This window comes from Nonomuraea ceibae (assembly GCF_019396325.1).
GTDB lineage: Bacteria > Actinomycetota > Actinomycetes > Streptosporangiales > Streptosporangiaceae > Nonomuraea > Nonomuraea ceibae.
Map to the genome: position 1 here is coordinate 1 of NZ_JAHKRO010000067.1, position 53,262 is coordinate 53,262.

Here is a 53,262-nt window from a genome sequence, read left to right on the forward strand (position 1 = left end):
GGGGGGGCGGCCGCCGCGGAGGAGGCAGGCGCCCGCCGCCAGCATGGCGTCGGCCTCGTCGAGCCGGTGGCCGAGCTCCCGGTGCAGCTCGGCGGCCCGCAGCGCGTCTCCGGCCGCCCCCTCCGGGAGGCGGGCCGACACCGTGAGCGCCTGCCCTTCCAGCCGCCGCAGCCCGTGCGCGCGGGCGAGCGCGAGCGCCTCGGAAACGCGCCGGGCGGCCTCCCCGGAGGTCCCCGCGCGCTGCCGCATCGTCGCCAGCAGGAGGTGGGCGCGGGCCTTGGGGTACGGGTGCGCCCCCCGCTCGGCGTAGGAGGCGACCACCCGCTCCAGGAGCGCGCACCTCCCGTCGAGGTCCGCGGTCTCGTCCACCCAGGCCAGCGTGGACAGCGCCTCGTCGTGCTCGCCCGCGACCCCCCTGCCGCGCGTGGCCTCGACGGCCCGGCGCGCGTGCTCCACGGCGGCGCCGACGTCGCCGCGCAGGTAGTGGGTCATGGCGACGCTGCCGTAGGCCGCCGCCTCCCGGAAGCGCGAGCCGAACTCCGGCTCGCCGCCGAGCGCCACCCCGAACGCCTCCTCGGCCGCGCCCAGGTCGCCGAGCGCCAGGTGCACGTCCCCCAGGATCGCGTACGCGCGCCCGCGCCACGACCGGCTGCCGCCGAGCTCCCGGAACAGGTCGATGGCGCGCCGCTGCTGCTCCAGCGCCTCCCCGGCCCGTCCCTGCCACAGCAGGGCGAGGGCGTGGTTCTCCAGGGTGGCGGCCAGTTTGGCCGACGGTTCGAGCTTCTCCCAGACGCGGATGACGCGCTCGTAGTGGCGGGTGCTGCCGGCGAGGTCGCCGCGGCTGGTGCCCGCCGTGGCCAGGTTGGTCAGCGTCATGAGCACGCCGGGCGTCCAGCCGATGTCCTCGTAGTGGGCCGAGGCGCGCTCGTAGTGGGCGATGGCGGCGTGCGGGTCGTTGAGCACGAGCCGGGCGTTGCCCAGCGTGTGGTGCATGCTGCCCTGCCCGGCGGTGTCGCCGGCCTGTTCGGCGGCGCGCAGCCCGGCGCGGGCCAGGGAGAGGATCACCTCCAGGTGGACGCGCCCGTTCATGAACGCGCGCAGCACCTCGATCAGCCGCCACAGCATCCGGTGCGCGCCGAGCTGGATCGCCTGGTCGAGGACGGCGAGCAGGTTGTGCTGTTCGGCGTCGAGCCAGGCGCGGGCCCGGGCGGGGTCGTCGAGCGGCTCGGCGTCGAGCGGCGGGTCGTCGGCGCTGAGCGGCAGCAGCTCGTTGGCGGGCGCGAGGAGGGCGGCGGCGGCCCGCGCCGTGTGCAGGTAGTAGGCGTGCAGGCGGGTGCGGGCGGGCTCGTCGTCCGGCTGCCGCCGCTCGCGCGCGTACAGGTGGATCAGGTCGTGCAGGCGGAAGCGGCCGGGCGCGTGCTCCTCGATGAGGTGGGCGGAGGCGAGCGCGCCCAGCAGGCGCGTGGCCGTGGCGGCGTCGGCGCCGGCGAGCCGGGACGCGGTGGCCACGGTGAAGTCGCAGCCCGGCGCCAGCCCGAACCGGCGGAACAGCAGCGCGGCGTCGGGGGCGAGCGAGGCGTACGAGCGGCCGAAGGCGGTGGCGACGGCCGCCCGCGGGTCGCCTTCGACGCTGAGCGTGCGCCACCGGTCGGCGCGCAGCTCCGCGGTGTAGCTCTCGACGCCGAGGCCGGGCCGGGCGGCGAGGTTGGCGCCCGCGATGCGCAGGGCGAGCGGCAGGTGGCCGCAGAGCCCGGCCATCTCGGCGACCGCCCCGGGCTCGGCGCCGATCCGGTCGGGCCCGGCCACGTCGGCGAGCAGGTCGCGGGCCTCGACGGGGGTGAGCGTGCCGAGCGTCAGGCTGCGGGCGCCCTCCAGGGCGACCAGGCCGCGCAGGCTGTCGCGGCTGGTGACGATCACGGCGCAGCCGGTGCCGCCCGGCAGCAGGGGGCGCACCTGGCCGGCGTTCGCGGCGTTGTCGAGGACGACGAGCAGCCGCCGGCCTGCCGTGAGAGAGCGGTAGAGGTCGGCCTGTTCGGTCGCGCCCGCGGGGACGGAGCCGACGCCGAGCGCCCGCAGGCAGCGGGTGAGCGCGCGTTCGGGGGGCACCGGGTCGCCCTGGCCGTAGCCGTTGAGGTCGACGTGGAGCTGCCCGTCGGGGAACTCGGCCGCCAGCCGGTGCCCGGCCCGCACGGCCAGCGCCGACTTCCCGGCCCCGGCGGCCCCGGTGACGAGTACGATCTGGCGCTCGCGGAGCAGCGCGCAGAGCCGGTCGAGCTCGGCCCGGCGGCCGGCGAACCCGGCGGTCTCCATGGGGAGCTGCCTCGGCACCACCCGCCCGCCCGCCGGAGCGGGCGAACCAGACGCGGACGAGCTGGACGCGGGCGAGCCAGGCGCAGTCGAACCGGGCGCGCGCGAACCGGGCGACGTCGTCTGCGGGTGGCCGGTCGTCAGCACCACGCGCCCGGCCGACGGCGGCGGGGCGCCGGACAGGATGCTCGCGTGCAGGTCGCGCAGGCGGGGCCCGGGGTCCACGCCCAGCTCGTGCGCGAACAGCCGCCGGACCTCCCGGAACAGCTCCAGCGCCTCCGGCGCGCGCCCGCCGTGCCACAGCGCGACCATGGCCAGCTCGTGCGGCCGTTCGCGGAACGGCTGCTCGTGCCGCAGCTCCCGCAGCACGACCGGCACCTCGTGGTGGCGGCCCAGCTCGGCCAGCGCGGCGGCGTACTCCTCCAGCAGCGCCCACCGCTCCTCCAGCAGCGGCCCGCGCACCCGCTGGTCGACCCAGACGCCGCCGATGCCCTGGAGCGGCTGGCCGCGCCACTCGTCCAGGGCCCGCGACCAGGCGCGGGCGGCGTCGGCGGGCCGGGCGGCGGCGCGCCCTTCGGCGGCCAGGCGGCGGAACCGGCCGAGGTCGACCCGGTCGGCGGGCACGGCCAGCGCGTAGCCGGCCGCGCCGCTGTCGATCAGGTCACCGGCGGCCTTGCGGAGCTGGGACACGTGCCCCTGCACGATGGTCTTGGCGGTCTTGGGCGGTTCGTCGTCCCACAGGGCCTCGCTCAGCCGCTCCACGGACACGTAGCCGCCGAGGTGCGCGGCGAGCAGCCCGGCGACGCACCTCTGCTGGGCTCCCCCCAGCGGCACCCCCGAACCGCCGCCGTCCCGCACCTCCACCGGGCCGAGCACGCGGATGTCCACAACGTCCGAGCATAATCACGCGGGCGAGCCGGGCGAGTTGATCAGGCGGGCGCCTTCATCAGCTCGCGTGAGACCTCGCCGAGGACGCCGCCGACGCCCCGGTCCAGGGCGGCCTTGGCGTGGCGGACGGCGTCCAGCGTGTTGCCCGCGGCGCTGGGCGAGTCCTCGACGCTCATGCGCACCTCGACCTCCAGCGGCGACCCGCCGAACCCCTCGCCTTCGAGGCGGATGTAGGCGACCTTGCGGTCCTCCAGGAACGGGATGTAGTCGGCGCCGACGTGGGCGGCGGTGCCCGCGCCCGCGACCTTGGTGGCCCGCTTGGTCTGCATGCTCACGGGGTCGAGCAGGTTGAGGAAGTCCATGTTGCCGCCGCCGAGCAGCTGGTAGCCGTCGCCGAGCCGTACCCCTCCCGAGGTGAGGGCGTCGACGAGCGCGCGGTGCACCAGCGTGGCGCCGAAGGAGCTCTTCAGGTCGTCGCCGACCAGCGGCAGCCCGGCGGCGGCGAACCGGGCGGCCCACTCGGGCGAGCGGGCGAGCACGGCGGGCATGCAGTTGACGTAGGCGCAGCCGGCCGCGAGGGCCGCCTCCGCGTACATCTCGCTCTCGCGCTGGGCGCCGGCCGGCAGGAAGCTGACCGCGACGTGGGCGCCGCGCAGCCGTTCCGCGGCCTCGTGCGGGGCGGCCACCTCGACGCCGAGGCAGGGCACGTCGGCGAACTTGCGCGCGTTGTTGGGCGCCGCCCAGATCGCCTCGGACAGGTCGAGGCCGATCTTGCCGGGGTCGGCGTCGAAGGCGGCCGTGAAGCGCACCTGGGAGACGGCGTAGCCGGCGCAGATCGGGTTCCGCAGGCCGGGGGCGTCACCGTCGCGGTAGTACTCCACCCCCTGGACGAGGGAGGACGCGCAGTTGCCCACGCCGATCAAGGCCACGTTCACAGTCGTCATGCGTGGATTTTCCCGTATCCGCAGGTTCGCGTGGCCCAGTCCACGGAAGGGCCTTTCACGTGACACGTATCGCGATCGTGGGCAGCGGATTCGGCGGCTTCGCCTGTGCCAGGCTCCTCGAACGGCGGCTGCGGCCAGGCGAGGCGGAGATCGTCCTCATCACGCCCAAGGACTACAGCCTCTACCTGCCCCTGCTGCCCCAGGTCGCCGCCGGGGTGCTGCAGCCGCGCTCGATCGTGGCGCCGCTGCACACCAAGCTGCGTCACGCCAAGCTGCTGCCGGGCGTCGCGATGGACGTGGATCTCGACTCCCGCACGTGCGAGGTGTTCAAGATCAGCGGGGAGACCGTGCGGGTGCCGTTCGACGTGATCGTGCTGGCTCCGGGCAGCAAGACGCGCACGTTCGACATCCCGGGCCTGTCCGAGCACGCGCGCGGCATGAAGACGCTGGCCGAGGCCGTGTACCTGCGCGACCAGGTGATCGCCCAGCTGGAGCTGGCGGCGATCGCCCACGACGCCGAGGAGCGGGCCTCGCGGTGCGGATTCCTGGTGGTGGGCGGCGGCTACTCGGGCGTCGAGACGGCGGCGACGCTCCAGCTCGTCACCCGCAAGGCGCTGCACCGCTTCCCCGGCCTGGACCCGGGGCTGGTCCGCTGGACGCTGATCGACATCGCGCCCAAGCTGATGCCGGAGCTCGGCGAGCAGCTCGGCGCCGCCGCGATGCGGCTGCTGCGGCATCGCGGCATCGACGTGCGGCTGGGCGTCACGGTGGAGCGGCTGACGGGCGAGTCGGCCGCGCTCACCGACGGCACCACGCTGCCCACGCGTACGGTCGTCTGGACCGCCGGGGTGACGCCGAGGCCGGTGGTGGCGAGCCTGGGCACCGAGACGGTCAAGGGACGGCTGGTGGTCGGCACCGACCTGGTGGTGCCGGGGCACGGCGGCGTGTTCGGGCTGGGTGACGCGGCGGCGGTGCCGGACCTGACCAGCGCCTCCGGCCTGCCCTGCGCCCCGACGGCGCAGCACGCCCACCGGCAGGCGGCGACGGCCGCGTACAACGTGGTGGCGGCGCTGCGCGGGCGGCCGCTGCGCGAGTACCGGCACCACGACATCGGCTTCGTCGTGGACCTCGGCGGCGCGGACGCGGTGGCCAGGCCGTTCGGGATCGACCTGGCGGGCCCGCCCGCGCAGCTCGTGACGCGCGGCTATCACCTGCTGACGGCGCCCACGGGCCGTTCCAAGCTGCGCATCGGCGGCGACTGGCTGCTGAACGCGATCACCGGCGACGACCTGATCAGGCTCGACTTCCTCCAGGACACGCCGGGCACGCTCGACGACCTGGAGCACATGCCGATCAGGCGGGGCCAGAGCCGGGAGCGGGCAGGGGCACCCCCACGGTGATCTCGTTGCCGAGCTTGTGCTCGCCGAGCAGCCCGAGGTCGTCGCCGCTCCAGAACCGGCCGGGGTCGTACCAGTTGGGGCGCCGGCCCGCGGGCAGCAACCCCATCTCCTCGTACGTGACGGCCACGATCTCGGCGCAGTAGGCGCGCTCCAGCGTGTGCTCGCGCTCGCGGCGGCGCAGTTTGGGCACGCGGCCGCGCAGCCAGCGCCCGGCCAGCCGGGCCGTCGAGGGGAACGGCGTGCCGTCGAGCCTGGCGACCGCGCGCAGCGCCGCGTCCTCCATCTCGCGGGTGGCCTGCGGTTCGAGCTGGCGCAGCCAGGCCCGCTGGCCGTAGCGGGCGGCCCAGACGGTGACGGCGTCGCGCAGGTCGTGCAGTTGCACGCCCCGGTGGTGGCCGCCGGCCCACAGGTCGGGCAGCGACCTGCCGAGCTCGGCGTGCCACATCATGGGCGGCAGGTCCTCGATGACGATCGCCATGCCCACGTGGTTGACCGGGCTGTTGGTCATCGTCTGGATGGCCCGGTCGGGCACCGAGCGCCCGCGGAAGACCCACAGGTCACCGGTCCTGGTCAGCTCAACGGCCTCGTCGAGAGTCAGCACACGGCTAGCCTAGGCACATGCGCTGGTGGAAGATACTCGGGCTGGCCGGGATGGCGGGAGTGGCCGCGACCGGGGTGGCGATCGCGCGGGCCGAGCGGCGGCGCCGCGCCTACACCCCGGAGGAGATCAGGCAGCGGCTGCGCGAGCGGGCCGGGGATCAGCCGGAGGGCCGCAGGTCGTAGACGAAGACGACGTCCGGGTAGGCCGGGTTGTCGTCGTAGCCCTGCACGCCGCCCAGGTAGGCGCGGCGGTAGTTGACCACCCACGGCATCGCCGCGGCGGCCTGGTCGTCGAGGACCTGCTTGGTGGCGCGGGCGAACATCCGCTGGGCGGTCGCCCTGTCGGTCACGGTGAGCTCGGGCAGCGAGTCGAGCAGCGCGTCGGTCGCCGGGTGGTTGAGGTAGGCCAGGTTGAAGACGGGCGGGTTCGCGCTGCGGAAGACGTTGCCGAACCAGGAGTAGCCGTCGGCGTAGTCGGGCCACCAGTACATGACGAGGATGTCCTGGCCGCGTTTCTTGCCCAGCTCCCACTGCTGGGACCAGGGCAGGGCGCGCACCCGCAGCGTGATGCCGAGCCGGGCGAGCGTGGTGCGCAGGCTGCGGGCCAGCAGCCGCTGGTCGGTGTCGCCCTCGGTGTAGGTGAGCAGCAGGCGCAGCGGCCTTCCGCCGGGTCCGTAGCCGGCCTGGCGCAGCAGCCTGGTGGCGCCCGCCAGGTCCTGCCGCGGCGTCCGGCCGGGCACGTGGCCGACGAGCCCTTCGGGCACGACGCCGCTGGCGGGCGTGACCGCGCCGCGCAACGCCCTGACGACGCCCTCGTAGTCGACGGCCTTCTGGACGGCCCGCCGTACCCGCACGTCCTTCATGGGGCCGGTCGCGGTGTTGAAGAGCATCATCGCCGTCTGGAACGAGGGCCGCTCGACCGTGCGCAGGCCCGGCGTGCGCTCGGCCCGCGCGTACAGGCGCGGGGCGAGCCGGTGCACGAACGTCGCCTCGCCGCGCGTCAGCAGCTGGAAGGCCCGTTCGGGCTCGGGCACCACGCGGAACTTGACCGAGCGGTAGTGCGGCCGGTCCCAGCCTCCCCAGTAGCGGTCGTACGACCGCAGCGTGAGCTCCTCCTCCTGGCCCCGCCGCCAGGAGGCCACCGTGTACGGCCCGGTCCCGGCGTCGCGGCCGGCGCCGAACCAGGCGGTCAGGTCGCCGGCCGCCTGGGTGTCGTAGACGTAGGCCGCGTAGGCGGAGGAGGCCACGACGTCCAGCGGGACCGGGTAGCGCAGCGAGAACGTGACCGTGGCCGGGTCGTCGGCCCGGATGGAGGCGACGGAGTCCCAGATGTAGTGGGCCCCGGCCTTGAGCTGCCGGGTGCGCTCGATCGACGCCTTGACCGCGGCGGCGTCCAGCGGCCTGCCGGTGTGGAAGGTGACGCCCTGGCGCAGCGTGAACGTCCAGGTGCGGCCGTCGGCGGAGGAGCGCCACGAGGTGGCCAGGCGGGGGCCGGTCTTCTTGGTGACCGGGTTCCACAGGGTGAGGGTCTCGTAGATGTTCTGCATGGCGATGATCTCGTTGGAGTAGGACCGGGACGGGTCCCACTCCGTGATCACGCCGGTGTTCTCGACGTAGACGAACGCCGACTCCCCCGGTGACGCCTTCGGGACGGGCGCCTGAGCCGAGCAGGCCGCCAGTGTGATCACCAGCGCGGCGACCGCGGCGAGACGACGGCGCAACACTTCTCCCTCTGTGACCGATCTACTGGCGAAACCTACTGCATGATCAACGCCAAGTGTCCAAAAGTGCCGAAAAATTGGGCATTCCGGAGATCGAATTGCTATTCTCATGGCTTGTCCCGTCCGGGGTTGCCAGCAGGGGACCGACCGGAGTGAGGTGTCATGGGTCGTAGCCGCACGATCCGCATGAAGATCATCGGCCTGCTGCTGGTTCCGCTCGCTTCGATGGTGGTGCTGTGGGGCGTCATCACCGTCGTCACCGCGGGCGAAAGCCTGGAGCTGCGCCAGTACACCACGCTCTGGACCAACCTGCGTCACCCCGCCTACAAGCTCGGCACCGAGTTGCAGCGTGAGCGCCTCGCCTCGGTGAAGCTGCTGCGCGCCGGGAGGGCGGCCGACCGTTCGGCCCTCACCCAGCAGCGCGCCCGCAGCGACAAGGCAAGGCAGCAATTCAGGATGCTCTCGGGCCGGTCCCGGGACACGTCGGAGGCGATCCGCAAGCAGGTGGACGCGGTGTACACCGAACTGGACGGGCTCGACGCCATCAGGGGCGAGATCGACACGGGCCTGGCCGACCGCCTGCGCGCGGTCGAGGCGTACAACGCGATCATGGACTCGCTCTTCGGGCTGCACCGCCGGGTGGGGTTCATCAAGGAGATCCCGATCTACGAGCAGGCGCGCGTGGTCATCGACCTCGGCTACGCCAAGGAGCTGCTCACCCGCGAGCAGGCCCTCGCCCTGGGCCCGACCACGCTCGCCGAGCGCCGGGTCTTCACCCAGATCGTCGGCAACCGGCGCTTCCTGCTCGACCACGCGCTCGGCGAGCTGGACCCCGCGCTGCGCGAGGCCCAGGTGTCCATCATCACCTCGCCCGACTACCAGCGGATGCGGCTGATGGAGGACCAGATCATCGCGGGCGGCTCGCCGCTCGGCTGGCTCGACACCACCGAAGGGCTGGCCAAGTCGTTCCAGGACGCCCAGCTCAAGGCCAGCATGGCGCTGTCGGCCCGGTCCGAGCCGGTGGCCGACTCGGTCCTCACCCGGGCGCTGCTGCTGGCCGGCACCGCGCTGCTGCTGATCGTCGTGTCGATCGCGTTCTCGCTGCGGATGGGCAACCGGCTCTCGCGCGAGCTGGGCACGCTGCGCGAGGCGGCGCTGGAGGTCGCCAGGGAGCGGCTGCCCGAGGTCGTGGCCAAACTGCGCAGGGGGGAGGCGGTGGAGGTGCCCGAGCTGTCGGTGACCAGCACCACCGTCGAGATCGACGACGTGGGCCAGGCGTTCTCCACCGTCCAGCAGACCGCCGTCGAGGCCGCCGTCGGCCAGGCGCAGCTCCGCGACGGCGTCGGCCACGTCTTCCGCAACCTGGCCAGGCGCAGCCAGGCGCTGCTGCACCGCCAGCGCATCCAGCTGGAGGGCATGCAGCACCGGGCGACCGACCCGGAGGCGCTGGACGACCTGTTCCGCCTGGACCACCTGACGACCCGCATGCGCCGCCACGCCGAGGGCCTGATCATCCTGTCGGGCGCCACCCCGGGCCGGGGCTGGAGCAAGCCCGTCCCGCTGCTCGACGTGGTCCGCGGCGCCACCGCCGAGGTGGAGGAGTACCCGAGGGTCGTCGTCGAGCCGATGCCCGCCCAGCGGCTGGCCGGGCCCGTGGTCGGCGACGTCATCCACCTGATCGCCGAGCTCATCGAGAACGCCACCGTCTACTCGCCGCCGCACACCTCGGTCGTGGTGCGCGGCGAGGTGGCCGCCCGAGGCTTCGCCGTGCACGTCGAGGACCGCGGGGTCGGCCTGACCCCCGAGGAGCTGGCCGACCTCAACGAACGGCTGGCCAGCCCGCCCGAGTTCGACCTGGCCGACAGCGAGCGGCTCGGTCTTTTCGTCGTTTCCCGCCTGGCCGCCAGGCATGACATCCGCGTGACGTTGCGCGGTTCACCATATGGAGGGACCACCGCCATCGTGCTGATCCCGGCAGAGCATGTGACAGATCCTCCCGACGAGCCGGAGGAGCCCATCCGGCAGCCGGCCCGTCCGATGCGGGTGGTGCAGGGTGACTGACGAGCGCTGGCTGGACGAGGACGCCGGTCCGATCGTCCCGGCCTACCTGCTGACCCGAGGCCGCACCGTGCCCGCGAGCGAGGCCATCGACCTCATCGCGGTCATCATCACCTCCGGCGGCCTCGCGCCGCCGTCCGGCCTTGGGCCCGAGCACCTGATCATCCTGCAGAAGTGCACCCGGCCGACCCGGCTGGTGGACGTCGCGGCCGAGCTGAACCTGCCCATCGGGGTGGTCCGGGTGCTGGTCGGCGACCTGCACGAACAGCAGCTCGTCCAGGTCGAGTCGCCGCCCCCGGCGCCGGACGCCACGGTCCTCCTGGAGGTGATCACGGGCCTCAAGGCCCTGTGATCCCCTCCTCGCAGGCCCGGTGACCGGGCTCCTCAGGAGCCCGCGAGCACGTCCTCCGCGCGGTGGCAGGCGACCCTCCGGCCGGCCACCTCGCGCGGCTCAGGCGCCCGCTCGCACTGCGGCGCCGCGAGCGGGCAGCGCAGCCGGAACGGGCAGCCCGACGGCGCCGGCCTGGCCTCCGCCCGCCCCCGCGCCACCGGCGGCGGCCCGCCCAGCTTCGGCACGGCGTCGCGCAGGGCCAGCGTGTACGGGTGCGCGGGCCGGCCGAGCAGGTCGGCCGTCGGGCCCGACTCCACCACCCGGCCCGCGAACAGCACGTGCGACGTCCGGCAGAGCCGCTCCACGACGGCCAGGTTGTGCGTGATGAGCAGCCGTTCGGTGTCGAGCCCGGCGAGCAGGTCGAGAATCCTGGCCTGGACGGTCACGTCCAGCGCGCTGGTGGGCTCGTCGAGGATGAGCAGCCGGGGCCGGACGGCGAGCGCCCTGGCGATCACCACCCGCTGCCGCTGGCCGCCGGAGAGCTCGTGCGGCCTGCGCGTGGCCAGGTCCGGCGCGAGGCCGACCTGTTCCAGCAGCTCGGGGACGCGGTGGCGGCCGGACCTGGGCAGCGCCTCGGCGATCGAGCGGCCGACGCGCATCCGGGGGTCGAGCGACTCGGCCTGGAAGACGGGCTGGACGTCGGCCCGGAACGCCTTCCGGTCGGCTTTCCTGAGGTTCTGCGTGCCGTACCAGATGTTTCCGGACATGGGGGTGAGGAGGCCGAGGAAGGCGCGCGCCAGCGTGGTCTTGCCGGACCCGCTCTCGCCGATCAGGCCGGTGCCGCCCTCGGCGAGGTCCAGCGTCACGCCGTGGACGACCGGGGTGCGGCCGTAGCCGAGCGTCACGTCCTCCGCCCGCAGCAGGGTCATGGCAGGGCCTCCAGCAGCTCGCGGGTGTAGGGGTGGGCCGGGCGCGACAGCACCTCGGCGGCGGGGCCGCTCTCCACGACCGTGCCGTCCCGCATCACGAGCACCCGGTCGGCGATCGTGGAGACGAGGGCCAGGTCGTGCGAGACGAGGAGCAGGGCCAGCCCGCGTTCCTCGCGCAGCCGGCGCAGCACGCCGACCACCTCGGCCTGCACGGTCACGTCCAGGGCGCTGGTCGGCTCGTCGGCCAGGATCGCCTCCGCGCCGAGCGCGATGGCCAGCGCGATCGCGAACCGCTGCGCCTGGCCGCCGGAGATCTCGTGCGGATAGCGGCGCAGGATGCCGGGGTCGAGCATGACCGCCTCGGCGGCCTCGGCCAGGACGCGCTCGCCCGACGGCAGCCCGTGCAGGCGGAGCGCGCGCCGCATGAGGACGCCCAGCCGGGTGGTGGGGCTGAGCGCGGCCTGCGGCGACTGCATGACGAGGGCCACGCGGGCGCCCCTGATCGCGCGCAGCTCGCGCGGCGTGGCCGTCAGCACGTCCACGCCGCACACCCTGACGTGGCCGGAGACGTCGGCTCCCTCGGTGAGGCCGAGCAGCGACAGCAGCGTGGTCGACTTGCCCGACCCGCTCTCCCCCACGACCGCCACGCACTCGCCCGCGCGCAGGTCCAGCTCGGGCACCCGGGCGACGACCCGCCCGCCGTAGGCGACCTGGAGGTCGCGCACCTCGATCACTTCACGATCCTCCGCGGGTCGAGCGCGCCGCGCAGCCCCTCGCCCAGCACGTTGAACGCGAACGCCGTCACCAGGATCGCCAGCCCGGGGAAGGTGACGACCCACCAGTTCGTGGTGAACAGCGTCTGGCCCTGCTGCACCATCAGCCCCCACTCGGCGACCGGCTCCTGCGCGCCCAGCCCCAGGTACGACAGCGCGGCCGCGGTGAGGATCACCCCGCCCGCGTCGAGCGAGAGCTGGACCAGGACGGGCGTGAGCGAGTTGGGCAGCACGTGCCTGACGACGACCAGCGGCGCGGGGACGCCCAGGCAGCGGGCGGCGTCCACGTACGGGCGGTTGGCGATGGAGGCGGCCGTGGCGGCCGACAGCCGCGCGTACCAGGGCCACCAGGTGACGGCGATGGCCACGACGACCGTGGTCACGCTCGGCTGGAGCACCACGGCCAGGGTCAGCGACAGCAGCAGCGCCGGGAAGGCCAGGAACACGTCGGTGACCCGCATGATCACGTCGCGCACCCAGCCGCCCGCGTACCCGGCGACCACGCCCAGCGTGACGCCCACGGCCGCCGACACCGCCAGCACGGCCACGGCGATCGACAGCGACGTGCGGCCTCCGTACAGCACCCGGGTGAGCACGTCGCGGCCGACCTGGTCGGTGCCGAACCAGTGCGCGCCCGACGGCGGCAGCAGGGCGTTGACCGGATCGACCTCGTCGGCCGGGTACGGCGCGATCCACGGCGCCAGCAGGGCGGCGAGCACCACGAGCACGATGAGCGCCGCGCCCGCGAGGGCGAGCCTGTCGACGGAGCCGGGCAGGGCGCGGCGGGTCACGAGCGCGGTCACCGGGCCCTCGCCCTCGGGTCGACGACGCCCTGGAGGAGGTCGACGACCAGGTTGGCCAGCACGTAGACGAGCGCCACGAGCAGCGTGACGCCCGCGATGGCCGGCGTGTCGCCGGAGAAGATCGAGTCGACCGCGTAGCGGCCCAGGCCCGGCCAGTTGAAGACGGCCTCGACCAGGAACCCGTTCACGATCGCGTAGGCGAACACGAGCGCGATCAGCGACAGCACCGGGTTGAGCGCGGGCCGCAGCGCGAACCGGGTCAGGATGGACGTCTCGCGGAAGCCGAGCGCGCGTTCCAGCCGGGCGTGGTCCTGGCTCGCCTCCTCGATCAGCGTGGCGCGGACCATCTGGGCGATCACGCCGGCCGGATAGGCGGCCACGACGAGCGCGGGCAGCACCAGGTGGCGCAGGGTGCTGGTGAAGATCGGCCAGTTGCCGGTGATGAGCGCGTCCACGATCGTGATGTTGGTCCAGAGGGTGAGCGGGCTGGTCGTGTTGAGGCTGTCGTCGTACTCGCCGGCGACGGGGAACCAGCCGAGGTTGCTGGCGAAGACGGTCTGGAGGGCGAGGGCAAGCCAGAAGACGGGGACGGAGACGGCGAGCATGCTCGTCACCCGCACCCCCAGGTCCGGAAATTTCGTCTTGTAGCGGGCGGCGAGCACCCCGACCGGGACGCCCACCGCGATGGCCAGTAACAGCGCGGCCCCCACCAGCTCCAGGCTCGCCGGGAACGCCAGCGCCAGGTCGTCCAGCACCGGCTGCCGGGTCCGCAGGCTGGTGCCCCAGTCGCCCGTCACCAGGTCCCGGACGTAGGCCCCGAGCTGCACCCAGACCGGCTCGTCCAGCCCGAACCGCTCACGCGCCTGCGCGAGCTGCTCCGGCGTCGCCTTCGGCCCCGCGTACGCCACCGCCGGATCGCCCGGCACCAGCCGCATGATGACGAACGTGAGCACGATCACGCCGGCCACGACCAGGAGCGCCTGGCCGAGCCGGCGGATCAGGTAGCGGGCCACGGCTCAGGCCGCGGGCTTCAGGTCGTAGAAGAAGACCACGTTCGGATAGGCCGGGTTGTCCTTGTACCCCTGCACGCCCGCCGTCAGCGCCCGCTGGTAGGTCTGCACGTACGGCACGGCCACCGCCGCCTTGTCGTTGACGATCTGCTTCTGCAGCTTGTCGTAGGCCATCTCGGCGGCGAACGGGTCGGTGGCCGTGAGCCGCGGCAGCCCGTCGATCGCCGCGTCGATCCCGGCGTCCTTCAGGTACGACAGGTTGAACTCCGGCTTGTCCGAGCTCCTGAACACGTTGAGGAACCACGAGTACGGGTCGGCGTAGTCCGGGTACCAGTACATGACGAACACGTCCTGGCCCTTCTTCTTGCCCAGGTCCCACTGCGCGTTCCAGGCCATCGGCCGCGCCTGGAGGGTCACGTTCAGCTTCTTCAGCGCCGAGCTGAGCAGCGTCACGAACAGCTTCTGGTCGTCGTCGCCCTGCGCGTAGGTCATGGTCAGCTTGAGCTCGGGGTTGTCGGGCCCGTACCCGGCGGACGTCATCAGCTCCTGCGCCATGGACAGGTCGTGCACCGGCTCCATGCCGAACACGTGGCCGAGCAGCCCCGGCGGCACCAGCCCGCTCGCCTTCTGCCCGGAGCCCTTCAGCGCCGACACCAGGCCGTCGTAGTCGATGGCGTACTGCAGCGCCTGCCGCACCCGCACGTCCTTGGTCGGCCCGCTCTCGGTGTTGAACAGCACCAGCAGGTTCTGGAACGACGGCGTCTGCGACGCCTGCACGCCCTCGGTGGACCCGGCCTGCTGGAAGAGCTGCGGGTTGAGCCGCTGGACGAAGTTCACCTCGCCCCGCTTGAGCAGCTGCCAGGCCGTGGTGATCTCCGGCGTCACCCGGAAGGCCACCTTCTTGTACTGCTCGGGCTTCCAGCCGCCCCAGTAGTCCTCGAACGCCTTCAGCGTCAGCTCGGTCTCCTGGCCCTTCCTCCAGCTGTCGATCGTGTACGGGCCGGTCCCGGCGTCGCTCTTGCCGTCGGCGACCGCGTCCACGGCCTCGGTGTCGTAGATGTAGGCCGCGTAGCCGGAGGAGGCCACCAGGTCGAGCGGCGCCGCGTACTTGAGCGAGAACTTCAGCGTCGAGGCGTCCGGCGCCTCGATCGTGTCGACGGCCCCCCAGATGTAGGCCGCGCCCGCGTTCTTCTTGATCGTGCGTTCGATGGCCTTCTTGGCCGCCTCGGCGTCCATGGGCGCGCCGGTGTGGAACTTCACGCCCTGGCGCAGCTTGAACGTCCACTGCTTGCCGTCGTCCGCCGACGACCACTCGGTGGCCAGGCGCGGCTCCGGCTTCTTCGTCTCGGCGTTGTAGCGGGTCAGGCCCTCGTAGATGTTGGACATGGCGATGATCTCGTTGGAGTACGAGGACGCCGGGTCCCAGTCGGTCACCACGTCCAGGTTCGGCGCGTAGACGAACGTGGCGTCGTTCTCCTTGCCGCCCGGCTCGGCCTGGGCCGCCGTCGGGGCGCCCGTGCCGTCATCCGCCGTCGGCTGCGGGGTGCCCCCGGCGCCGCGCACCTGGCCGCCCGCGCACGCGGACGCGGCCAGGGACAGGATTCCGACGACTCCGGCGACCAGCAGGCGCTTGTGCCAGCGCATGGGGGGATCCTTTCTCTGTCACCGCGCGAGGGGTCCGGCGGCTTTGACGTGTACGCGCACGGCGGGTTCGGCGAGGTAGCTCAGCGGCACCTCCAGCAGGTCGACGATCTCGACCCCGGCCGGATCCGCGCCCGCGGCGACGGCTCGGGCAGCCGCCTCCTCTTTAACCCTTTCGATAGCCTCTGCCCGGCTTTCGTGCGCAGGCATGATCGTATCGACTCTGCCGCTCGCCAGGGCGATGGCGGCGCCGACGGCGTTGGCGACCTCGGCGTGCTCGGGCCTGATCACCCGGCTCACGCCCGGGAGGTCGGCGGGCAGCAGGAACGCGCCGCCCCCGACGACGACCAGCGGCCGGCCGGCCCGGCCGAGCGCCATCCGGTCGACCGCTTCCGCGGCCGCCGCGTCGGCGAGCGCGAGCGCGGCGCGCAGCTCCGCGAGATCGGCGCCGGACGCCGCCAGCCGGTCCGCCCAGCCCGCCGGCCCATCGGGCAGGCGGCCCGCGGCCACGGCGGCGTCCGTGAGCGTCGGGGTCCGGCCGCCGAACACCAGCGCCTCCTCGGCGATCCGGTAGCCGACCGAGTCCGGCCCCACGGCCCGGCCGCGCACCACCGTCCCGCCGCCGAGCGCGATCGCCAGGATGTCCGGCATGCGGAAGTTGGTGAGCACGCCGCCGATCTCCACGGCCGCCGCCGACTCGCGCGGGAACCCGCCGGCCAGCACCCCGAGGTCCGTCGACGTGCCGCCCACGTCCGCCACGATCGCGTCCGGCACCCCCGACAGGAACGCGGCCCCGCGCAGCGAGTTGGCCGGCCCGGACCCGATGGTCGACACCGGCAGCCGCGCCGCCTGCTCGACCGTCATCAGCGTGCCGTCGTTCTGCGCCAGGTACGGCAGCGCGTCCAGGCCGCGCTCGGCCAGCGTCGCGGTGAGCGCCCCGGTCACCTGCGCGGCCACCCGGTACAGCGCCGCGTTCAGCACGGTCGCGTTCTCGCGCTCCAGCAGCCCCAGCGAGCCGATCTCGTGGCTCGCCGACACCGGCAGCCCGTACTCGGCCTGGACCAGCTCCCGCACGGCCAGCTCGTGCCCGGCGCTCGACGGGCTGAACACCCCGGTGACCGCCACCGCGTCGGCGTCCGTCCCGTCCAGGAACCGCCGGATCGCGTCCAGGTCCAGCCGCCCGATCTCCCGGCCGTCCACGTAGTGCCCGCCCGGCACCACCGCCTCGCCCGCCGACACGACCTCGCGCAGCTCACCCGGCCAGTCCGACAGCGGAGGCACCGACGTGGTCGCGGGCGCCCCCAGCCGCAGCACGGCCACCCGGCCCAGGTCACGACGCTCCAGGATCGCGTTCGTGGCGTGCGTGGTGCCCAGCATGACCCGGCCGATCCGCTTCCTCGCGTACGGGTCCAGCCAGGCGAGCACGGCGTCCAGGGCGGCGCGCAGGCCCTCGGTCACGTCCCGGCTCGTGGGCCGCTTGGCCTTGGCGATCACCCGGTCGGAGCCGTCCAGCACGACGGCGTCGGTGTTCGTGCCGCCGACGTCGACCCCGACACGCAAGTCAGCCATGCCGCGTCTCCAGCTCTTCGACGGGCACGTACTCCAGGTCGTGGCCGAACGCCCGGGGCCCGGCCGTCTCCAGCCCCCTGGGGGTGCGCCACAGCGGGTCGCACGGCCAGGCGAGCACCGCCACGCGCTGGCCGTAACGCAGGCCCTCGGTCTGCACGGCGGCGGCCGTCTCGGTGTCGGCCACCGTGATCAGGTCCGGCACCATGGCCCTGACCCGGCCGTCCTCGACCGCCACCAGGTTCTCGTTCTGCAGCTCCAGCGTGAGCGTGCGGCCCCGGTCGCCGCCGGTGCCCTCGATCGTGGCCGTGCCCCGGACGAACCCGCCGCTGGTGCGCCGCTCGACGTCGGTGAGCTTGCCGGTGATCAGCCGGACCGCGCCCAGCTCGCTCCGCAGCGCCTCCAGCGGGTCCGCGGCGCCCTCGGTGGCCCGGCCGATCTCCAGCGCCCGCGTCACCGTGCCCTCGATCACCGCCCCGCGCGCCCGCCCGGCGGTGATCACGTAGTCGGCCATCAGCGCGTGCGACCCGGCGGCCACGCACACCGCCCGCGCCAGCCGCTCCGACCACAATCCGTCCACCGGGCGGATCGTCACCACGTTTCCCGCGACGTCCGCCATGACCACCAGGTCGGCCGGCAGCCCCGCCACGTACATGGACACCATCTGGACCTCGGGGAACGCCCGGCCCATCCCGTCGGCGTCGAGCAGCGGCAGGCCGAGCTGCGCCGCCCACGCCACGGGGGCGACCCCGTTCGCGCCGCCGATCTCGGACGACATCACCGCCGCCGGCGGGCGGCCGAAGATCCGCTCGACCTCCTCGGCGATGCGCCTGGGCTCGTCCTCGCCGTGGATCATCTCGTGGCTGACGGTCGGCGCGCCGATGCCCGACAGCGGGACGATCAGCGCGTCCTCCGGCAGCTCGGCGAGCCGTACCAGCGGGACGGGGCCGTACGTCCTGATGGCCCGCCGCGCGGCCAGCGCCCCGGTCCGCACGTCACCGCCGCCACCGGTGCCCAGGACCGCACATCCCCGCGCAAGAGCGGAAATATCATCTTCAACGATGTCCATATGGCGACACAACCAAGCACAAACGGGGTGATCGCGCCAGCCGGTTACTCCCCTCGTCGCTGATTCCGTTGTCTGATAGAGCTGAACACGTTGCCTGAAGCCGGACCCCCGGAAGGAGCGCCATGCGGATCGCGGTGGCCGCCGACAGCCTCGACGGGATCGCCGAGCGGGTGGTGACGGCGCTGCGCGAGCGCGGTCACGAGGTCGTCCCGCACGGCGCGCTCAACGACGGCGAGCGCGCCGACTGGGCCTGGGCCTGCGAGGCGGCGGCCCGCGACGTCGCCGAGGGCCGCGCCGACCAGGCGGTGGTGTGCTGCTGGACCGGCACCGGCGCGTCGATCGCGGCCAACAAGGTGCCCGGCGTCCGCGCCGCCCTCTGCGCCGACGCCTACACCGCGGGCGGCGCCCGCACCTGGAACGACGCCAACGTGCTCGCCCTCAGCCTCCGCCTCACCTCCGCCGTGGTGCTCGACGAGATCCTCGACGCCTGGTTCGCGAGCAGGCCGAGCACCGATGCCGTCGATCAGGCGAACATCTCTCATCTCTCCGAGATCCCGATATCGTCGGGCAATGGCTGACTTCCGGTGCACCCACTGCGGCGCGACAGGGCTGCAGACAGGCTTCGTCATGGACAGCGGGCAGTACTCCCAGGGCTTCGCCAACTGGGTGGAAGGCGCTCTGGAGCGCGGCGTCTTCGGCGGGGCCAAGCTGTCCGGCCGCCCGAGGTGGGAGATCGACGCCTACCGTTGCCCCCGCTGCTTCCACCTCGAACTCTTCGCCGGCCGCCCCGCCTGACCGCGCCGAATCGTCGGTGCGGCGCTTTAGGGTGCAGGCATGACGGACGTCCTCCTGCGCGACGGCCGCCCGCGGGTGCTCGGCGGGCCGGCCGCCGACCCGCCCCGCGACCTGCGGCCCGGTAGGGAGGCGGCCGTTCACCCTCGGCGCACCCTGGTCATGGAAGACGGCGTCGTCCTGCACAATTGACCGGCGGGACCATCGAAAGGCAGGCAAGTGCTCTCTATTCACCAGCGGATCGCGGAAGAGCTCGGCGCGCGCGAGGGGCAGGTGCGGGCGGCGATCGAGCTGCTCGACGGCGGCGCGACCGTGCCGTTCATCGCGCGATACCGCAAGGAGGCCACGGGCGCCCTCGACGACGCCCAGCTGCGCACGCTCGAAGAGCGGCTGCGCTACCTGCGCGAGCTCGAAGAGCGCAGGACGGCGATCCTGGAGTCGATCGAGTCTCAGGGCAAGCTCGACGACGACCTGCGCGCCCAGGTCATGGCGGCCGAGACCAAGGCCCGCCTGGAGGACATCTACCTCCCCTACAAGCCCAAGCGGCGCACCAAGGCCCAGATCGCCCGCGAGCTCGGGCTGGAGCCTCTGGCCGACAAGCTGCTGGGCGACCCGGCGCTCGACCCGGCCCAGCTCGCGGAGTCGTTCGTCACCGAGGGCGTCGCCGACGCCGCGGCGGCGCTCGAAGGCGCCAGGGCGATCCTGATCGAGCGCTTCGCCGAGGACGCCGACCTCATCGGCGGCCTGCGCGAGCAGCTGTGGAGCCGCGGCCGGCTGGTCTCCAAGGTGCGCGAGGGGCAGGAGGAGGCGGGGGCCAAGTTCTCCGACTACTTCGAGTTCGGCGAGCCGTTCACCAAGCTGCCCTCGCACCGGATCCTGGCGATGTTCCGGGGCGAGAAGGAAGAAGTGCTCACGGTCACGCTGGAGCCCGAGGAGACCGCCGCCTACGAGCTGCGCATCGCCGGCCACTTCGGCATCGCCGACCGGGGCCGCCCGGCCGACAAGTGGCTGACCGAGACCGTCCGCTGGGCCTGGCGCACCCGCATCCTCGTCCACCTGGGCATCGACCTGCGCATGCGGCTCTGGCAGGCGGCCGAGGACGAGGCCGTGCGCGTGTTCGCCGCCAACCTGCGCGACCTGCTGCTGGCCGCCCCGGCCGGCACCCGCGCCACGATGGGCCTCGACCCGGGCCTGCGCACCGGCGTCAAGGTGGCCGTGGTCGACGCCACCGGCAAGGTCGTCGAGACCACCACCATCTACCCGCACGAGCCGAAGAAGCAGTGGGACCAGTCGCTGGCCGTGCTCGGCGCTCTGGTGCAGAAGCACGGCGTCGAGCTGATCGCCATCGGCAACGGCACCGCCTCCCGCGAGACCGACAAGCTGGCGGGCGAGCTGGTCAAGCTCATGCCGTCGGTCACCAAGATCGTGGTGTCGGAGGCGGGCGCGTCCGTCTACTCCGCCTCCGCCTACGCCTCGCAGGAGCTGCCCGAGCTCGACGTGTCGCTGCGCGGCGCGGTCTCCATCGCCCGCCGGCTGCAGGACCCGCTCGCCGAGCTGGTCAAGATCGACCCCAAGTCGATCGGCGTCGGCCAGTATCAGCACGACCTGGCCGAGACCAAGCTGTCCCGGTCGCTCGACGCCGTCGTCGAAGACTGTGTCAACGCGGTCGGCGTCGACGTCAACACCGCCTCGGCCCCGCTGCTCACCCGCGTGTCGGGCATCGGCGCCACGCTGGCCGAGAGCATCGTGCGCCACCGCGACGCCAACGGGCCGTTCAAGACCCGCACCGCGCTCAAGGACGTCGCCCGGCTCGGCCCCAAGGCGTTCGAGCAGTGCGCGGGCTTCCTGCGCATCCCCGACGGCGACGACCCGCTCGACGCCTCCAGCGTGCACCCCGAGGCCTACCCGGTGGTCCGGCGCATCCTCAGCTCGGCGGGCGCCGACCTCAAGTCACTGATCGGCAACACGTCGGCGCTGCAGGCGCTGAAGCCCGAGGAGTTCACCGACGACACCTTCGGCCTCCCGACCGTCACCGACATCCTGCGCGAGCTGGAGAAGCCCGGCCGCGACCCGCGTCCGGCCTTCAAGACGGCGACGTTCAAGGAGGGCGTGGAGAAGCTGTCCGACCTGGAGCCGGGCATGATCCTGGAGGGCGTGGTCACGAACGTCGCGGCGTTCGGCGCGTTCGTGGACGTCGGCGTCCACCAGGACGGGCTGGTCCACGTCTCGGCCATGTCCCACAATTTCGTGAAGGATCCCCGCGAGGTGGCCAAGCCGGGCGACATCGTCCGCGTCAAGGTCCTCGACGTCGACATCCCGCGCAAGCGCATCAGCCTGACCCTCCGCCTCGACGACGAGCTCCCCACGGCCACCGGCGCCGACGGCCGCCGCAACGGCCGCCGCTCCGACGCCGACGCCACAGCCACCGCCTCCGACAACGGCAACGGCAACGGCGCGGCCGGTGGCGGCAACGGCACCGGCGGTCGCGGGGAAGGCCGCTCCCGCGGCCGGGGCGACGGCGCCCAGCGTGGCCGCGGCGGCGACGGCCAGCGCGGTGACGGCAACCGCGGCGGCCGAGGCAACAACGGCGGCCGGGGCGATAGTGCCCGTGGTGACGGTGCCCGTGGCGACGGCGGCCGGGGCGGCGACGGTCGCGGCGACGGTCGCGGCGACGGCGGGCAGCGCGGACGTGACGGACAGCGCGGTCGCGGCGACGGCAACCGTGGCGGCCAGCGCCGCCAGGACCGCCCGCAGCCGATGGGCGCCATGGCCGAAGCCCTCCGCAAGGCCGGCCTCGGCGGCGACACCACCCGCTGACCCCAGGGCCCGCCGTTCCTCCACCGGCTCGGAACGGCGGGCTCCCGGGATGATCGCCCTCAGCGGAAGGCCGTACGCCCTGTCGTGGAGGTGCGGGGCGATACGGTCGAGGGGTGAGCACCACAGCGTTCGACACCACGATCAACCAGGCTCGCGACCTGCTCAGGTGGCGTTCGCCGCTGCGCACCGAGTTGTGGGCGGCCCGGCTCACCGCCGACCTGGAGGCGGCCGGGGACGACGGGCTCCTCGCCCAGCTCGTACGCGACGACCGCACCGAAGCCCGCCTCACCCTCGCCGCCCTGGCGGCCCTCCACCCCATCGAGGACGAGGCCACCGCACCGCCACCGGACACCGCCGAAGGCGAGACCACAGACGGCGACGACACCCCCACTGACTCCCCCGCCGGCACCTCCGTCTTCGCGCCGTACCGGCAGGCCGGGGTCGAGGCGACGGGGTCGCTGGCCGGCTGGGTGGCGCGGATGGGGCAGGTCTCCTGCGACGGCGCATGGTACGGCCCGGCAGATCGCTACGGCGAGCAGACCCTGGCCGCGCTCGCCTTCCGCTACGCCGACGGCAAGGAGCCGCACCTGCTCGTGGTGGCCATCGACCAGGTGCACGGCGGGCTGGCCGTCGACGCGGTCGTGGAGGAGCCGAAGTTCCTCGACGACCTCGACCTCGTCCCCACCGATCCGGGGGTCGTGGCCGGGCGGATCCTCGACGCGTTCGAGGTGACGGACCTGGTGCTGGGGGCGGAGGTCGCGGAGACGCTGCCCGCCGTCCGCCCGCTCGCGCTGTCACGCGCCCGCGCCGTCCCCGACCCGGTACGCCACCCGGTCGACGACCTGATCACCCGATTCCACGATCTTCCGGACCTGCCCGGGGCTCGGGAGGCGTTCGAGAAGCTCGTCGAGTTCCTGGGGGATCGGCCGTTGTGGTGGAGCCCGGCCAGGGTGACGCGGTTCCTCACCTCATGGCTTCCCCGTGAGGCGATCCTGTCGGACGCGGCCGTCGCGGCGATGCCCGACGTCGTCCGCGCCTGGACCCGCCACCACGGCGACCATCCGGAGATCCTGCGCCGCATCGACGAGGACGCCCCCCACCTGCCGGCGCTCATGGCCGACGACTCCCTCGCGAGCCTCGGCAAGCGCATCGCCCAGCAACACCACCCCTGAGCCCCGCCCTTCCCTCGGACACCTGCCCGGAAACGGACACTGCCCTCCGGAAGGGAAGAACCACCCCACCCCACCCCACCGGACGAAGGCGAACGACCGACCCCTCTCCCCCGGAGGGGCGGAGGGCCGGGCCCTCCCGGACACCCCTCCCCCGGAGGGGCGGAGAACCGATCCGACCGGACGCCCTCCCCCGGCGGGACGGAGTCCCCACTGGACGCCCACTCGCCCCGGAGGGACGGAGGGGCGGCCCTTCCCGGACGCCCCCGGGGGGCGGACGGCCCGCCCGTCAGGACGCCCTCTCCCCGGAGAAAGGGCGAGCCGATCCGACCCGACGCCCACCCCCGGCGGGACGAAAAACCCACTGGACGCCCGAATCCCCGGAGGGGCGGCGGCCCGGACGCCCCCTCCCCTCGGAGAGGCGGACGGCCCGCCCGTCCGGACGCCCTCTCCCTGGAGGAGGGCGGGCGGCCGGACCGGCCGTCACCCGACCGCACGAAGGGGTGGTCGGGTCGTCGTACGCGGGCCTCGTAAGGGGTGGGCGTCGTGCCGAGCCCCTCACGCGAACCCGGGCGCGGAGGGTGGCCGGGATGGTGGGCTCTGCGCATGGCGCGGGGACGGCTATGCTGCGCAGTGACGTTTACGCTGCCCCCGCTCGGGCGTTGCACAGGGAGATTGATTCTGCATGTACAAGGAGTTCGCCGCCGAGGCTGTCGTCTGGGTCGTGCCGATCGTGGTGCTCATCGGTCTCGCCCTGATGATCACCGCCTGACGACGCAGCAGGGTCAGCGGTAATACTCGTAGTGCACGACGGTGTTGACCTGCTTGTCGAAGCGGATCTCACCGTCGAGCCAGCGGTTCCACATCTTCGACAGCGATCTGGTCCGGACGGTGCATCCGCCCCACCGGACGCCCTTGGGTCGGATCTGGCCGACGTAGTCGTGGCAGGATCCGACCTTACGGTTGTTGACCTTGAGGCGAGCGTTCACGCTCACCGAGTAGAGGCGCTTGCTGGATGTGTTGGTGATGCGGACCTTGATGCGGCAGGTGTCCTTGCACCGGCCGAAGTAAATCTTGTAGCGGATGAGGTGCGGTTTCGCCGCGACGGCGGCCGCGGCCTCGGTGACGGACGCGGCGGCGCCGGCCCGCGTGGTAGCGGCCTCGGCGGGTGGGACGAGCACTCCCGCGGCGGCCGTGGCGATTAAGAGCGCGCCGGCAAGACTTCTGATCATGTTGCCCCCATGGCGAACCGGTTCAGCCGCCTCCCCCAGTTGAAGGCGGCATCTCCATTGACCACCGGCAGCCGGGCGACATCAAGGAGCGGGACGGTTACGAAGCCCAGGCGAGCAGCGGCCCGTCCTTGCTGAGCCGCTTGAGCGCCTGCTTCTCCAGTTGGCGAATCCGCTCCCGGGTCAGCCCCATTTGTCGCGCAATATCGCTATATGTCCAGACCTCTTCCCCGGCGAGCCCGTACCTGAGCCTGAGGATCACCGCCTCCCTCGGCGGCAGCGACGTGATCACCTCGTTCACCGAGACGCTCAGCGCCCGCCGCTCGGCCAGCTCCTGCACCTGCGGCCCGTCCTCGTCGGCGAGCAGGTCGCCGATGCTGCTCTCGCCGTTCTCGCCGACGGGCGTGTCCAGGCTGACCGGGTCCCTGGCGAGCCCGCGCAGCCCCGCCACCTGCTCCGGCGTGCGCCCGGCGGCCTCGGCCAGCTCGTCGTCGCCGGGTGTGCGGCCGAGCGAGGCGGCGAGCGCGCGTTCGGCCCGCAGCAGCCGCGCCAGCTCCTCCGCCACGTGGACGGGCAGCCGTACGGTGCGGCTCTTGTCGTGGATGCCCCGTTCGATCGCCTGGCGGATCCACCACATCGCGTACGTGGAGAACTTGTAGCCGCGCCGGTAGTCGAACTTCTCCACCGCCCTGATCAGCCCGAGGTTGCCCTCCTGGATGACGTCGACGAGCGGCAGCCCGCGGTGGGCGTAGCGTCGGGCGGCGGCGACCACCAGCCGGAGGTTGGACCCGATGAGCAGGTCCTTGGCACGCTGGCCGTCGCGGCGGACGACGTCGAGCTCGGCGGTGCCCGCGCCGGAGCCGATGAGGTGCCCGGCGTACAGCCCGGCTTCGATCCGCTGAGCCAGCTCCACTTCGTCCGCGGCGGTGAGCAAGGGGGTCGTGCCGATCTGCTTCAGGTAAAGGCCGAGCAGATCGGGCTCTTGGACCGGCATGCCGAGGCAACTACCCGGTAAACGGCGGTGAATTCCCGTCTTCGCTGAGTTCGGCGATGGCGAGCTCGGCGGTGGTGCGGATGTCGAAGAACTTGTCGAGCGCGGTGATCGCGAACAGGTGCTTGCACCTGCCGTTGAGCCCGGACAGCAGCAGCCGTCCGCCGGACGCGGTGACGGCCTTGTGCAGGTAGACCAGGACGGACAGGCCCGAGGAGTCGCAGACCGCGACGGCCTGCATGTCGATGACAAGCATCGGCGGCTGGGTCAGGTCGAGCGCCTTGGTGACGCGATCACGGACCTCGGCCGCGGAGCCGAAATCGAAGTCGCCGGTCAGCCTTGCGATGACACACGGCCCCTGAAGCCCGAGGCTGATCGACAAGGCCTGGTCCGAAGTCACCCAGTTCCACCTACCTGCGTTGCTCTTACCTTCCCCCCACTTTACGAGAACAGTTGACGGGGGTTGAACACCAGCATCCGTTCGATCTGCTCGCCGGTCACACCAGACTCCGTCAGCGCGGCCAGCACGTCGTCGTGGATGTGATCGTATCTCCAGTTGGGCGCCAGGGCGCCGCGGGTCTCGTCCCAGGCCTCGGGAAAGTAGTCGTTGAAGCAGGCGGCGTCGTGGCTGAGCACCATCCGGTCGGCGTAGCCGCGGCGGCACAGCGCGGCGATCGTGGCCACGCGCTGCGCCGTCGGGTTGTAGAGGTCGAGCCCGAACCGGTCCATGCCGAGCGTGGCGCCGGTGTCGGCCAGCTTCATCAAGTAATCCAAATCGTTACTGTCACCGGCGTGGCCGACCACGACCTTGGCCAGGTTCACGCCCTCCTCGGCGAACAGGTCGAGCGCCGGGAGCCCGCTCTGGGTGAACGAGTTCGTGTGGACGGTGATCGGCGCGCCGGTGCGCAGGTGGGCCTGGGCGACGGCGCGGCAGACCCGCTCGACGCCGGGCGTCAGGCCCTTGTGCTCGACGACGCACTTGAGGAACGCCGCCTTGACGCCCGTGTCGGCGATGCCTTCGGTCAGGTCGCGGACGAAGTCCTCGATCATCGGGTCCGGCATGTCGATGAGCAGCCCCGGCCCCCGGTGCTCGTACTGGTGGGGCAGTTCGTCGAAGGTGTAGAGGCCGGTGGCGACGATGATGTGCAGATCGGGCACTTCAGCCGCTATGCGCTGGATGCGGGGGATGTAGCGCCCGAGCCCCCACACCGTGGGGTCGACGATCGTCCTGACCCCCTTGGCCGCCACCGCGTTCAGCTTCGTGATCGCGTCGGCGACCCGGTACTCCTCGTCCCACCAGGCGCCTTTGCCGTAGTTGTCCAGGTGCTCGGTGGAGGTGACGAACACGTGCTCGTGCATGAGCGTCTGGCCGAGCCGGTCGGCCTCGACGGGCCCGCGGACGGTGCTGACTGTGGTCATGGGGGCCTCCGTGCCTGCTGGGCCGACCGCGCCAATGTAAAGCCGCCTCACATGCACGTCAACGTACGCGCCCGGCAACCCCGCGGCGAGCGCCCGGCGGGGATCACCTGGCCAGCGCGAGCTCCAGCAGGCGGCGCAGGTCGGCGACGGGTTGGACGCCGGGGACCGGCGGGCCGCCGTCGATCACCAGGGTCGGGACGCCCGTGATGCCCCGCTCGGCCGCGCTGCGCCGGTCGGCGCGTACGTCGTCGGCGTGCGCGTCGCCGGTCAGCACCGCGTCGACTTCGCCGGCGTCCAGGCCCGCCTCCGCGCCGAGGCGGCGCAGCACGTCCGGGTCGGCCACGTTCAGGCCCTCGGTGTGGTAGGCGCGCAGCAGCCGTTCCATCATCTCGGCGGCCAGCCCGTGCCGGGCGGCGAGGAGGTTGAGCCGGTGCGCGTCGAACGTGCTCACCGGCTTGGCCAGCCCCAGGTTGAGCTCCAGGCCCTCGGCCGCGCCCAGGGCCTGGATGTGCGCGACCCTGGCCGGCGCCTGGTCGCCCCACCATTCGCTCATCGCCTCGGCGGCGGTCGGGCCGGGGACGCGGCCCTGCTCCGGCGCCAGCTCGTAGGCGCGCCAGACGAGCTCGACGGACTCCCGGCCGGCGACCGTCTCCAGGGCGGCCGCCAACCGCCTCTTGCCGATGTAGCACCACGGACAGAGCACATCGGCGTAGATTTCCACCTTCATGCGCCCGATCCTGCAACCTCAACCACGGTTGGGGTCAACTTCGGCTCAGCTGAACCCGGCCAGCTTGTAGAGGACGAGCGACCCGGCGACGGCCACGTTCAGGCTCGCGCCGGTGCCGATCATGGGGATCTCGACGACCAGGTCGAGCAGGTCGAGCGCCTCGGGCGGGATGCCGTCGGCCTCGTGGCCGAGCACGACGACGGTCGGCTGCCTGGCCATGGGCAGGTCGGCCAGCCGGACGGCCTCCTCGGCCAGCTCGACGCCGACGACCTGCTCGCCCCGCTCGCGCCGTTCGGCGAGCCAGCGCAGCGGCCGCACCCAGTGGACGCAGGCCCCGGCGCGCAGCGTGTTGCCCTTGGCCAGCGCCTCCGGCACCCACGGCAGCCGGGGCACGGCCAGGCACGCGCCGACGGCGTCGCAGGTGCGCAGCAGCGTGCCCAGATTGGCGGTGTGCATCGGCCACAGCGGCGCGACGGTCAGGTGCCCCAGGCACCGGGGTGGCCGTCGCCGCCGGGCGGACTTGAGGTCCTTGCTCGTACGGACCCTGACCCCGCTCATGCGCGCGGGCGGATCTCCTCCGCGGAGGTCTTCATGTGATGGGCGCTTTCAGCGGCACGCCCGAGCCATCGACGGGAGCCTCCAGCATAACGCGGCCGGACCCGCCCGGCCCAGGCGCGTCAGGGTGACGGCCGGCCCTGCCGGAGCCGGTGCCGTACGGCCCAGAGGACGGCGCCGGCCGCGAAGACGGCCAGGCCCGCGAGCACGGAGGCGAGCGGGAGGGTGGCGGCGAGCAGCAGGCACAGGGCCAGCCCGAGCACCGGCACGGCCTTCGGCGGCGCGCCCTCGTCGCGGCGCAGGGTGAACGCGGAGGCGTTGGCGACGGCGTAATAGACGAGCACGCCGAAGGAGGAGAACCCGATGGCCCCGCGCAGATCGGCGACCAGCAGCAGGACGATCACCGCCGCCGCGACGGCGAGCTCGGCCCGGCGCGGCACCTGCGCTCCGGGGTGGACGGCGGCGAACACGCCGGGCAGGTCACGCTCCCTGGCCATCGCCAGGACCGTGCGCGACACCCCGAGCATGAGCGCGAGCAGCGCGCCGAGGGCCGCCACCGCCGCGCCGGCGACGACCACCGGCCGCATCCACTCCGCCCCGGCCGCGCTCACCACGTCGGCCAGCGGCGCGCCGGAGCCCGCCAGCCCCCACGCGGTCAGCGTGCCGAGCGCGGCCACCGCCACCAGGGCGTAGACGACGAACGTGACGGCCAGCGCGATGCCGATGGCACGCGGGATGGTCCGGGCGGGATCGCGCACCTCCTCCCCCAGCGTGGCGATCCGCGCATATCCGGCGAACGCGAAGAACAGCAGCCCGGCGCCCTGGAGCACTCCCCAGAGCCCGGGGGCGGCCAGGCCGGCGGGCGCCCCGGCGGCCAGGGCCGTGACCTGGGAAGCGCCGGGCGTGCCGCCCGCGAAGGCCGCCACGACGACCCCGGCCAGCACCAGCAGGACGAACGCCACCATCACCCGGGCCGCGGCGGCGGAGCGCTGCACCCCGAACAGGTTGAGCGCGGTGAGCACCACCACGGCGGCGATGGCCAGCGGGCGGGCGAGCGCGGGGGCCGCATAGGCGCCGAAGGTGAGCGCCATCGCGGCGCAGGAGGCGGTCTTGCCGATCGTGAAGCCCCAGCCCGCGAGGTAGCCCCAGAACGGGCCGAGGCGACGCCTGCCGTAGACGTACGTGCCGCCGGACTCGGGGTAGAGCGCGGCCAGGCGCGCCGAGGAGGTCGCGTTGCAGTAGGCCACCAGGCCGGCCAGGGCGAGCGCGGCGAGCAGCCACGTGCCGGCCGCCCGCGCGGCGGGGGCGAAGGCCGCGAACACGCCGGCGCCCACCATGGCACTGAGCCCGACGACCACCGCGTCGCCGGTGCCCAACCTTCTCGCCAGCCCTGCGGCCACGCGCCCTCCTCGTTCCAGGAGGCAACTCTGCACCATCGGGCCGACACTTTCCCATCGGCCCGGGATACGCGGGGGAAATGGCGGGCGGCGTTTCGACGAGCGCCCCGGAGCCCAGCGGGTGTGGGTGGACGGTGGGCTCCGGGGACGATCAACCCCCGGACAGCGGACGGGGAAGATCAGGCCCCGGACTCCGGTCCGGGGACGACGAGGACGGGGCGGCGGGAGTGGTGCAGGACGCGGTCGGAGGTGCTGCCCAGCAGGAGCGAGCGCACACCGCCGAGCCCCCGGGTGCCGGTGACGATCAGCTCGGCGTCCAGCTCGTCGGCCGTGTCGACGATCGTGGCCCAGACGGCCACGGCGTCGGAGGAGCAGCGCGGGGTGGCGTCCAGGCCGGCCTCGGTGGCGAGGGAGGCGCCGTGCTCGGCGAGCTCGCGCATGGCCTTGCCGATGGCCTCGTCCTCGGCGGCTGAGTTGTCGATCGTCATGATGAGCCCGGCGGACGCCCGGGCGGAGGTCATCGCCAGCCGCTCCCACACGGTCAGCACCACCGCGTGCCGGCCGGGGAACATCTTGCCGGCGAAGGCGATGGCGGCCTTGGCGTCGTCGGAGCCGTCGTAGGCGATCAGGATGGTCATGCCGGTACCTCCGTGCAAAGCAAAGTGTCAGGCTCCCCCTCTAACCGAGGGAGAGCCGTTCACTCCTGCTCAGGCAAGGGCTCAGGCAAGGGGGCGGGCGAGGGCGGGCACGCGGCGGGGGGCGGGGTTGAGCGCCGACATCCCGGCCAGGGCGAGGACGGCGAGCTCGGTGACGACCACGGTGCGCTGGATCAGCCCGGCGGGGAAGTCCTCGTTGGCCAGCGGGATGCCGAACATCCGGACCACGTACGGGATCACGACGGCGACCAGGGCGACCAGGGCGATGGTGCTGAGCACACGGACGGCGCGGGCGTGGCGCACGCGGGCCCTGGCCAGCAGCAGTCCCGCGACGGGCATGACCAGGAAGGCGACGAAGGCGGCGTAGCGGTGGACGGCGCCGGACAGCGACAGCTCGACGCCGGGCGGGTCGGTCGGGAACGCGCCGATGAGGAACATGCTCGCGCCCCACACCAGCAGCAGGGCGACGACGCAGCGGTCCGCCCCGGCCCGGCGCACGGCCTCGGCGATCAGCGTCGAGCCCACGGCGAACAGGGTCAGCGACAGCGGCAGCAGCCAGCCGGCCGCCTGGAAGGCGTACTCGCTGATCACCGTGTGCATCGGGTCCAGGCCCGTCTCGGCGTGCAGGGTGAACATGGCGCCCGCGCCGGTGCCGATGGCCGTGAATCCGCTGACAAGCAAACCCTTCATGCCTACAAACGTGGCGGAATCCGGCTTCGCGGAGTATCGGAGATCACCCCCGGCGGGCCCTGAGGAATCCCCTACTACTTCGGTCTTAATACCCCTGTCAGGGGCATGATGACCTGCGGGGATACAGACCCTGGTAGGGATTGCCCCCTCAGGGGGAGTAGGGATTTGACTTAGAGCGCGCTCAAAGGGCGACCCTGGATGCATGAGCTGCTCAGGAAGGCCCGGAGGCGGTCGGGGAGCGGCCCTGGACCACACGATCGACATGTACAGGGGACACGGATGAACAGGCGCACACTCGGCACGGACGGCCCGGAGGTCTCGGCTCTGGGGCTGGGCTGCATGGGCATGTCGGAGTTCTACGGCAAGGGCGACGAGGCGGAGTCGATCTCGGTCATTCACCGCGCCCTCGACCTGGGCATGAATTTTCTGGACACCGCCGACATGTACGGCAGCGGGCACAACGAGGAGCTGGTGGGCCGGGCGATCAAGGGCCGCCGGGACGAGGTCGTGCTCGCCACCAAGTTCGGCGTGAACCGCGCCGGCGGCGCCCGCACGATCGAGAACAGCCCCGACTACATCCGGACGGCCTGCGACGCCTCGCTGCGCCGGCTCGGCGTCGACCACATCGACCTCTACTACATGCACCGCCGCAACCCGGACGTGCCCGTCGAGGACTCGGTCGGCGCGATGGCCGAGCTGGTCCAGCAGGGCAAGGTCCGCCATCTCGGGCTGTCGGAGGTGAGCGCGGCGACGCTGCGCCGGGCGGCGGCCGTGCACCCGATCGCCGCGCTGCAGAGCGAATACTCGCTGTTCACCCGGGGCCTGGAGGCGGAGATCCTGCCCACGGCCCGCGAGCTGGGCGTGGCGCTGGTCGCCTATTCGCCGATCAGCCGGGGCTTCCTCACCGGCGCCATGCCGCCGGCCGACGAGCTGCCCGACGACGACTTCCGCAAGTGGATGCCGCGCAACACGGGACAGAACGCCGAGCACAACGCCGCCATGGTCGCCGAGGTCACCAGGATCGCCGAGGCGGCCGGGGTGACGACGGCGCAGCTCGCGCTGGCCTGGGTGCTCGCCCAGGGGCGCGACGTGGTGCCGATCCCGGGCACCAAGCGGCTGCGCTACCTGGAGGAGAACGCGGCGGCGGCGGACATCGAGCTGACCTCCGAGCAGCTCGCCGCGCTGGAGCGGGCGGTGCCCGCCGACGCGGTGCGCGGCGACCGTTACGCCGACATGGCCTACCTGGAGTCCTGAGCGGGCACGGAGCGCCGTCCGGGCAGGTCGAAGTAGGCCCGGATGGCGGTGGCTCCGGCCCGGGTGTGCACGCGGACGAGGTCGCTCAGCAGGTTGACGATGAGCAGGCCGCGCGAGCCGGGCACGCGCGGGTCGACGGGGGCGCGCCCGGCCAGCGGGTCGGTGATGTGCCCGGCGTCGCTCACCTCGCAGACCAGCCGGCCGTCGGCGTGCCACACGCGGATCACGCCGGCGCCGCCGCCGTGGTCGAGGCTGTTGGCGCTGAGCTCGGCGACGACCAGCCGGATGTCGTCGAGCCGCTCGCCGGTGAACCCCAGCTTGTCGCCCACCTCACCGGCGAGCAGGCGGGCCGCCGCCAGGTTGTGGCGGTCGAAGCGGAGCGCGACGTGCTCGCCCGGCTCGTCGAGCGGGCGGTTGTGCCCGTCGACGACCGCCTGAGGAGCGTAGAGGTCGCTGATGCGCTCCCCCTCCTCGTCGAGCAGCACGGGGTGGGTGAGCTCGGCCTCGCGGATGACCTCGGGATCGAGCCCGTCCAGGTCGTACGGGCACAGGATCGTGACCTGCCTGCCCCGGAACGCGTAGTTGATCAGCGCCTCGTGCTGGGCGCACGCCGGGTATTCGGTCGCGCTGCGCCCGGGCCAGATCGGCTCGCCGATGATGCGCACGTGCTCGCCGGGATGGCGGTCGGCGAAGTCGCGCAGCACGCCGGGGATGATCCGCCCGGGATTGCGCCCCGCCTTGAGCATGTCGAGCATGGTCACACGGGCGGCATCGGCGCCCAGCACGGCCTCGATCAGCTCGAGGTTACGCGCCGGAACGGCGACGGCCACGGGCTCGCCGGCGTCCAGGCCCTCGCGGATGAACCGGGTCGTGGCAGCAACGTATTCCCGATCGCCTCTGTAGAAGAGTGCCGGGTGCACGAACGGGTCTGCCAACATCGCCTTTCACGCTACCCGGCGTTGGTGTCATCAAGGCCGAGTGTTGGGTAGCTATTCAGTGTGAAGAGACTTCAGATCGTACAGCGGCCCCGGCCCCCTCGCCGCCCGCTCCCCCTCGATCTGCGTACCCCCGCAGGCCGTCCACTCCCGTTCTGACCGATGCGACCCTATGCTCAAGACATGTCGGAAATGCAGATCCGCGCATCCGACGCGGATCGGGAACTCGTCACCCAGCAGTTGCAGCGCGCCTTCACCGAGGGGCGTCTGGACCAGTTCGAGCTGGAGGACCGGCTCGAACGGGCGCTGAGTGCCAAGGTTCAGAGCGACCTGGTCAAGGTCGTCGAGGACCTGCCCGCCGACACGCCGCAGGCCGACGACGTGGTCGTGCTGGAGACCAAGCATGACGAGCTCAAGCGCGCCGGCGACTGGGCGGTGCCGCGCCGGCTGCGTGCCGTCTCCAAGCACGGCGGCGTCCACCTCGACTTCAGCCAGGCGGTCATCGCCCATCCCGTGGTGGAGGTCGAGCTCGACCTCAAGTACGGCTCGGCCAAGATCGTGCTGCCGCCGGGCGCCTCGGCCAACGTCGACGGGTTCCGCACCACGTACGGCACCACGTCCACCGCCGACGTGCCCGGGCGTCAGCGGCCCGGGGTGCTGCACGTGGTGGTGACGGGCGAGACCAAGTACGGCGCGCTCGCGGTCCGCTATCCGCGCAAGCGCTGGTTCACCCAGTCGTGAAACGCGGAGATGTGGTGCTCGCTGGGCACCAGCACGCCGCCGTCGGCGTAGGCGCGTGACGACATGCCGAGCTGGGTCCGCTCGCAGGCGTCGAAGTCCTGCTCGTTGACCCGGTGGAACAGCTCGACGGAGCGCGACAGGTCGGCCCCCGAGGCGACCACGTCGGGGTGGTAGAGCCAGTCGCACTCCACGATCGTGCGGTCGGCGGCCAGCGGGAACATCCGGTGCACGATCACGTGGTCGGGCACCAAATTGACGAAGACCTGCGGCTTGACGGTGACCGCGTAGTAGCGCCGGTCCTGCTCGGGCGCGACGTCGGGCAGCTTGCCGAACCCGGCGGCGCCGTCGACGGTGAACCCCTCGGCCCGCTCGGCGAACGCGGCGCCGTGCCCGACGTAGTACTGGGCCGCGTATCCTCCGGCGAACTCCGGCAGCACCGCCGTGAGCTCGGGGTGGATGGTCGCGCAGTGGTAGCACTCCATGAAGTTCTCGACGATGAGCTTCCAGTTGGCGCGCACGTCGTAGCGGACGCGGCGGCCGACGGCGAGCTCGTCGGCGTGGTAGCGCTCGATGGCGGCCGGGTCGCCGAGCCGTTCGGTGGCGGCGTGGGTCACGCTGTCCTCGAACGGGGGCGGCTCGTCGGCCAGGCAGATCCACGCGTAGCCGAGCCATTCGCGCAGCGCCACGGGCACCAGGCCGTAGGCGACCCGGTCGACGTCCGGCATCCTCGCCAGGTTGGGCGCCGCCGCCAGCGTGCCGTCGAGGTCGTAGGACCAGGCGTGGTAGGCGCACCGGATCGTCCGCCTGACCTCGCCGCCCTCCTCCAGGCACAGCCGCGCGCCGCGGTGCCGGCAGACGTTGAGGAAGGCCCGCAGCAGCCCGTCGCGGCCCCGCACCACGATGACGCTCTCGCGCCCGGCCTGGACGGTACGGAACGCGCCCGGGGCGGCGAGCTCGGCGGATCTGACCGCGCAGACCCAGAGCGATTCGAAGATCAGGGCCTGCTCGCGGGCGAACACCTCGGGGTCGGTGTAGGAGCGTCCGGGCAGCGTGGAGATCAGGCTCGATGTGCTGGTCAACAGACACTCCTTGTTGCGTAATACGCACCGAGTTGCCCTATATGCGAATAGTCAGCTCGGCCTAGGAGGCTGTCAAGAGGTAGCCGCTGGCCCACCTGAGCCACCGGGTGCACAGGCCGGTCGCGACCCGTTTCGGCACCAGCCGGGCCAGCGGCTCGTGCCGGTTGGTGATCTCGATCCCGGCGAGCACGGCCGAGCGGCGCACCATCCTGGCGCGGGCCCGCTCGTAGGCGCGCAGGTCGCCGGTGACCGAGCGCGCCAGCAGCCAGGCGTCCTCCAGCGCCTGGTTGGCGCCCTGCGCCAGGGTCGGCGGCATGGTGTGCGCCGAGTCGCCGGCCAGCGTGGTCGGCCCGTGCCCCCACACGTCCGGGATCTTCCACGTGTGGTGCGGGAAGAACTCCGGCGCGGTCATCGTGGCGAGGATGCGCGGCACCGGGTCGGGCAGGTCGCCGAACAGCCGCCGCAGCTTCCCCACCGGGTCGGGGTCGTCGCCCCACAGCGGCCTGCCGGGAGCCGTGCGCACGTCGAACCACCACAGCAGCCGCCCGCCGCCCGCCGGGATCAGCCCGCACAGCCCGCCCCCGCCGGAGATCAGGACGGCCCGGCCCGCGGAGATGAGCGGGGTCGGCTCGGTGGTGAACCCCTGCCAGGTCGCCCAGCCGCTGAGCCGCGCGGGATCGCCGCCCAGCATGGCGTGCCGGACCGCCGACCGGCGCCCGTCCGCGCCCACCAGCACGTCGCCGCGGACCGTCCGGCCGCCGGCCAGCCGCGCACGCGCGCCGCCTGGGTCGACGTCCTCGGCGGCGGCGCCGTACGTGACCGGGACGCCCTCGGCGAGCAGCGCGACCAGCTCGCCGCGCGCCACGTGCACGGTGGGATGGCCGTAGGCGCGCTCGGCGTCGGTGAGGTCGGCGGCGCTGAGCATCCGCCCCCGCGCCGACCAGGACTCCAGCGTCTCCAGCCGGCGCCCGGCGGCTGCGGCGTCGACGCCGAGCTCGCGCAGGATCGCGGTGCTGCCCGGCCAGAGCGTGACGGACCCGCCGGCCGTGCGCGGCTCCGGGGCCTCCTCGAACACCTCGACCTCGTGCCCGCCGCCCATCAGAGCGCGCGCGAGAGCGAGACCCGCCACGCCCGCCCCGATCACGACCACTCTCACGAAGAGGACAGATACCCGCTTTACGTCGGCTTGATATCGATGATGCTAGTGGGGTGCAAGCGTCGGTCAAGGTTTGCGCCATACTGTCCCCTCGTTCCTACACCAACGAAGGGCAAGACCATGACTCCCCCTCGCCGCATCGCGATCGCGATCGCGACGCTCACCCTTGCCGGCCTCACCACCGCGTGCGGCGCGATCGGCACCGCGGTCGACTGCAACAAGGTCGCCAGCGAGGTCACCACGATCATGAACGGCTTCAGCACCTCGGTCGCGGGCGCCGCCACCGACCCCTCCGCCATGGAGAAGGCCGGCCAGGAGGCCGCCGGCAAGATCAAGACCCTGGCCGCCGACTATGACGGCGAGCTCCGCTCGGCCCTCGACGAGATGGCCAGCGGCATGGAGAGCATCAAGATCGACGCTGCGAACCCGACCGCCGCCATGGACGCCGTCACCAAGCTCCAGAGCTCCGCGACGAAGATCCAGGGCGCCTGCAGCTGATGACGTTCCGCATGAAACCGGTCTAGTCTTGCTGCCCGTGACGGGCGACACGCTGGTGGGGCGGCCCAAGGTCGGCGCCACTCTCTCCGGTTTCATGACCCGGTTCAACCCCTGGCTGAGGGGCGACCGCCTGCGGGTCGGGCTCCTCAGCCTGGTGTCGGCCGTCGCGTACGCCGTGATCGGCCTGGTGGAGCTGGCCACCTACCGCACCAGCACCTTCGACCTGGTCATCCTCGACCAGACCGTGCGCAACTACGCGTCCTTCCGGCTCCCGTACGCGCCGGTCCTCGGCGCCTTCCACGACCGGGGGCTGGACTACCTCCAGCTCGCCGACCACTTCTCGCCCATCTACGCGCTGCTGGCGCCTTTCTACTGGGTGCACGACGGGCCCGGGTCGCTGATCGTGGCGCAGGCGCTGCTGTTCGCGGCGGCGATCCCGTTCATCTGGCTGTTCACCCGCCGCGTGCTGGGTCTCGGCCCCGCCTACCTGGTCGCGCTGGCCTACGCGCTGTCGTGGCCGGTGGCGCAGGCGGTGGCGTTCGACGCGCACGAGGTCATGTTCGTGCCGCTGCTGACCGCCGTCGCGATCGAGCGCTACCAGGCCGGCCGGCACCTGCCCGCCTTCGTGGCCCTGTTCACGCTCCTCCTGGTCAAGGAGGACATGGGGCTGATGGTGATCGGGTTCGGCGCCTACCTGTTCGCCGTGGGCGACCGCTTCCGCGGCGTGTGCTGCGCGGCCGTGGGGCTGGGCGGGGTGATGCTGACCCGGGGCGCGCTCGTCCCGATGCTGGGCGGGCAGGCGTCCGACTTCTGGGCCTACGGCCATCTCGGGCCGGACGTGCCGGGCGCGGTGCTGACGATGCTGCGCGATCCGCTCGCCGCGCTGCTGCTGCCCTTCAGCGAGGAGGCCAAGGTCGACACGCTGTTCCTGCTGGCGTGGCCGACGCTGCTGCTGTGCCTGCTGTCGCCGCTGTCTCTGGTGGCGCTGCCGCACGTGCTCGAACGCATGCTGGCCGACCGTCATCTGTGGTGGCAGGCGGACTTCCAGTACAACGCCTTCACGGTGGCGATCCTGTTCTGCGCGGGCGTGGACGGGCTGGCCCGGCTGCTGCGCTGGGTCAAGCGGCCCGGCGACCGGTCGCTGACGCTGGCGTGGGCGGTGGCGGTGTGCGCGGTGGCGGTCACGCTGGTGCCGAGGTTCGCCCTGGACCAGCTCTACCATCCCGCCTTCTACAAGGGCGACCCGGTCAAGACGGCCGCGGCCGAGGCGGCGGTCGCGCACGTGCCGTCGGGGGTGACGGTCGAGGCGGCCAACTCCGTCGGGCCCGCCCTGAGCAGCCGCGCCACGGTCCTGCTGTGGACGGGACGGCCGCAGGGCGCGCCCTGGGTGGTGGCCGACACGGCCCGCTGGGAGTTCCCGTTCGGCACCGCCGAGGAGCAGTTCGCCCAGGTGGGCAGGCTGATGGCGGAGGGCTACACGAAGGTGTTCGAGCGCGACGGCTACGTGGTGCTCAACCGGGCTCCATGACCTCAGCCGGGGGTCACGGCCTCGGGCGCGCTGAGGTGCTCGGCGATGGCGGTCTGCCAGCCGCGCAGGTAGTCGGCGTAGCCGTCAGCGAACCCGCGCAGCTCGCGGGCGCCCTGCGGGGACAGGGCGGTGAGGTCGTAGACGACCTCGGCCGTGCTGCCGCCCCGGGTGTCGCCGGTGACGGTCACGGTGACCGTGCCGGCCCGGGAGCCGGGGGTGACGCGGGCGTAGCAGACGCGGCGGCCCTCCTGGCGGTCGACCACGATCCAGGTGGTGCGCTCGCCGTGGGTGTCGGTCTCGAAGACCGTGCCGGGCGCGCAGTCGTCGTCGGCGGGCATCGGGAAGCGCGGCCGCCAGCCCTTGACCCAGTGCTCCTCGCCGCGCGGCGTGAACAGCAGCAGCGCCTCGGCGGGCGGCAGCGGCACCGCGACCAGGCCGCTGAGCGAATACTGCACCCCCGTCACCGGGTGACCAGCCGGTGCGCGTCGTCGGCGGTCAGGGTGAGGCCGTAGACGGACTTGAGCTGGTCGATCTTGCCGAGCGTCTCGGGCGAGAACGGCGCCCGCCCCTCGAAGGCGTGGAGCGTGATGCCCTCGACGAGGTCGCCCAGGGACATGTCCAGGTATTCCGCCAGCCCCTTGAGGACCTTGAGCAGGTTCTTCTCCACCCGGAGACCGGTCTGGGTCCGCTCCGCTGTTACCATGGTAACAATATACCTCAATTCGGGCGGGCCTGCGGGCGGGCGGCCGCCTCGGCATAGGCCCGGTCGAACCCGGCCAGGACCGCGGGCCACGAGCCCGCCGCCGGCGGTGTGGCGCGGTTGTGCCGGGTGATCCGCTCGCGCAGCTCGCGGTCCACGCTGAGCCTGGCCACGGCGTCGGCCAGCGCGTTCACGTCAGGGCCGAGCAGGCCCTCGGTGCCGTCGCTGACGAAGTCGGCCACCCCGCTCTGCGACCGCGCCACCACCGGCAGCCCGGCCGCGCGCGCCTCCAGGGCGGCGATGCCGAACGACTCGCGCGGCGCCGGGGCCACGAACACGTCGGCCGACTCCAGCACCTTGGCGATCTGCTCGCGGGTGTGGCGGCCCGGCAGCGACACCCAGCCGGTCATGCCGTGCCGGGCCAGGTAGCGCTCCATCGAGGCGCGGGCCGGGCCGTCGCCGACCACGGTCGCGCGCAGCGGGATCTCCGCCGGGACCCGCGACCTGGCCAGCTCCAGCAGCTTGAGCAGGCGTACCGGATGCTTGCGCGGGGCCAGCCTGCCGACGGCCACGACGTGCACCTCGCCCCGGTCGTCGGGGCCGCTCTCGGCGGGGAAGCGGCGCCAGCCCGACAGGTCCAGCCCGTTGGACACCACGTGCACCGGCACCCGGGGCCCGGCGACCGCGCGGATCGGGACCGCCGCCGCGTTGCTGACCGTGGTGGCCACCAGCCCCCACCGCTGCCACCCGTACGCCGTGCCGAGCAGCCGGTAGAGGGCGCGCGTGACCGGATCCCACATGCTGTGGACCGTCACCACGCACGGCAGCCCGAGCCGGACGGCGGCGCGCACGCCCTGCCAGGCGAACGGCGATACGGCCCCCGTGTGCACGTGCACCACGTCGGGCCGGGACCCGGCCAGGCGGCGGGTGAGATGCCTCACGCCCGCCGGGTGCACCGGCAGGTCGAACGGGACACGCGCCACGATCCGGTGCACACCGGGCAGCGCCTCGCCCCGGGTGGCGGTGGCCAGCTCCACCTCGTGTCCGGACTCGCGCTGCATTCGCACGAGATCGGCGACCTGCACCTCGATTCCCCCGAGTCTCGGCAGGTAACAGTCACTCACGTGAAAGATCCGCACCCCTCCCAGACTAATCTGGGCCTGTGCCTCCACGTACCGCTGTGTTCTTCCATGCCCACCCCGACGACGAGGCCCTGCTGACGGCGGGCACGATGGCGATGCTCGCGGCCGAAGGGCACCGCGTGGTGCTCGTGGTGGCCACCGCGGGCGAGCGCGGCCTGGCGGAGATCCGGCCGGGCGAGGCGCTCGGCGAGACCCGCATGAAGGAGCTCTACGCCTCGGCCGCCGCGCTCGGCTGCGCCCGCGTCGAGTGCCTGGGCTACGGCGACTCGGGGCTGAGCCCGAAGGGCGGCATCGCCGAGGAGCGGCCCGACAACGCCTTCATCGACGCCGACACGGAGAAGGCCGCCACCGCGCTGGCCGCCATCCTCCAGGAGGAGAACGCCGACCTGCTGTCCATCTACGACCCGGCGGGCGGCTACGGCCATCCCGACCACGTGCAGGTGCACCGGGTGGGCAGGCGCGCGGCGGAGATCGCCGGCACGCGGGTCGTGCTGGAGGCGACGGTCAACCGCGACCCGCTGGTCAAGCTGCTCAAGGCGGCGGGCAAGGTCTACCGGTTCCCGCCGGAGTTCGACGTGCGCACGTTCGAGAGCGCCTACTCCTCCGGCGAGACCATCACCCACCGCGTCAACGTGCGCCGCTACGCCCGGCAGAAGCGGGCGGCGATGGAGGCCCACGCCTCGCAGGCGACCGGCGGCGACACCGACCGCACGCTGGCCGTGATGCTCAAGGTGCCGGGGCCGCTCTACCGGCTGGTGTTCGGCACCGAGTGGTTCGTCCGGCGCGACCTGCCCCCGGGTACGAGGCTGCGTCATCCCTTCGACCGATGGCCCAAGTAGCCGGCTACCGGCAGACTGGGCTCCGATGAAGAACAAGTGGCTCCAGATCACGCTGTCCGTCCTGTCGCTCGGGCTCGCGGTGCTGCTGGTGGTCTATCTGCCGCAGATCGTGCAGACGCTGACCGGCAAGCCCGTCTCCTGGCAGGAGATCGGCGCCGTGTTCGGCACGCTCGACGCCGGCATGATCGCGCTGATGACGGCCGTGTGGCTGCTGAGCCTGCTCGCCTACACGTTCGTGCTGACCGGGTCGCTGCCGGGGCTGGGCCACACGCAGGCGCTCACGCTCAACGCCGCCGGGAGCGCGGTCAGCAACCTGCTGCCGTTCGGCGGCGCGGCCGGGGTGGCGCTGACGTTCGCGATGACCAGGGGCTGGGGGTTCGCCAACCGGCCGATCGTGGTCATGACGCTCGTCAGCGGGATCTGGAACACGCTGTTCAGGTTCATCCTGCCGGCTGTCGGGATCATCGCGCTGCTGCTGGCCGGGCAGGCGCCCAACGCGACCGTGGCCAACGCCGGCTGGGTCGGCGCGATCTCGATCCTGGCCCTGTGCGCGGTGGTCGCCGCCGCCCTCTACTGGGACCGGGCCGCCGCCGTGCTGGGCCGGGGGCTCGACTTCCTGGCCAGGCTGGTGCGGCTCAAGGTCCGCCCGTCGCAGGCGTTCGAGAGGCTGCGCCACGACACCGCCACCGTCGTGCGGACCCGGTGGCCGATCATGTCGTTCGGCATGGTGTTCTTCCTCGGCTTCCAGTGGGCGATCATGGCCGCCTGCATGCTGGCCACCGGCGCCTGGCCGGGGCTCGCCGAGTCGATCGCCGTCTTCGCGCTGTCGCGGGTGCTCACGGCGGTGCTCGTCACGCCGAGCGGCGCCGGGATCATGGAGTCGGGGGTGGTCGTGCTGCTGACCACGTTCGGCGTGGCGGCCCCGCCGGCGACGGCCGCCGCACTGCTCTTCGGTTTCTGGACTTACACTATCGAGATCCCGTTCGGCGGCCTCGCGCTGGGGGCGTGGGCGCTCCTGCGCAGGCGCAACAGCCGAGGCGCCGCAGCGGATCCCCCGTCCACGATCTCGAAGGCCCCCCAGTGACTATCCCGAACCCTCCACGTAATCAACCCCGGGCCTTGTGCGTGATTCGGAAGCGCGCATAGCGTGGCGGCTGACATGGTGGCGTTCCGAGTTCTGGGGCCAGTCGAGGCGTACGAAAACGACGAACTCGACCTCGGCGGGTTGCGGCAACGGGCCGTGCTCGCCCGGCTTCTCGTGGCCAGGGGCCAGGTGGTGCCCGTCGACACGCTGCTGTACGACCTGTGGGACGACGACACCGCCAAGGGCGCCCAGTCGGGGCTGCAGGTCTACATCTCGCGGCTGCGCCGGGTGCTGGAGCCGGGCCGCCCGCGCGGTGGGCCCAACCGGCTGCTGGTGACCGTCGCCTCGGGCTACGCGCTGCGGGTGGCGCCCGAGCAGGTCGACGCGCTCCGCTTCGAGCAGCTCGTCCGGACGGCGGGCGAGCACCTCGACGACGGCGACCCGCAGGCCGCGCGCGGCCGCCTGGAGAAGGCGCTGGGCCTGTGGCGCGGCACCCCCTACTCCGACTTCGCCGACCAGCAGTGGGCCGAGGCCGAGGTCAACCGGCTGACCGAGCTGCGGCTGGTGGCCCGCGAGCGGCATGCCGACACCGGCCTGCGCCTGGGCATGCCCGCCGAGACCGTGCCCGACCTGGAGGCGCTCACCACCGAGCACCCGCTGCGCGAGGAGGGCTGGCGGCTGCTCGGCCTGGGCCTCTACCGGTGCGGCCGGCAGGGCGACGCGCTGGCGGCGCTGCGCCGGGCGCGCAACATCCTGGCCGACGAGCTCGGCATCGACCCCGGGCCGGCGCTGCGCAAGCTGGAGTCCGACATCCTCGCCCAGGCGCCCGAGCTGGAGCTGGCCCCGCCGCCCCGCCCGTCGCGACCGGTGCCGCCCGCCGACACGTGGCCGCCCAGGCCCGCCACCCCGATCGAGCCGCCGCCGCTGGAGCCCGAGCCGTTCGTCGGCCGTGACGCCGAGCTGTCGAGGCTGACCACGGCCGCCGCCCGCACCGGCCGCTTCCAGGTGGCGATCGTCACCGGCGTCGCCGGGGCGGGCAAGACGACGCTGCTGCGCCAGTTGCAGAGCAGGCTGACCGCCGACGGCTGGATGACCTCCTCCGGCGCCTGCCCCGACTCCAGCGCCACCCCGCCCGGCTGGGCCTGGGTGGAGATCCTGCGCGCGCTCGTCGGCACGACCGGCGCGGGCGAGTACGCCCAGCTCCTGGCCCCGCTGCTGGACGACGCCGCGCCCGCGCCCGACGACGACGAGGTGTCCGGCGGGTTCCGGCTGCACCGGGCCGTCGGCGGCTACCTGGCGGGCGTCGCGCGCCGGGCCCCGGTGCTGCTCACGCTGGAGGACCTGCACTGGGCCGACGACCAGACGCTGGCGCTGCTGCGCGCGCTGCCGAGCCTGCTGGCCACCAGCCGGGTGCTGCTCGTGGTCACCTGCCGCGAGAGCGAGCTCGACGACCGGCAGGCCGACGTGCTGGCCGCGCTGGCCAGGCTGGGCCCGGTCCGGGTGGGCCTGTCCGGGCTCGCCCCGAAGGCCGTGGCCGAGCTGGTCCGGGCCACCTGCGTGCGCGAGATCGACGAGGACGCCGTCGAGTCGATCGTCGAGCGCACCGGCGGCAACCCGTTCTTCGTCCGCGAGACCGTCCGGCTGCTCGACGCCGAGGGCGCGGCCGACCGGGCGAGCGCGGCCGAGGTGCTGTCGCGGGTGCCCTCGGGGGTGCGGGACGTGCTGCGGCGGCGCGTCTCCCGGCTGCCCGCGGGCGCGCAGCAGATCCTGCTGCAGGCGGCGGTGATCGGCCGCGACGTGGACGTGGACGTGCTGGTCGACGTGGCCGGCGACGAGGACGCCGTGGTGGAGGCGGTCGAGGCGGCGCTGCTGGCCGGGCTGGTGACCGAGCCGGGCCCCGGGCTGCTGCGGTTCGACCACGACCTGGTGCGCGACACCCTCTACTCCGACGCCTCGCGGCTGCGCCGCACCCGGCTGCACGCGGCCGTGGCGGCGGTGATCGAGCGGCGGGCGCCGTCCGACGTGGCCGCGCTGGCCCACCACTACTTCCTGGCCGACGCCGCCGACAAGGCGGTGCACTACTCGGGGCTGGCCGCCGAGCAGGCCGAGCGGCGCTTCGCGCACCGCGAGGCGGCGACGCTGTGGGAGCAGGCCATCGCCGCCTTCGACCGCACCGGCGGCGACACCAAGCAGCGGCTGCGGCTCATGCTGCGCCGGATCAAGGCGCTGGCGCTGTGCGGCGACATGCACACGGCCCGGCTGTTGCGCCGCGAGGCGATGGACGCCGCGCTGCCGCTGGGCGACCTGGAGCTGACCGCGCGGGTCGCGGCGGCGCTCGCGGTGCCGCACAAGGGCATGGCGCGTGACTTCACCCGCACCGCGTGGGAGATCGTCGACGTCACCGAGCGGGCGCTGAGCGAGCTGCCCGAGGGCGAGCAGCAGCTGCGGGCCAGCCTGCTCACCACGCTGGCGCTGGAGCTGGAGGGCTCCTCCTCGCCCGAGCGGGGCCGGCAGGCGTCGCTGGAGGCGCTGGAGGTGGCCCGGCAGAGCGGCGACCCGGTGCTGATCGCGGTCGCGCTGAGCGGGCGGCTGCGCCAGTCCTACGACATCCCGGCCGTCGACACCCGCGAGAGCATCGGCCGCGAGCTGCTCGACGTGGCCCAGCGCTCCGGCCAGGTCGCCACCCAGGCGCTGGCCCATCTGGTGCTGCTGGAGTGCGCGGCGGCGCGCGGCGAGTTCGGCGTCGCCGACGAGCACGCTGCCGCCGCCGACCGGCTGGCCCGGCAGTACGACCTGCCGGCCCCGGCCGCCGTCCACGCCTGGTATTCCGGGCAGCGGCAGATGATCGCCGGCGACTACACGGGCGCCGAGCGGGCCTATCGCGACGCGGCCCGGATGACGGCGCGGGCGGGCATGCTGGAGGGCCGCCAGGACCTGCCGCTGATCACCACGTTCTGCCTGCACCTGGTCGACGGCCGGGCGGCCGAGACGGTCGAGCTCCTGGCCGAGGCCCACCAGCGCGGCGCGAAGTGGACCCTCGACGCCTACGCGCTGGCGCTCGCCTCGGCCGGTCACGTGGCCGACGCCAAGGCGGTCGCCGCCGTCCGCCCGCCGGTGCGGCCCGACTTCCTGTACGAGCTCGCGATGACGTGGCGGGCGCTGGCCGGGATGCTGCTCGACGACCGGGAGCGAATGGTCGACTGCTACGACAAGCTCAAGCCGTTCGCCGACCGGGTGGCGGGCGCCGGCACCGGGGTCGTGGCGCTGTGGCCGGTGGCGCTGACGCTGGGCGACCTGGCGATCCGGCTGGGCCAGCCGGCCGCCGCCCGCGAGCACTACGGCAAGGCGCTGGAGGTGGCGCACCGGATCGGGGTGCCGCGCTGGGTGGAGGCGGCGCAGCGCTCGGTCAGCAGCTCACCTGGAAGCGGTCGCTCCTGATCGCCTCGCGCCCCTCGGCCTTGAGCTCGACGCGATACCAGCCGGGGTTGGCGGAGATGGCCGGCTCCCAGGCGGCGCTCTCCTCGGCTCCCGCGAACCCGGAGTAGTGCACCAGGTAGGTGCCCCAGGTGTTGGTGCCGGGGTTCCAGCGGGCCAGCCGCCAGCGGTAGGAGACGGCCTCGTCGGGGTCGGGGTTGACGATCACCGTACGGGCCAGGAACGTCTTCAGGCAGTCCGGCGCGCTGTCGAGGGCGGTGACCGTGACCTCGCCGGGCACCGCGGCGGGCAGCGCGGCGGGCAGCGCGGCGGGCAGCGCGGCGGGCACCGTGGCGGGCAGCGCGGCGGGCACTGTGCGTGCCGGCAGGGTGACCGCCCGGGCGGGGGCGGGCGCGGGCAGCGGCGCGGAGCTCGCGGCGCCGTACGCGGTCAGGCCGGCGTAGGCGGCGGCGAAGGCGAGGGCCGCCACGAGGAACTTCACCGCGCTCGCCGCGCCGGTGGCCAGTGCCGTACGGCTGCTTCTCGTCGCCTTGCTCAACCCGGTCAACACGGTCAGCACCTCTCTTCGCTCACCGCCCAGCGTGGGGCACGGGTATTGAGCGTCGCTTGTCACACGCTTGCAACCTGCCTGTGGCGGTAACGTAAGGGGTGAACTAAGGTAAGCCTGACCTAATGGTTTGGCGTGGGGGGAGTCGGCTCATGGCATCACGCGTTCTGGCCGTCCCCGCGCCCACCGACCCCTTCCTGTTCGGGATTCCCTACTGGCTGGTGGGGGCGATCCTGATCCTCGCCCTGTTCGGAGCGTTCCAGGTCTATTACTGGGTGGGCCGCAGGCTCGGCGAGAAGCTGTACGACTCCCGCATCGGCGTCAAGGTGGGCCGCGAGCGGATCGAGAAGGTCGAGCGCGTCGTCGAGCGGTGGGGGGCGTTCGCCGTCTACGGCTGCTTCTGGGTGCCGATGCTGCGCCACACGCTGCCGTGGGTGGCCGGTGCGCTGCGGGTGTCCTATCCGTGGTACGTCGTGGCCAGCGCGCTGGGCTGCCTGACGTGGGCGCCGATGTGGTGGTTCGGGCTGACGGCGCTGGTGTGGGGCTGGTTCCGGATCGCCGCGTCCTCGCCTGTCACGGCCGGGGCGCTGGCGGTGGCGGCGGTGGCCGGGGTCGTGGTGATCGTGATGCGGCGCAGGAGGAAGCGGACCTTCGTCGGCTGACGCTTTCCGGTTGTTTTCCCCTTTCGGGGTGGGTTTGGCGCGCCTCCGGGTGGTTCGGATGCCACGATGTCCGTCATGTTCGTCATGCGAATCGCGGCCTGTATAGGTTCCGCGCTGCTCGTCCTGATAGCCGGGACTCCGGCGTACGCGGCGGATACGCCCACCGTCAAGGCCAAGGTCGGCTACGTGGTCGACTCGGCGGGAACGATCCACTTCGGCAAGCGGGAGACCGCTCGGGTGCCGATCGCCAGCCTGGTCAAGGTGATGACCGCCTACGTGGTGCTGCGCGAGGCCCGGCTGGGCGACACGGTCACCGTGACCGCCGCGGACGTGCGTCACGCGGTGCGCAACGGCGCCACCTCGGCCGCGCTCAAGAAGGGCGAGCGGCTGACCGTGCGCGACCTGCTCTACGGGCTCATGCTGCCCTCGGGCGCCGACGCGGCCCACGCGCTGGCCCGCCGCTACGGGCCGGGCACGAACGCCTTCGTGCGCAAGATGAACGCCACCGCCCGCGTGCTCGGCCTGGACGACACCCGCTACACGAACGCCGACGGCCTGCCGAAGCCGTCGCTCGGCGGCTATTCGACGGCCGTGGACCAGGCCGAGCTGGCGCGCCGGGCGCTGGAGAACCCGGTCTTCCGCACGATCGTCGGCCGCGAGGTGCACCGGGTGCCGAAGACGTCCGCGCACCGGGCGCACACCTGGCGCAACACCAACAAGCTGCTCACCCGGGCCGACGGCGTGACGGGGGTGAAGACCGGTTACACGCGGGCGGCGGGGTTCTGCCTGCTGTTCGCGGGCGAGCGGGGCGGCAGGCAGGTGGTCGGCGTGCTGCTGAACGACCAGGACGAGCGCCGTTTCAGCACCGCCGAACGGCTGCTCGACCATGCCGGCAGCCAGATCGAGGTCAGCTGACCGGCATGCCCGGACAGGCGGGGTCGAGCCGGTCGGCCGTCACCCGGAGCGTGTAGGCGAGCCGCACCCGCACCCGTCTCCTGTCGCGGGAGTGCTTCACCGGCGCGTCCGGCAGCGCCTCGGTCAGCGTGTCCGTGTGTCCCAGCGCGCTCTGATGAGCCAGTACCTGCATGGCGTCCATGACACCTCCTTAATCAATTAAGACCTTAATTGATTAAGGAGGGCTCCGGCAAGGGATTCCGATACCGTTGGACGATGGCCAAGGTCACGCTGCAGACGATCGCCGACAGGGTGGGCGTGTCGCGGGCCACCGTGTCCTACGCCTTCTCCCGGCCCGACCAGCTCAGCGACGGGCTGCGCCGGCGCATCCTGGAGGTGGCCGACGAGCTGGGCTACGCCGGGCCCAACGCGACCGCGCGCTCCCTGCGGCTCGGCCGGGCCGGCGCGCTCGGCCTGCTGTTCAGCGAGACCCTGCCCTACGCGTTCGCCGACCCGTACGCGGTCGGGTTCTTCCAGGGGCTGGCCGCCGCCGCCGAGGACGCGGGCGTCGGGCTGCTCATCCTGCCGCTGCCGCGCGGCGAGCAGCGCCCGGTGCCGGTGCGTGACGCGGTGGTCGACGCCTTCTGCGTGGTCTCGCTGCCCGACGGGCACCCCGCACTGGCGGAGGTGCTGGCCAGGAAGCTGCCGATGGTGGTGGTCGACGAGCCGTACGTGCCGGGCCACCCGTTCGTCGGGATCGACGAGCCGGCGGCGGGGGCGCTGGCCGCCCGCCACGTGCTGGAGCTGGGCCACCGGCGCGTCGGGGTGGCGATGGTGGGCCTGCACGACGACGGCCGCACCGGCTGGGCCGACCCGGCGCGGCAGCGGGCGGCGACGTTCGAGGCGATGCGCGGCCGGCGGGGCGGCTACGAGAGCGCCTGCGTGGCCGCCGGGGTCGACTGGGCGGGCGTGCCGTTCTACGAGCTGTCCCGCAACTCGCGGGAGGCGGGCCGGGAGGCCGGGCACGCGCTGCTCCGGGCCGACCCTCGGCCCACCGCCGTCCTGACCAACACCGACGTGCTGGCGCTCGGCATCCTCGACGCCGCCGCCGACCTGGGGCTGCGGGTGCCGGAGGACCTGTCGGTGGTCGGGTTCTCCGACAGCGCGGCGCAGGAGGCCGGGCTGACGACGATCCGGCAGGCCAAGCAGGAGATCGGCGAGAAGGCCGGGCGGCTGCTGCTGTCCGACCCGCCGGCCGCGCCGGAGCGGCTGATCTTCCCGCACGAGCTGATCGTCCGCTCGTCCACGGCGGCGCCTCACTGAAATTTCAGTGAAATAATGGCCCCCTCACGCCACCAAAAGGTACGAATTCCCCGCGAACACCCCATTGACGCCCCTCTGACGGGCACGTAAGTTCACTGAAAAGCCTCCGAAAATCGCAATCGCGCGAGGAGACGTGTGAACACGATCGCGTTCATGGGAGCCAACTTCGTCACCAGGGAGACCGGCAGCCGCATGCCCGCCCCCGGCTGGGGAGAGGCCGACCGGGTCACCAACGAGCGGTTCGCCCCGCTCGACGGCTTCGCCGGGCGGTTCGGCGGCATCGTCGCCGAGGTCGCCGGGCTCGGCTTCACCTCGATGGACGTCTGGACCGCCCACCTGAACCCGGCCTGGGCCACCGACGAGCACCTGGAGATCGCCGCCGGGCTGCTCGCCGGCCACGAGCTGTCCGTACCGAGCCTGGCCGGGTCCGCCGGGGCCGACGTGGCGTACTTCCGCGGCCTGTGCCGGATCGCCCGCGCCGTCGGGGCGCCCGTCATCGGCGGGATGGCGCCCGTGCTGCGCACCGACCGCGAGGCGGTGGTGGCCGCGCTGGAGGAGCACGATCTCCGGCTCGGCGTGGAGAACCACCCCGAACGCACCCCCGGGGAGTATCTGGAGGCGATGGGCGACGACGCCGGCGGCCGGATCGGCGCGGCGCTCGACACCGGCTGGTTCGGCACCCACGGCTACGACGCCGCCGAGGCGATCAAGGCGCTCGGTGACCGGATCTTCCACGTGCACCTGAAGGACGTGGCGGCGCCCGGCGGCCACGACACGGTGGCGCTCGGCGACGGCTGCGTGCCGGTGCGGCGGTGCGTGGAGGAGCTGCGGCGCATCGGCTACACGGGCACGATCAGCATCGAGCACGAGCCTGAGGACCGCGACCCGATCCCCGAGGTGCTGACGTCGCGCGAGCGGCTGCGGCAGTGGCTGGAGGCGTGAGCATGGAGACCACCGACGCGACCACCGACGCGACCACCGGCGTGGCGATCGTCGGCTGCGGCAACATCGCCCAGCGCTACGCCGCCGACCTCGCCGGCTACTCCGAGATCGAGCTGCGCGGCGTCCAGGACGTCGACCCGGCGCGGGCCGCGCCCCTGGCGGCGGCGCACGGCGTGCGCGCCTACCCGTCGCTGGACGAACTGCTGGCCGACCCGGGCGTCTCGATCGTGGTCAACCTGACCGCGCACCACGCCCACTACGAGGTGATCCGCCGCTGTCTGGAGGCGGGCCGGCACGTGCACAGCGAGAAGCCGCTCGCCCTGCGCTACGAGGAGGCGGCCGAGCTGGTCGAGCTGGCTGGCAGGAAGGGGCTGCGCCTGGGCGGGGCGCCCGCCACGTTCCTCGGCGAGGCCCAGCAGACCGCGCTCAAGCTGCTGCGCGAGAACGCCACCGGCCGGCTCAGGCTCGTCTACGGAGAGGTCAACTGGGGGCGCATCGAGACCTGGCACCCGGACCCGGTCGGCTTCTACGAGGTCGGGCCGCTGTTCGACGTGGGCGTCTACCCGCTGACGATCGTCACGACGGCGCTCGGCCCGGCCCGGCGGGTGACCGCGTTCGCCTCCGTCGTGCACCCCGAGCGGACGCGGCTCGACGGGCGGCCGTTCACGATCACCACGCCCGACTACGTGGTGGCCAACGTCGAGTTCGACGGCGGCGTCCTGCTCCGGCTGACCTGCGACTTCTACGTCCCCGGTCACGGCACGCGGCAGCACGGGCTGGAGTTCCACGGCGACACCGGGTCGCTGCTGCTGCGCTCCTGGCACGACTTCGACTCCGCGCTGGAGGTCGCCGCCTTCGGGGAGGAGCCGCGTCCCGTCGAGCCGCTGCGGCCCGCGTACCGGGGCGTGGAGTGGGGCCGAGCCGTGCGGGACCTGGCGGCGGCCGTCCGCGAGGGTCGGCCGCACCGGGCCACCGGGCGGCAGGCCGCGCACGTGGTGGAGATTCTCTGCGCCACCCGCGCCTCCTACGAGCAGGGCAGGCCGGTGGAGCTGACGTCGGTCTTCGAGCCTCCCGCGCCTCTGGATGGGTACGCCTGATCTGGACGAGGGGAGCAAGATGCGGATCAGAGTGACCGTCTGGAGCGAGAACTACCACGAACAGCGCGAAGAGGACGTACGCCGCCGCTACCCGGACGGCATCCACGGCGCGATCGCGGCCGGGCTGAACGCGCACCTGGGCGGCGAGGCGCGGGTGCGCACCGCCGTGCTCGACGACCCCGAGCACGGCCTGTCCGACAAGGAGCTGGCCGAGACCGACGTGCTCACCTGGTGGGGGCACATGGCGCACGAGGAGGTCGCCGACGAGGTCGTCGCCCGGGTGCGGCAGCGGGTGCTAGGCGGCATGGGGCTGGTGGTGCTGCACTCCGGCCACTACTCCAAGATCTTCCGCAGCCTGATGGGCACCACCTGCACGCTCAACTGGCGTGACGCGGGCGAGCGCGAGCTCGTGTGGACCGTCGCCCCCGGCCACCCCATCGCCCAGGGCGTGCCGCGCCCGCTGGTGATCGGGGAGCAGGAGACGTATGGCGAGCCGTTCGGCGTCCCGGAGCCGGACGAGCTGGTGTTCATCAGCAACTTCAGCGGCGGCGAGGTGTTCCGCAGCGGCTGCTGCTACACCCGCGGCCGGGGCCGGATCTTCTACTTCAGCCCCGGCGACCAGAACTATCCCGTCTACCACGATCCGGACGTGCACCGGGTGCTCGCGAACGCGGTGCGCTGGGCCGCGCCGTCCGCCCCCGTCGGCCCGCCCCTGGACAACGCCCACACCCCCATCCACTGGTAGCGCCCTTGCCCTGTTGACCTTGCCAGCCCTAGTGTCACGCCTTGTGAAAATTCGCGTGATCGCCGCGCTGAGCGCCGCCGCTCTGCTGCCGTTGACCGGCACCGCCGCGGCGGCCTCCGGCCAGGACCCGGTCGAGGGCGCCGACCTCGTCGCCAACGCCCTCTACGAGGCCGGCCCGCTCCCCAGGAGCACGTGCGCCGAGAAGCCCGTCAAGCGCAACGACAAGCCGATGGCCAGGGCCTACATCAACGCCGTCGTCGCCTGCCTGGACAGGACCTGGGGCAAGCACCTCACCGCCGCGGGCCTGGAGTTCCAGAAGCCGCGGGTGAAGTATCTGGCCAAGGTGCCCAAGGGCTACTGCGACCTGGAGATCGACAACTACAACGCGCAGGCGTACTACTGCGAGAAGAACCGCACGCTGATCTTCCAGCTCGGCAAGGACTGGCTCGACGACCCGCACGACCTCTGGCTGTTCAGCATCACGTCCAGGATGTACGGGATCCACGTGCAGGAGCTCGTGGGCATCGGCGCCGCCCTGGACGAGGAGTCCTACGACGACGACGCCGAGGAGCGGGAGCTGGTACGGCGCTACAGCCTGCAGTCCGACTGCTTCGCCGGCGCGTTCATGAAGAGCGTCTGGCCGCTCAAGGGCCGCTCCGGCAAGGACTGGAAGACCTCGCTGAACCTGCTCCTGGGTGACGAGCCCGGCGACGATCGGGTCTACGGCAAGACGGCCAACATCCGGGCATGGACCAAGCGCGGGTTCGCCACCGGGAACCCCGGGTCGTGCAACACCTGGACGGCCTCGGCGTCGAAGGTCGCCTGACCGCCGCCGTCAGGTCCTGCCCGTCACGGCGCGATGCCGGAACGTCTGCGCGCCGGCACGGTGCACGGCGGCCTTGACCAGGCCGAACAGGGCTCCCTGGATCGCGGCGGCGACGAGCACCTCCGTCCAGCCGCGTTCCAGGTCGCCGGCGTCCGGGGCGTCGTCGTCGCCGGACACCAGCTTCCACGTCCGCTTGAACATCGCGGCGGCCAGGGCGCCGCTGAGCATTCCCGTCCCGAGCGAAAGAGCCTTCTCCACAGCATGCATGGCTGTGTCAGTGCCCCGTGTGGCGGCTCTAAACGGTTTCGCGCATCAGTCCATGGCAGGCGATCGCGGCGGCGGCGACGACGTTCAGCGAGTCGACGCCGGCGGCCATCGCCGTCGGGCTCATCGCGATGCACACGGCCTCGTCGGCCTCGTGCAGCCAGCGGGACGACAGGCCGTCGCCCTCGGCGCCGAGCAGCAGCGCGACCCGGCCGCCGAGCTTGACCCGGTCGATCGGGGTGACGGACTGGTCGGGGGTGAGGGCAAGGGTCTGGAACCCGGCCGCGCGCAGCTCGTCCAGGCCGGTGAACCAGTTGTCCATCCGGGCGTACGGGATCGAGAAGACGGCTCCCATGGAGACCTTGACGGCGCGGCGGTAGAGGGGATCGGCGCAGCGGGGCGACAGGACGATGCCGTCGACGCCGAGGGCGGCGGCGCAGCGGAAGATCGCGCCGACGTTGGCGTGGTCGACGATGTCCTCCAGGACGACGACGCGGGCGGCCGGGGCGAGCACCGTGTCCAGGGCGGGCAGGGGCAGGCGGGCCAGGGAGGCGAGGGCGCCCCGGTGGACCTGGAAGCCGGCGATGCCCGACATGATCTCGTCGCTGACGACGTACACGGTGGCGTCGCCGAGGACGTCGGCGAGGGGCTGGAGCCAGCGGCCGGTCGTCAGGACGGACCGGACGGGGTAGCCGGCGGCGATGGCGCGCCTGATCACCTTCTCGCCTTCCGCCAGGAACAGGCCGCGCTCGGCTTCGAGGCTCTTGCGGAGCTCCACGTCGCGCAGCCGGGTGTAGTCGGCCAGGCGGGGGTCGGCGGCGTCGGTTACGTACTCAAGCACCTTCCGATACTGCCACGAGCCGCCTGAGCTGCCAGCCGACGGCGTAGCAGACGAGCACCAGGCACAGGCCGACGACGGTGCCGGCGCCCACCTTGGTGATCACGGCGGGCAGCCCGTACGCCGGGTTGGGCTCGTCGACCAGCGGCCAGACGAACGCGCCGGTCAGGATGCCGGCGGCGCCGCCGGTGAGGACGCCGCCGCGCACGCGGGCGGAGACGCGCAGGCGGCCGGGGACCCGGGCGGGGGGG

At 73.0% G+C, this 53,262-nt stretch carries 53 protein-coding genes and 1 pseudogene; 23 read left to right on the forward strand and 31 right to left on the reverse strand.

Going from position 1 to position 53,262, the window contains the following annotated elements:
- Window positions 1-3,195: AfsR/SARP family transcriptional regulator (locus KME80_RS31870; RefSeq protein ID WP_219510202.1), on the reverse strand; the 3,195-nt coding region annotated here is incomplete at its 3' end.
- Between the two features lie 41 nt (window positions 3,196-3,236).
- Window positions 3,237-4,139, reverse strand: coding sequence for an inositol-3-phosphate synthase (locus tag KME80_RS31875; protein ID WP_219510203.1), 903 nt, complete (start codon window positions 4,137-4,139; stop codon window positions 3,237-3,239).
- A 59-nt stretch (window positions 4,140-4,198) separates the two neighbouring features.
- Here KME80_RS31875 and KME80_RS31880 point away from each other — a divergent pair, with 59 nt between their 5' ends.
- On the forward strand, window positions 4,199-5,539 hold the full coding sequence (locus KME80_RS31880; RefSeq protein WP_219510204.1) for an NAD(P)/FAD-dependent oxidoreductase: 1,341 nt from the start codon (window positions 4,199-4,201) through the stop codon (window positions 5,537-5,539).
- Here KME80_RS31880 and KME80_RS31885 read toward each other — a convergent pair.
- Window positions 5,493-6,137: a hypothetical protein gene (locus KME80_RS31885; RefSeq protein ID WP_219510251.1), complete on the reverse strand. Its 645-nt coding sequence runs from the start codon at window positions 6,135-6,137 to the stop codon at window positions 5,493-5,495. The two genes, KME80_RS31880 and KME80_RS31885, sit on opposite strands and share 47 nt — an antisense overlap.
- 20 nt (window positions 6,138-6,157) lie before the next feature.
- Here KME80_RS31885 and KME80_RS31890 point away from each other — a divergent pair, with 20 nt between their 5' ends.
- Window positions 6,158-6,322, forward strand: a complete 165-nt coding sequence (locus KME80_RS31890) for a hypothetical protein (RefSeq protein ID WP_219510205.1) — start codon at window positions 6,158-6,160, stop codon at window positions 6,320-6,322.
- On the opposite strand, the gene KME80_RS31895 is transcribed toward KME80_RS31890, so the two are convergent.
- Complete coding sequence (locus tag KME80_RS31895; RefSeq protein WP_246646100.1) at window positions 6,298-7,860, reverse strand: ABC transporter substrate-binding protein; 1,563 nt, start codon at window positions 7,858-7,860, stop codon at window positions 6,298-6,300. The genes KME80_RS31890 and KME80_RS31895 overlap by 25 nt on opposite strands.
- A 186-nt stretch (window positions 7,861-8,046) precedes the next feature.
- Here KME80_RS31895 and KME80_RS31900 point away from each other — a divergent pair, with 186 nt between their 5' ends.
- Together KME80_RS31900 and KME80_RS31905 are read left to right on the forward strand one after the other, a co-directional pair.
- Complete coding sequence (locus KME80_RS31900) at window positions 8,047-9,921, forward strand: sensor histidine kinase (RefSeq protein ID WP_219510208.1); 1,875 nt, start codon at window positions 8,047-8,049, stop codon at window positions 9,919-9,921.
- The gene (locus KME80_RS31905) at window positions 9,914-10,270 is read left to right on the forward strand and encodes a DUF742 domain-containing protein (RefSeq protein WP_219510209.1); all 357 of its coding nucleotides are present in this window, start codon (window positions 9,914-9,916) and stop codon (window positions 10,268-10,270) included. Before KME80_RS31900 ends, KME80_RS31905 begins: the two co-directional genes overlap by 8 nt.
- 32 nt (window positions 10,271-10,302) lie before the next feature.
- Here KME80_RS31905 and KME80_RS31910 read toward each other — a convergent pair whose 3' ends face one another.
- Genes KME80_RS31910 through KME80_RS31940 form a run of 7 tightly spaced genes read right to left on the reverse strand, consistent with a single transcriptional unit; the run spans window position 10,303 to window position 18,040 of the window.
- Complete coding sequence (locus KME80_RS31910) at window positions 10,303-11,178, reverse strand: ABC transporter ATP-binding protein (protein WP_219510210.1); 876 nt, start codon at window positions 11,176-11,178, stop codon at window positions 10,303-10,305.
- Window positions 11,175-11,912 (reverse strand): ATP-binding cassette domain-containing protein, encoded by a 738-nt coding sequence (locus tag KME80_RS31915; RefSeq protein WP_219510211.1) that lies wholly within the window; start codon window positions 11,910-11,912, stop codon window positions 11,175-11,177. Before KME80_RS31915 ends, KME80_RS31910 begins: the two co-directional genes overlap by 4 nt.
- Window positions 11,909-12,754 (reverse strand): ABC transporter permease, encoded by an 846-nt coding sequence (locus tag KME80_RS31920; protein ID WP_219510212.1) that lies wholly within the window; start codon window positions 12,752-12,754, stop codon window positions 11,909-11,911. Before KME80_RS31920 ends, KME80_RS31915 begins: the two co-directional genes overlap by 4 nt.
- Window positions 12,751-13,767 (reverse strand): ABC transporter permease, encoded by a 1,017-nt coding sequence (locus KME80_RS31925; protein ID WP_219510213.1) that lies wholly within the window; start codon window positions 13,765-13,767, stop codon window positions 12,751-12,753. Before KME80_RS31925 ends, KME80_RS31920 begins: the two co-directional genes overlap by 4 nt.
- Before the next feature lie 3 nt (window positions 13,768-13,770).
- Window positions 13,771-15,408 carry an ABC transporter substrate-binding protein gene (locus KME80_RS31930; protein ID WP_219510214.1) on the reverse strand — a complete coding sequence of 546 codons (1,638 nt, stop codon included), beginning with the start codon at window positions 15,406-15,408 and terminating at the stop codon, window positions 13,771-13,773.
- An 18-nt stretch (window positions 15,409-15,426) separates the two neighbouring features.
- Window positions 15,427-16,974, reverse strand: coding sequence for a hydantoinase/oxoprolinase N-terminal domain-containing protein (locus tag KME80_RS31935; RefSeq protein ID WP_219510215.1), 1,548 nt, complete (start codon window positions 16,972-16,974; stop codon window positions 15,427-15,429).
- A complete protein-coding gene (locus tag KME80_RS31940; RefSeq protein ID WP_219510216.1) occupies window positions 16,967-18,040 on the reverse strand; it encodes an S-methyl thiohydantoin desulfurase family protein in 1,074 nt (357 codons plus the stop codon). Before KME80_RS31940 ends, KME80_RS31935 begins: the two co-directional genes overlap by 8 nt.
- 122 nt (window positions 18,041-18,162) lie before the next feature.
- Here KME80_RS31940 and KME80_RS31945 point away from each other — a divergent pair, with 122 nt between their 5' ends.
- The 5 genes from KME80_RS31945 to KME80_RS31965 all read left to right on the forward strand — a co-directional run bounded on the left by KME80_RS31945 (window position 18,163) and on the right by KME80_RS31965 (window position 22,821).
- The gene (locus tag KME80_RS31945) at window positions 18,163-18,618 is read left to right on the forward strand and encodes an RpiB/LacA/LacB family sugar-phosphate isomerase (RefSeq protein ID WP_246646101.1); all 456 of its coding nucleotides are present in this window, start codon (window positions 18,163-18,165) and stop codon (window positions 18,616-18,618) included.
- Window positions 18,611-18,835, forward strand: coding sequence for a hypothetical protein (locus KME80_RS31950; RefSeq protein ID WP_219510217.1), 225 nt, complete (start codon window positions 18,611-18,613; stop codon window positions 18,833-18,835). Before KME80_RS31945 ends, KME80_RS31950 begins: the two co-directional genes overlap by 8 nt.
- A gap of 39 nt (window positions 18,836-18,874) precedes the next feature.
- Window positions 18,875-19,024 (forward strand): hypothetical protein, encoded by a 150-nt coding sequence (locus tag KME80_RS31955; RefSeq protein WP_219510218.1) that lies wholly within the window; start codon window positions 18,875-18,877, stop codon window positions 19,022-19,024.
- A 27-nt stretch (window positions 19,025-19,051) separates the two neighbouring features.
- Entirely contained in the window at window positions 19,052-21,649 is a 2,598-nt protein-coding gene (locus tag KME80_RS31960; protein WP_308126008.1) for a Tex family protein, read from the forward strand.
- Between the two features lie 113 nt (window positions 21,650-21,762).
- Window positions 21,763-22,821 (forward strand): hypothetical protein, encoded by a 1,059-nt coding sequence (locus KME80_RS31965; protein ID WP_219510219.1) that lies wholly within the window; start codon window positions 21,763-21,765, stop codon window positions 22,819-22,821.
- A gap of 782 nt (window positions 22,822-23,603) precedes the next feature.
- Here KME80_RS31965 and KME80_RS31970 read toward each other — a convergent pair.
- From KME80_RS31970 to KME80_RS32010, 9 genes are all read right to left on the reverse strand, one after another.
- Entirely contained in the window at window positions 23,604-24,050 is a 447-nt protein-coding gene (locus KME80_RS31970) for a hypothetical protein (RefSeq protein ID WP_219510220.1), read from the reverse strand.
- Between the two features lie 97 nt (window positions 24,051-24,147).
- A complete protein-coding gene (locus KME80_RS31975; protein ID WP_219510253.1) occupies window positions 24,148-25,041 on the reverse strand; it encodes a sigma-70 family RNA polymerase sigma factor in 894 nt (297 codons plus the stop codon).
- Window positions 25,042-25,051: 10 nt separating this feature from the next.
- Window positions 25,052-25,438: an STAS domain-containing protein gene (locus tag KME80_RS31980; RefSeq protein WP_219510221.1), complete on the reverse strand. Its 387-nt coding sequence runs from the start codon at window positions 25,436-25,438 to the stop codon at window positions 25,052-25,054.
- Window positions 25,439-25,479: 41 nt separating this feature from the next.
- Window positions 25,480-26,457, reverse strand: a complete 978-nt coding sequence (locus KME80_RS31985; protein WP_219510222.1) for a phosphotriesterase family protein — start codon at window positions 26,455-26,457, stop codon at window positions 25,480-25,482.
- Window positions 26,458-26,560: 103 nt separating this feature from the next.
- Window positions 26,561-27,184 (reverse strand): DsbA family oxidoreductase, encoded by a 624-nt coding sequence (locus KME80_RS31990; protein WP_219510223.1) that lies wholly within the window; start codon window positions 27,182-27,184, stop codon window positions 26,561-26,563.
- Between the two features lie 45 nt (window positions 27,185-27,229).
- Entirely contained in the window at window positions 27,230-27,742 is a 513-nt protein-coding gene (locus KME80_RS31995; RefSeq protein ID WP_219510224.1) for a TrmH family RNA methyltransferase, read from the reverse strand.
- A gap of 119 nt (window positions 27,743-27,861) precedes the next feature.
- On the reverse strand, window positions 27,862-29,139 hold the full coding sequence (locus tag KME80_RS32000) for an APC family permease (RefSeq protein WP_308126009.1): 1,278 nt from the start codon (window positions 29,137-29,139) through the stop codon (window positions 27,862-27,864).
- Between the two features lie 176 nt (window positions 29,140-29,315).
- The gene (locus tag KME80_RS32005) at window positions 29,316-29,774 is read right to left on the reverse strand and encodes a universal stress protein (protein ID WP_219510226.1); all 459 of its coding nucleotides are present in this window, start codon (window positions 29,772-29,774) and stop codon (window positions 29,316-29,318) included.
- 81 nt (window positions 29,775-29,855) lie between these two features.
- Window positions 29,856-30,482 (reverse strand): DUF998 domain-containing protein, encoded by a 627-nt coding sequence (locus tag KME80_RS32010; protein ID WP_219510227.1) that lies wholly within the window; start codon window positions 30,480-30,482, stop codon window positions 29,856-29,858.
- A 279-nt stretch (window positions 30,483-30,761) separates the two neighbouring features.
- Here KME80_RS32010 and KME80_RS32015 point away from each other — a divergent pair, with 279 nt between their 5' ends.
- Window positions 30,762-31,736 carry an aldo/keto reductase gene (locus KME80_RS32015; RefSeq protein WP_219510228.1) on the forward strand — a complete coding sequence of 325 codons (975 nt, stop codon included), beginning with the start codon at window positions 30,762-30,764 and terminating at the stop codon, window positions 31,734-31,736.
- Here KME80_RS32015 and KME80_RS32020 read toward each other — a convergent pair.
- A complete protein-coding gene (locus KME80_RS32020; protein ID WP_219510229.1) occupies window positions 31,721-32,674 on the reverse strand; it encodes an anti-sigma factor RsbA family regulatory protein in 954 nt (317 codons plus the stop codon). The two genes, KME80_RS32015 and KME80_RS32020, sit on opposite strands and share 16 nt — an antisense overlap.
- Window positions 32,675-32,854: 180 nt before the next feature.
- On the opposite strand from KME80_RS32020, the gene KME80_RS32025 reads away from it, so the two are divergent.
- Complete coding sequence (locus KME80_RS32025) at window positions 32,855-33,412, forward strand: DUF1707 SHOCT-like domain-containing protein (RefSeq protein ID WP_246646102.1); 558 nt, start codon at window positions 32,855-32,857, stop codon at window positions 33,410-33,412.
- Here KME80_RS32025 and KME80_RS32030 read toward each other — a convergent pair.
- A complete protein-coding gene (locus KME80_RS32030) occupies window positions 33,379-34,491 on the reverse strand; it encodes an aromatic ring-hydroxylating oxygenase subunit alpha (protein WP_219510230.1) in 1,113 nt (370 codons plus the stop codon). The genes KME80_RS32025 and KME80_RS32030 overlap by 34 nt on opposite strands.
- 61 nt (window positions 34,492-34,552) lie before the next feature.
- Window positions 34,553-35,647, reverse strand: coding sequence for an FAD-dependent oxidoreductase (locus tag KME80_RS32035; RefSeq protein WP_219510232.1), 1,095 nt, complete (start codon window positions 35,645-35,647; stop codon window positions 34,553-34,555).
- A 120-nt stretch (window positions 35,648-35,767) separates the two neighbouring features.
- Between KME80_RS32035 and KME80_RS32040 the strand changes: the two genes are divergently transcribed.
- Together KME80_RS32040 and KME80_RS32045 are read left to right on the forward strand one after the other, a co-directional pair.
- Window positions 35,768-36,145, forward strand: a complete 378-nt coding sequence (locus KME80_RS32040) for a DUF8711 family protein (protein ID WP_219510233.1) — start codon at window positions 35,768-35,770, stop codon at window positions 36,143-36,145.
- A gap of 37 nt (window positions 36,146-36,182) precedes the next feature.
- Window positions 36,183-37,673 carry a DUF2079 domain-containing protein gene (locus tag KME80_RS32045; protein ID WP_308126010.1) on the forward strand — a complete coding sequence of 497 codons (1,491 nt, stop codon included), beginning with the start codon at window positions 36,183-36,185 and terminating at the stop codon, window positions 37,671-37,673.
- Between the two features lie 2 nt (window positions 37,674-37,675).
- Here the strand turns inward: KME80_RS32045 and KME80_RS32050 are convergent, their stop codons facing one another.
- From KME80_RS32050 to KME80_RS32060, 3 genes are read right to left on the reverse strand one after another with little or no spacing between them, the layout of a single operon-like run.
- Complete coding sequence (locus tag KME80_RS32050) at window positions 37,676-38,137, reverse strand: hypothetical protein (RefSeq protein WP_219510234.1); 462 nt, start codon at window positions 38,135-38,137, stop codon at window positions 37,676-37,678.
- Window positions 38,134-38,376: a hypothetical protein gene (locus KME80_RS32055; protein WP_219510235.1), complete on the reverse strand. Its 243-nt coding sequence runs from the start codon at window positions 38,374-38,376 to the stop codon at window positions 38,134-38,136. The genes KME80_RS32050 and KME80_RS32055 overlap by 4 nt, the downstream gene beginning before the upstream one ends.
- Window positions 38,377-38,390: 14 nt before the next feature.
- Window positions 38,391-39,497 carry a glycosyltransferase family 4 protein gene (locus KME80_RS32060; protein ID WP_308126011.1) on the reverse strand — a complete coding sequence of 369 codons (1,107 nt, stop codon included), beginning with the start codon at window positions 39,495-39,497 and terminating at the stop codon, window positions 38,391-38,393.
- A 38-nt stretch (window positions 39,498-39,535) separates the two neighbouring features.
- Between KME80_RS32060 and KME80_RS32065 the strand changes: the two genes are divergently transcribed.
- The 3 genes from KME80_RS32065 to KME80_RS52140 all read left to right on the forward strand — a co-directional run bounded on the left by KME80_RS32065 (window position 39,536) and on the right by KME80_RS52140 (window position 44,876).
- Window positions 39,536-40,354 (forward strand): PIG-L deacetylase family protein, encoded by an 819-nt coding sequence (locus tag KME80_RS32065; RefSeq protein WP_308126012.1) that lies wholly within the window; start codon window positions 39,536-39,538, stop codon window positions 40,352-40,354.
- A 25-nt stretch (window positions 40,355-40,379) separates the two neighbouring features.
- Window positions 40,380-41,438 (forward strand): lysylphosphatidylglycerol synthase domain-containing protein, encoded by a 1,059-nt coding sequence (locus tag KME80_RS32070; RefSeq protein WP_219510237.1) that lies wholly within the window; start codon window positions 40,380-40,382, stop codon window positions 41,436-41,438.
- Between the two features lie 75 nt (window positions 41,439-41,513).
- Entirely contained in the window at window positions 41,514-44,876 is a 3,363-nt protein-coding gene (locus KME80_RS52140; protein WP_219510238.1) for an ATP-binding protein, read from the forward strand.
- On the opposite strand, the gene KME80_RS32080 is transcribed toward KME80_RS52140, so the two are convergent.
- Window positions 44,845-45,423, reverse strand: coding sequence for a hypothetical protein (locus tag KME80_RS32080; RefSeq protein WP_219510239.1), 579 nt, complete (start codon window positions 45,421-45,423; stop codon window positions 44,845-44,847). The genes KME80_RS52140 and KME80_RS32080 overlap by 32 nt on opposite strands.
- 149 nt (window positions 45,424-45,572) lie before the next feature.
- On the opposite strand from KME80_RS32080, the gene KME80_RS32085 reads away from it, so the two are divergent.
- Window positions 45,573-46,082, forward strand: a complete 510-nt coding sequence (locus KME80_RS32085) for a DedA family protein (protein WP_246646103.1) — start codon at window positions 45,573-45,575, stop codon at window positions 46,080-46,082.
- Window positions 46,083-46,157: 75 nt separating this feature from the next.
- On the forward strand, window positions 46,158-46,997 hold the full coding sequence (locus tag KME80_RS32090; RefSeq protein ID WP_246646104.1) for a D-alanyl-D-alanine carboxypeptidase family protein: 840 nt from the start codon (window positions 46,158-46,160) through the stop codon (window positions 46,995-46,997).
- Here KME80_RS32090 and KME80_RS32095 read toward each other — a convergent pair.
- A complete protein-coding gene (locus KME80_RS32095) occupies window positions 46,990-47,178 on the reverse strand; it encodes a hypothetical protein (RefSeq protein ID WP_219510242.1) in 189 nt (62 codons plus the stop codon). The genes KME80_RS32090 and KME80_RS32095 overlap by 8 nt on opposite strands.
- 74 nt (window positions 47,179-47,252) lie before the next feature.
- On the opposite strand from KME80_RS32095, the gene KME80_RS32100 reads away from it, so the two are divergent.
- From KME80_RS32100 to KME80_RS32120, 5 genes are all read left to right on the forward strand, one after another.
- Window positions 47,253-48,299 carry a LacI family DNA-binding transcriptional regulator gene (locus tag KME80_RS32100; RefSeq protein ID WP_219510243.1) on the forward strand — a complete coding sequence of 349 codons (1,047 nt, stop codon included), beginning with the start codon at window positions 47,253-47,255 and terminating at the stop codon, window positions 48,297-48,299.
- Between the two features lie 135 nt (window positions 48,300-48,434).
- A complete protein-coding gene (locus tag KME80_RS32105; RefSeq protein WP_219510244.1) occupies window positions 48,435-49,241 on the forward strand; it encodes a sugar phosphate isomerase/epimerase family protein in 807 nt (268 codons plus the stop codon).
- Between the two features lie 2 nt (window positions 49,242-49,243).
- Window positions 49,244-50,338 (forward strand): Gfo/Idh/MocA family protein, encoded by a 1,095-nt coding sequence (locus tag KME80_RS32110; protein ID WP_219510245.1) that lies wholly within the window; start codon window positions 49,244-49,246, stop codon window positions 50,336-50,338.
- A gap of 19 nt (window positions 50,339-50,357) precedes the next feature.
- Entirely contained in the window at window positions 50,358-51,083 is a 726-nt protein-coding gene (locus KME80_RS32115) for a ThuA domain-containing protein (protein WP_246646105.1), read from the forward strand.
- A 43-nt stretch (window positions 51,084-51,126) separates the two neighbouring features.
- Window positions 51,127-51,909, forward strand: coding sequence for a neutral zinc metallopeptidase (locus KME80_RS32120; RefSeq protein WP_219510248.1), 783 nt, complete (start codon window positions 51,127-51,129; stop codon window positions 51,907-51,909).
- Between the two features lie 9 nt (window positions 51,910-51,918).
- On the opposite strand, the gene KME80_RS32125 is transcribed toward KME80_RS32120, so the two are convergent.
- From KME80_RS32125 to KME80_RS32135, 3 genes and pseudogenes are all read right to left on the reverse strand, one after another.
- The gene (locus KME80_RS32125) at window positions 51,919-52,176 is read right to left on the reverse strand and encodes a DUF4235 domain-containing protein (RefSeq protein WP_219510249.1); all 258 of its coding nucleotides are present in this window, start codon (window positions 52,174-52,176) and stop codon (window positions 51,919-51,921) included.
- A 28-nt stretch (window positions 52,177-52,204) separates the two neighbouring features.
- Window positions 52,205-53,014: a TrmH family RNA methyltransferase gene (locus KME80_RS32130; protein ID WP_219510250.1), complete on the reverse strand. Its 810-nt coding sequence runs from the start codon at window positions 53,012-53,014 to the stop codon at window positions 52,205-52,207.
- Window positions 53,007-53,262: pseudogene (locus KME80_RS32135) on the reverse strand (DUF4184 family protein); the annotation flags it as partial. The gene KME80_RS32130 and the pseudogene KME80_RS32135, both read right to left, overlap by 8 nt.

Coding starts and splice junctions, on each gene's coding strand:
- KME80_RS32070 (WP_219510237.1), top strand. CDS start 40,380: ATGAAGAACAAGTGGCTCCAGATCACGCTGTCCGTCCTGTCGCTCGGG.
- KME80_RS31975 (WP_219510253.1), bottom strand. CDS start 25,041: ATGCCGGTCCAAGAGCCCGATCTGCTCGGCCTTTACCTGAAGCAGATC.
- KME80_RS31910 (WP_219510210.1), bottom strand. CDS start 11,178: ATGACCCTGCTGCGGGCGGAGGACGTGACGCTCGGCTACGGCCGCACC.
- KME80_RS31875 (WP_219510203.1), bottom strand. CDS start 4,139: ATGACGACTGTGAACGTGGCCTTGATCGGCGTGGGCAACTGCGCGTCC.
- KME80_RS32115 (WP_246646105.1), top strand. CDS start 50,358: ATGCGGATCAGAGTGACCGTCTGGAGCGAGAACTACCACGAACAGCGC.
- KME80_RS52140 (WP_219510238.1), top strand. CDS start 41,514: ATGGTGGCGTTCCGAGTTCTGGGGCCAGTCGAGGCGTACGAAAACGAC.
- KME80_RS32085 (WP_246646103.1), top strand. CDS start 45,573: ATGGCATCACGCGTTCTGGCCGTCCCCGCGCCCACCGACCCCTTCCTG.
- KME80_RS31940 (WP_219510216.1), bottom strand. CDS start 18,040: ATGGACATCGTTGAAGATGATATTTCCGCTCTTGCGCGGGGATGTGCG.
- KME80_RS31970 (WP_219510220.1), bottom strand. CDS start 24,050: ATGATCAGAAGTCTTGCCGGCGCGCTCTTAATCGCCACGGCCGCCGCG.
- KME80_RS31995 (WP_219510224.1), bottom strand. CDS start 27,742: ATGAGCGGGGTCAGGGTCCGTACGAGCAAGGACCTCAAGTCCGCCCGG.
- KME80_RS32100 (WP_219510243.1), top strand. CDS start 47,253: ATGGCCAAGGTCACGCTGCAGACGATCGCCGACAGGGTGGGCGTGTCG.
- KME80_RS31935 (WP_219510215.1), bottom strand. CDS start 16,974: ATGGCTGACTTGCGTGTCGGGGTCGACGTCGGCGGCACGAACACCGAC.
- KME80_RS31955 (WP_219510218.1), top strand. CDS start 18,875: ATGACGGACGTCCTCCTGCGCGACGGCCGCCCGCGGGTGCTCGGCGGG.
- KME80_RS31990 (WP_219510223.1), bottom strand. CDS start 27,184: ATGAAGGTGGAAATCTACGCCGATGTGCTCTGTCCGTGGTGCTACATC.
- KME80_RS32095 (WP_219510242.1), bottom strand. CDS start 47,178: ATGGACGCCATGCAGGTACTGGCTCATCAGAGCGCGCTGGGACACACG.
- KME80_RS32090 (WP_246646104.1), top strand. CDS start 46,158: ATGTTCGTCATGCGAATCGCGGCCTGTATAGGTTCCGCGCTGCTCGTC.
- KME80_RS32010 (WP_219510227.1), bottom strand. CDS start 30,482: ATGAAGGGTTTGCTTGTCAGCGGATTCACGGCCATCGGCACCGGCGCG.
- KME80_RS31930 (WP_219510214.1), bottom strand. CDS start 15,408: ATGCGCTGGCACAAGCGCCTGCTGGTCGCCGGAGTCGTCGGAATCCTG.
- KME80_RS31950 (WP_219510217.1), top strand. CDS start 18,611: ATGGCTGACTTCCGGTGCACCCACTGCGGCGCGACAGGGCTGCAGACA.
- KME80_RS32015 (WP_219510228.1), top strand. CDS start 30,762: ATGAACAGGCGCACACTCGGCACGGACGGCCCGGAGGTCTCGGCTCTG.
- KME80_RS32055 (WP_219510235.1), bottom strand. CDS start 38,376: ATGGTAACAGCGGAGCGGACCCAGACCGGTCTCCGGGTGGAGAAGAAC.
- KME80_RS32125 (WP_219510249.1), bottom strand. CDS start 52,176: ATGCATGCTGTGGAGAAGGCTCTTTCGCTCGGGACGGGAATGCTCAGC.
- KME80_RS32005 (WP_219510226.1), bottom strand. CDS start 29,774: ATGACCATCCTGATCGCCTACGACGGCTCCGACGACGCCAAGGCCGCC.
- KME80_RS32025 (WP_246646102.1), top strand. CDS start 32,855: ATGTCGGAAATGCAGATCCGCGCATCCGACGCGGATCGGGAACTCGTC.
- KME80_RS32020 (WP_219510229.1), bottom strand. CDS start 32,674: ATGTTGGCAGACCCGTTCGTGCACCCGGCACTCTTCTACAGAGGCGAT.
- KME80_RS32110 (WP_219510245.1), top strand. CDS start 49,244: ATGGAGACCACCGACGCGACCACCGACGCGACCACCGGCGTGGCGATC.
- KME80_RS32040 (WP_219510233.1), top strand. CDS start 35,768: ATGACTCCCCCTCGCCGCATCGCGATCGCGATCGCGACGCTCACCCTT.
- KME80_RS31945 (WP_246646101.1), top strand. CDS start 18,163: ATGCGGATCGCGGTGGCCGCCGACAGCCTCGACGGGATCGCCGAGCGG.
- KME80_RS31890 (WP_219510205.1), top strand. CDS start 6,158: ATGCGCTGGTGGAAGATACTCGGGCTGGCCGGGATGGCGGGAGTGGCC.
- KME80_RS31900 (WP_219510208.1), top strand. CDS start 8,047: ATGAAGATCATCGGCCTGCTGCTGGTTCCGCTCGCTTCGATGGTGGTG.
- KME80_RS31985 (WP_219510222.1), bottom strand. CDS start 26,457: ATGACCACAGTCAGCACCGTCCGCGGGCCCGTCGAGGCCGACCGGCTC.